The organism is Streptomyces sp. NPDC004838, assembly GCF_053600955.1.
This window is the reverse complement of sequence record NZ_JBSGAW010000012.1, coordinates 110,023-167,693: the sequence shown is the minus strand read 5'-3', so window position 1 is coordinate 167,693 and position 57,671 is coordinate 110,023. Positions and strand designations below refer to the sequence as shown.

The window sequence follows — 57,671 nt, the reverse complement described above, 5'->3', positions numbered from 1 at the left end:
GTCCGGTGAGGCGGGGTTCGCACCCCGAACGCCGCACCCGCTAGCGGCACCTCGGCGCGATCCCGCCCAGCCACACCCGCGCCTTCTCGTCCTGGATCCACTCCACCGCTGCCAGTGCCGTCTCCCGCGCGGGCCCCTTCGGGTCCTCGTCCGCCAGCATTCGCGCCAGCACCGGCACCGCACGCGGATCCCGCCGCTTCGCCAGCCCCGCCGCCGCCTCCGCGGCCGTCGCGGTGTCGGAGTCGCCGAGCCGGTCCGCCAGCGCCTCCCGGATCCGGGGCGTGTCCGCGTCGAGGCCCGCCACCGCGGCGACCGCGGGCATTCTGACCCGCGCTTCCCGGTCGCGGCTGAGCGCGATGAGCGCGCCGACCCCCTCCGGGTGATCACCCGGTACGAGCCCGGAGAGCGCCACCGCCACCCGCTCCCGCACCTCCGCCTCCGTGTGTCCGGCATGGCGCAGGACCTCCGGCAGCGCGGCCGGATCGCCATGGCGCCCGAGCGCGAGCACCGCGGCCCTGACGAGCACGGTCTCCCGAGCGTCCCGTGCCAGCTCGCGCAGCAGGGGAACCGCCCGCGCCCCGAACGGCCCCCGCCCGCCGTCCCGCCCGGACTCGGGGAGCCCCAACCGCCCCAGCACATCGGCCGCGAACGCCCGCCGCACCGGATCACCGCTCGCGCACCACGCGGCCGCCGCCTGGAAGGTCTCCTCGTCGCCGCGCCGCCACAACGCCATGACCTGCTCGGTCCAGTTGTCATGCGTGGGATCGCCGCAGCCCAGCGCCCGCCCGGCCAGCTCCGCGTACGAGGTCCGCGTCCCCAGCCCGTTCTCCAGCAGGGTCGCGATCGCGGCGTGACCCGTCTGGCGCTCATCGCCCGCGGCGGGCACGCCGTCCCGCAGCACTTCGACGACGACGGTCACCCCGCCGTCCTCCTCGATCCGCCGGGAGACGGTCTCGCGCTCCTCGCCGCGCGGATTCACGCCGTACAACTCCACCAACTCCCCGCGCAGCTCCTCCTCGACATCCAGCGCGAGCCATCTCCGGGCCTCGGCGAGCGCCGCCTCCTTCGCGCCCGCGCCGTGGTCGAGGAGCGCCCGTACGGTCCCGGGCGAGCCCCGGCGCGCGGCCGACACCAGTGGCGGTTCGCCGTGCGGTCCGGTCGCGTCGGGGTCGGCGCCGTGTTCCAGGAGAGCGCGGACCGTGGTCGCGTACCCCTGCCGCACCGCCCAGGACATCGCGGTGGAGCCCATCGACTCGGGGGTGTCCGGCCGGGCGCCCGCGGCGAGGAGCGCCCGTACCACCTGCGTGTGACCGCCGACGGCGGCCCCGCACAGCGGCAGATCACCGCCGCCGAAGCCGCTGGGACGTTCAGGCCGCGCGCCCGCCGCGAGCAGCAGCCGCACGATGCCGAGGTCGTTCTGGAGGGCCGCCAGATACAGAGGGGTCTGCCCGTCCTCGTCGGCGGAGTCGGCGGGGACCCCGTCCCTCAACAGCCTGACGACGGCGTCGTCATCGCCCTCGTGGACCGCCGTGAACAACTCGGCTACCGCCGTGGTCGGCTCTTCCGTCATGCGCCGAGGCTACGGACGTCGCTCAGGTGTCGCATTCCAGAATCGTGCGGCACAGCCCGCAGCGGGCGCGTACCCGTCCGCGTACGGGAATCCGGATGCGCTGATGGCAGGTGGGGCAGGGGAAGGAGACCCGCAGACCGTCCGGCCCGTCCTCGAAGGCGTACGCGACGGCCGGGCCGCCCTCCGGTACGGGCCCGCGCCCGTGGTCGTGCCCCCGCGCCCGCCCCTGCCCGTACCCCTGTGTCCGGCCCGCGTTCTCGAGCGCGTGACGCCGGTCCTTGGCGTAGCGGTGCCGGCCCGCCCAGCCCGCCGTGGTGAGGGGCGGCTGCCGGCAGTCGTGCAGCGCGTGGGCGCGGCCCTTGGTGTACGCGGTGTACCCCTGCGGGCTGGTGAACCAGGGCGAGGGGTCCTCGTCGAAGACGAGCGCCCTCTTGGCGAGGACGTAGCCGAACTCCTCGGGCGTGAGATAGCCCAGTCTCTGGCTGGACACCCCGTCCTCCCGGAAGGCGTCGAGCAGCAGCCAGCCCGCCCCGAGATACGTGGTCACCGTGTCGGTGAGGATCTCGTTGTCGCGGACGGTGGGGAAGGCCAGTCCGAGCCGGTGCAGCAGCACATGGGTGATCTCGTGCGCGAGAGCCGCGCCGATGTCCCTGCGATGGGTGCGGAAGCGGTCGTTCAGCTCGATGAAGTACTCCGGTCCGGCCGCCAGCTCCACGCTCGCCGCGTGCTCCATCTCGCGGAAGCTCACGATCATCCGCGCGTCCGGCAGCCGCAGATGCTGGACCAGCGCACGGGCGACCCGCTGCGCCCCGAGATGAAGGTCGTCCAGGTCGGAGAAGGCCACATCGGCCGGGAGCACGCTCGGCCCGTAGGAGAGCACGCCCTCGGGTGTCAGCCGCCGGTGCAGCGCCGTGATGGCGGCCCGGACGGTGTCAAGGTGCGGATAGCCGCGTACGGCCTCCGTGCCGCTGCCACCGCTGCCCTTCGCCACCACGTTCCGTACCCCCTGTACGACGGTCGGCCCGTACTCAACTCTACGGGGCGGGCGGGGCCGGTCCGCGCCCGTGACATGCCGTCTCGCTGGCCGAAAAGTGCTCCTTGCGGCCCCGTCGGCGCACTCTCCATAATCCCGATCACGCCTTGTCGGGCTCATGACAGATGTGTGGTGTCATGCACCGCGCGCTTCCTGGGTACGGCTCCGGCGTCAGACCGAACCCCCCACGAAAGGCAGCCCGTTGAAGATCCTCGGCATGCTCAAGAGATGCGCCGCGGCAGGCGCCGTCGTCCTCGCCGCCGTCAGCCTCCAGCCCACCTCGGCGTCGGCCGCCCCGGCCCCCGTCGTCGGCGGCACCCGCGCGGCCCAGGGCGAGTTCCCCTTCATGGTCCGGCTCTCCATGGGCTGCGGCGGCGCGCTCTACAGCCAGCAGATCGTGCTCACCGCGGCGCACTGCGTGAGCGGTTCCGGCAACAACACCTCCATCACCGCCACCGCCGGAGTCGTCGACCTCCAGAGCGGCAGCGCCGTCAAGGTCAGGTCGACCAAGGTCCTCCAGGCCCCCGGCTACAACGGCACCGGCAAGGACTGGGCGCTGATCAAGCTCGCCAGGCCGATCAACCTCCCGACCCTGAAGATCGCCGATACGAACGCGTACGACAGCGGCACCTTCACCGTCGCAGGCTGGGGCGCGGCCCGCGAGGGCGGCGCACAGCAGCGTTACCTGCTCAAGGCGCAGGTCCCCTTCGTCTCCGACGCCTCCTGCCGACAGGCGTATCCGGGCCTCGTCGCCAACGAGGAACTCTGCGCGGGCCTTCCCCGTGGCGGGGTCGACACCTGCCAGGGCGACTCCGGCGGGCCGATGTTCCGCAAGGACGACGCCAACGCGTGGGTCCAGGTCGGCATCGTGAGCTGGGGCGAGGGCTGCGCCCGGCCGAACTATCCGGGCGTCTACACCCAGGTCTCGCACTTCGCCGCGGTGATCAGGGCCGCGGCGGCGACGCTCTGACGGAGCCGGACCACGTTCGTTGAGGGGCGGGCGGCGGACGTCCGGGTCCACCGCCCCGCCCCCGCTTTCCGCCCTGCCCCCGCCCCGCCCCGCCTCGGACCAGTCCGCCCCGCCTCGGACCACTCCGGCCCGGACCACTTCGGCCCGGTCCGCGGACAGCCGACGGCCTTCGCGCGCGCCGGCCCTCACACGAAGGCCCTCGGCTTCCCGGCCCGCCGCGGGGCACGGCCCCCGTCACCCGCGACCCGCTGGCCCCCTCGTGCGCGTCCGTGGCCGAGGCGACCCGGAACCACCCGCGGCGCCCCCGGCCGGCCCGCGCACCGTAAGCTCGATCACCATGACCACCAGGGAGATCGACGACAGCGTCCGCGCGGAGCTCGACCGGCTGCGCGGGAGCATCGACAACATCGACGCGGCCGTCGTCCATATGCTCGCCGAGCGCTTCAAATGCACCCAGCAGGTCGGACACCTCAAGGCCCAGCACCAGCTGCCGCCCGCCGACCCCGCCCGCGAGGCCCGCCAGATCGAGCGGCTGCGCCAGCTCGCGGAGAGCGCCAAGCTGGATCCGGCGTTCGCGGAGAAGCTGCTGAACTTCATCATCGCCGAGGTGATCCGCCACCACGAGACGATCGCCGCCAACCCGGACGCCGCGAAGCCCGCCAAGGCCGCCGAGCCCGTGAGGGTCGCCTCGGACCACCGCGGGTAGCGCCCGCCGAGCCCGGGTCCACGGCCCCGCGCGGGCCCGGATCCGCCGGGCCCCGTGACCCGCGGCCCCCGACCCGGGCGAGCCGCCGGACGACCTGCGGGCCCACCGGATCCCGCGGGCCGGGGGAGCCGGCGGAAGGCGACCGGGACCTCTCCGGCGGATCCCGGCCACCTCGGGCACCCGTGCGCTCAGAGCGGAACCATTACCCCGTGTGCGAACCGACCCTCATCAGGCAGCATGGCCCCCATGCCCGTACTCACGCGCGACGAAGCGCAGGCCCGAGCCCGACTACTCGACGTCCACCGCTACACGATCGCCCTCGACCTGACGACCGGGGCCGAAGCCCCGGAGCGGAACGGGGAGGAGATCTTCGGCTCCCGGAGCGTCATACAGTTCACCGCGCGCGCGGACGGGGACTCCTTCGTCGAGCTGAAACCCGCTGAGCTGCGCTCCATCACCCTCGACGGCCAGGCCCTCGACCCCGAGGACCTCTCCGGCAACCGGTTCCCGCTCACCGGGCTGACCGCGGGCGAGCACGAGCTGAGCATCGAGGCGGACATGCGGTACTCCCGTACCGGCGAGGGCATGCACCGCTTCACGGACCCCACCGACGGCGAGACCTACGTCTACACCCAGCTCTTCCTCGAAGACGTCCAGCGCGTCTTCGCCGCCTTCGACCAGCCGGACCTGAAGGCCGTCTTCGAACTGTCCGTGCGCGCGCCCGAAGGCTGGACCGTCCTCGGCAACGGCGTCGCCACCCACGACGGGGACGGCGCGTGGACCTGCGCGCCCACCCCGCCGCTCTCCACCTACTTCGTCGCCGTGGCCGCGGGCCCCTGGCACTCGATCCGGACCGAGCACGCCGGACTGCCCTTCGGCCTGCACTGCCGCCGCTCGCTCGCCCCGTACCTCGACGCCGACGCCGACGAACTCGTCGAGATCACCCGCCAGTGTTTCGACCGGTACCACGAGAAGTTCGAGGAGCCGTACCCCTTCGACTCCTACGACCAGGCGTTCGTCCCGGAGTTCAACGCGGGCGCGATGGAGAACCCCGGCCTGGTGACCTTCCGCGACGAGTTCGTCTTCCGCTCCGCCGTCACCGACACCGAGCGGCAGACCCGCGCCATGGTCATCGCCCACGAGATGGCGCACATGTGGTTCGGCGACCTCGTCACGCTCACCTGGTGGGACGACATCTGGCTGAACGAGTCGTTCGCCGAGTACATGGGCTACCAGATCCTCACCGAGGCCACCCGCTTCACCGACACCTGGGTCGACTTCGCCGTCAACCGCAAGGGCTGGGGCTACGACGCCGACCAGCGCCCCACCACCCACCCCGTCGCCCCCGCCGCGGACGCCGTTCCCGACACCGAGTCCGCCATGCTCAACTTCGACGGCATCTCGTACGCCAAGGGCGCGTCCGCGCTCCGCCAACTCGTGACCTGGATGGGGGAGAAGGACTTCCTCGCCGGGATCAACATCCACTTCGCCCGGCACCGGTTCGGCAACGCGACCCTCGCCGACTTCATCGACTCGCTCGCCCGCGCCACCGACCGCGATGTGCACGCCTGGGCGGAGTCCTGGCTGCGCACCAGCGGCGTCGACACCCTGCGGCCGACCGTCACCGAAGCCAACGGCACCTGGTCGCTCACCGTCGCCCAGGACGGCGGCCGCCCGCACCGTATCGCCGTCGCCGGCTACGACACCGACCCGGTGGACCCCGAGCGGCTCGTGCCGCGCGGCCGGTTCGAACTGGACGTACCGCACGGCGAGACCCCCGCCGAGGCCCACCCCGGCCGCCGCCCTGCCCTCGTCGTCCTCAACGACAACGACGCCACCTACGCCAAGGTCCGCTTCGACGCGACCTCCTGGAACACCGTCGTGGGCTCCCTGTCCTGTCTGCCCGACCCGCTGACCCGCGCCGTCGTCTGGAACACGGCGCGCGACATGGTCCGGGACGGGGATCTCGCGCCCACGGCCTATCTGGAGGCGGCCCGCGCCCACCTGCCGCGCGAATCCGACCTCGCGATCGCGGAGGGCGTCATCGGCTTCGCGGCCACCCAGATCGCCAACCGGTATCTGCCCGAGGCCGAGCGGCCCGCCGCACTCGGCACGATCAGGAACATCTGCCGCGATCTCCTGCGCCGCACGGAGGACGGCAGCGACGCCGGCCTGCGCCTCATCGCCGTACGCCACGCCATCGACGCCGCCGCCCAGCCCGAGACCATCCAGGAGTGGCTCTCCGACGGCAGTGTCACCGGCGGCCCCGAACTCGACCCCGAACTGCGCTGGCGCATCCTCTACCGCCTCGCCGTCCTCGGCGCGCTCGACGAGCCCGCGATCGCGGCGGAACAGGAACGCGACCCCAGCGCGACGGGCCGGGAAGGCGCGGCCCGCTGCCGTGCCGCCCTCCCGACACCGGAGGCCAAGGCGGCGGCCTGGGACCTCCTCTTCACCTCCGACACCCTCTCCAACTACCTTTTCACCGCCACGGCCCAGGGCTTCTGGCAGCCCGAACAAGCCGGTCTCGTACGGGAGTACATCCCCCGCTTCTTCACCGACTCCGTCGCCCTCGCCGCACGCCGGGGTCCCGCCATCGCGGAGGCGGCCGGCCGGCACGCGTTCCCCCTCCACGCGGTGGACCCGAAGACCCTGGAACACGGGGAGCGGTGCCTCGAGGACTCGGAGATGATCCCCGCCTTGAGGAGGAAACTGGCCGACCAGATCGACGACCTGCGCCGCGCACTGTCGGTCCGCGGTTCCGGGTGACCCCGGAGCCGTAGCCCGGTCTTCGGCCCCCGCCCCCGCACCCGTGCCCGAGCGCCAGGAGCGGGGGCCGCGCGGACTCCGCCACGATCCCCGGCGCAGGCCCGGTACGAGCCCCGCGCAGGCCCCGGCACTGAATCCGCGCGGAGAGCCCCGGCACGCCCCCACGCCCTCTCGCCGCCCCGAGGCGCGCCGACGCCCGCCGACCGCGCCCGCCCCGGCACGGCCCCGTGCCAGGCGTCCCATCACCACTTCTTCTCCGGATCGTTGAGCACCACGCACCCCCACTCGGAGGGGAGCGCCAACGCCGCCCGGAGGAGCCCGCGATGACCGAGCCCCGCACACCCCCGCTCGCCGGTGGCGTCACGGGGCCCGACCACCTCCGGCCCCTGCTCGCCATCGTGCTGGACGCCCTCCGTACCGGTGCCGTCGCCCGTGGCGGCCCGTTCCCGCAGGGCGGGCCCGAAGCCGTCGCCGCCCGGCTCGCCGAAGCACTCGGCGACCCGTTCCCCGCACACGGCGTCGGCGCCGAGAACGCCCTCCACTCACTCGTCCACGCCATGGCGCAGGGCGCGGCCGACCCCGCCGACCCCCTGTGCGCCGCCCATCTCCACACCTCCCCCCTCGCGCTCGCCGTCGCCGCCGATCTCGCGGCCACCGCGCTCAATCCGTCCCTGGACTCCTGGGACCAGGCCCCGGCCGCCTCCGAGCTGGAGAGCGCCGTCACCAGGGCGCTCGCCGCCGAGGTGTACCCGGACAACGACACCGCCGACGCCCTCGTGACCACCGGCGGCACCGAGTCCAACCAGCTGGCCCTGCTCCTCGCCCGCGAACGCCACGGAGCGGTCCAAGTCATCTGCGGGGCCTCGGCCCATCACTCCGTACGACGGGCGGCCTGGCTGCTCGGACTCCCCGAGCCCCTCCCCGTCCCCACCCCCCGAGGCGTCCTCGAACCCTCCGGGCTCGACGAGGCGCTCACCGACCTCCCCGGCCCCCATCTCGTCGTCGCCACCGCAGGCACCACGGACACCGGACGGATCGACCCGCTCTCCCCGATCGCGGACCTCTGCGCACAGCACACCGCCGAACTGCACGTGGACGCCGCCTACGCGGGCGCGCTGCTCTTCAGCGCCCGGCACCGGGCCGAGCTGACCGGCATCGAGCGCGCCCACTCCGTCACCCTCGATCTGCACAAACTCGGCTGGCAGCCCGTCGCCGCGGGCCTGTTCGCGGTACGGGACCGGGCCCGCCTCGCCCCCCTCGCGATCACGGCCGAATACCTCAACCCCGACGACGACACCGAGGCCGGACTCCCCGACCTCCTCGGCCGTTCCCTGCGGACCACCCGGCGTCCCGACATCCTCAAAGTCGCCGTCACCCTCAAAGCGCTCGGCCGCGGCGGACTCGCCGAACTCGTGGACCGCACCCGCGACAGCGCCCGGCGGCTCGCCGCGCTGATCGACGAGAACCCCCGGCTGGAGCTGTGGGAACAGCCGACGCTGACCACCGTGCTGTTCCGGCCCGTCACGGCCACCGACGAAGAGACCGCCGAGATCCGCCGCTCCCTCCTCGCCGAGGGCCGCGCCGTCCTCGGCCGCGCCCGCGCCGACGGGCGGCTCTGGCTCAAAGCCACCCTGCTCAACCCGCACGCCACCCCCGGCGACCTGCGCGACCTGATCGAACTCGTGGAAGGCGGCACCCCTCGATGACCGGCACCCCCGCAACCGGACCCCTGCGCTCCGACGCCCCCGAATCCTGGGCGGACCCCCGGCCCCGAGACCTTGTGGGCATCGGCATCGGGCCGTTCAACCTCTCCCTGGCCGCACTCGCCGACGGCGTCCACGGCGGCCTGGACACCGCGTTCTACGAGCAGCGGCCCCGCTTCAGCTGGCACCCCGGCCTCCTGATCGAAGGAACGACTCTCCAAGTCCCGTTCCTCGCCGATCTGGTGACCCTCGCCGACCCCGCGAGCCCCTGGAGCTTCCTCAGCTATCTGCGCTCACGCGAACGGCTCTTCCCGTTCTACTTCGCCGAGAGATTCCACATCCACCGCGCCGAGTACGACGCCTACTGCCGCTGGGTCAGCGACCAACTCCCCGGACTGCACTTCGGCCATCAGGTCGACGCCGTCCGCTGGAACGCCGAACGCGGCCTGTTCGAGGTCGACTTCACCCGGCTCGACGGCGACGGCGGGGCGGACTCCCTCGGGCGCACCTACGCCCAGAACATCGTCCTCGGCGTCGGCACCGAACCCAGCGTCCCCGAGCCGCTCCGTCCCCTCGTCGACGCCCCCACCGTCCCGGTGATCCACTCCGCCGACTATCTCGCCCACCGGGACCGCCTGATCGCCGCGGGCCACGTCACGGTCATCGGCTCGGGCCAGTCGGGCGCGGAGGTCTTCCTCGATCTGCTGAGGGAGCGCCCCGCCGGAGCCGAACGGCTCCACTGGCTGGCCCGTACGGAGGCGTTCACGGCCGTGGAGGACTCCAAACTCGGTCTGGAGCACTTCACCCCCGACTACAGCCGTTACTTCCGCGCCCTGCCCGAGCAGACCCGCGACCGACTCGTCCCCCATCAGTGGCGGCTCCACAGAGGCATCGACGCCGGCACCGTCTCCGCGATCCACGACGAGCTGTACCGCCGCACCATGCACGGCGGCTGGCCCGACGCCGTCATCACCCCCGGCGTCACGGTCCGGACGGCGGGCCGGCTCGCCACCACCAAGGTCGAACTCCATCTGGAACACGTCCAGCAGGGCGTCCGCTCCCGCCTCACCACCGACGCGGTCGTCCTGGCCACCGGCTACCGCGAGCGTCCGGTCGATCGGATGCTCGCCGGCCTCGACCCCTATCTGCGGCAGGACTCCGCCGGACGGCCGTGCGTCGACGAGGAGTTCAGGCTCCTGCTCGACCCGGCGGTCACCGGCTCGGTCTATGTGCAGAACGCCGAGACCCACACCCACGGCGTCGGCGCACCCGACCTCGGACTCGCCGCCTGGCGGGCCGCCGGCATCCTCAACACGCTCACCGGCCGGCATCCGTACCCCATGCCGAGCCGCACCGCGTTCACCACCTTCGGCCTCGAACGGCCGGAGCCGCCCAGGATCCCCGGGCCCGGGAGGGAACTCATCCCCCTCACCCAAGGGCGCTGAGTCCCTCGCCCGCCGTCCACCGCCCCGGGCACTCCTTCCCCTTCTGCCGTCCCTCCGCCGCCCGCTGCGCGACGTCGCGGGGATTCCCGCCCCGAAAACCCCGCCCGGCGGCACCCCTCGCCCGAATCCCCGTGATGTGCGCCGGTGCCGCGAGGAGGATGCGAGAGTGTCCGTACGCTTGCGGACGCGGGGCGGTCGATGCCACGCGACGCCATGTGTACGAGGGAGCCCGCAGATGACCACCGACGCACCCAGGCCCGACACGCCGACCACCGACGCACCCCCCGCCCCCGCCCCGCCCCCTGCCGCTGCCCCCACTCACCCGGCCGGCGCGGTTCCCACGCCCCCTGCCCCGTTCGGAACCCCCGAGGCGCCACGCGTCGCGGTGCGCGGCGAGGCCCGCCTCGAATTCGACCCGGAGATCGCGCGGATCACGGTCTCGGTCAAGGCACGCGGCACCGACCGGCGCAGCGCCCTGGAGGACCTCACCCGCCGCAACTCGGCGGCCCTGGAGCTGATCAAGTCGTACGGCGACGCCGTGGAGAAACTGGAGACCGGAGCGTTCTCCATCACTCCCGAGCTGACCCGGCACGGCCGGGGCGAGCGGGTCCGCACGTACCACGGCCATGTCCAGCTGAACGCCACGCTGTCCGACTTCACCGCGCTGGGCGAGCTGACCACCCGGCTCGCCGATCTGGAGCTGACCAGCGTCGGCGGGCCCTGGTGGGCGCTGCGTCCCGACTCTCCGGCCCATGGCGAGGCCCGTCGGCAGGCGGTGCGGGAAGCCGTCAAGCGCGCACGTGAGTACGCGGGGGCCCTGGGCGCGCGGCTGTCCGCGCTGGTGGAGCTCGCCGACCTGGGCGCGGAGACGCCGGCGTACGAACGGGCCATGCCGATGACGGCTCTGCCCACCCCCGGTGCGATCGGCACCGCCGCCGGAGCGGCCCCGGTTCTCGACCTCGAACCCCGCCGCCAGACGGTCGCCGCACAGGTGAACGCCCGCTTTACGATCACTCCTCCTGAGCTGTGACGGAAATTCACCCCATGCGCCGGGCGTCCGGTGATGGGTGGCAGGTGTCACCCGTGCCCGGACGCCCCGAAAATGCTCATCGGAGCGGCCTTACGCACAATTCAACAGTTGTCAATAAGCCTTCATGCAATGGTTGTTGGGCAGTCACGTGGACCCAATTCTCTACCCATCGGTAAGCAATAGGCTCGCACCATGCGCCGAGCGAAAATCGTCTGTACTCTGGGCCCCGCCACCGACTCCTACGACCGGATCAAGGCACTGGTCGAGGCCGGGATGGACATCGCCCGCTTCAACCTCAGCCACGGCTCGTACGCCGATCACGAGGAGCGCTACCACCGGGTGCGCAAGGCGTCGGACGAGACGGGGCGCAGCGTGGGAGTCCTCGCGGACCTTCAAGGTCCGAAGATCCGACTGGGACGCTTCCGTGAAGGTCCCGTACTCCTTGAACGCGGGGACGAATTCACCATCACCGTCGAGCGGGCGGAAGGCGACCGCAATATCTGCGGAACCACCTACAGCGGTCTCGCCGCCGATGTCACCGCAGGTGAGCGCATTCTCGTCGACGACGGCAAGGTGGCGCTCGAAGTGATCGCGGTCGACGGTCCGCGGGTGCGGACCACCGTCGTCGAGGGAGGCATGGTCTCCGACAACAAGGGACTCAACCTCCCCGGTGTCGCGGTCTCCGTCCCCGCCCTGTCCGAGAAGGACGTCGAGGACCTCCGCTGGGCGCTGCGGACCGGGGCGGACATCATCGCCCTCTCCTTCGTGCGCAGCGGCCGGGACATCGACGACGTCCACCGCATCATGGACGAGGAGGGCCGCCGGCTCCCCGTGATCGCCAAGGTGGAGAAGCCGCAGGCCGTCGAGAGCATCGACGACATCGTGGCCGCCTTCGACGGCATCATGGTCGCCCGCGGCGACCTCGGCGTCGAAATGCCGCTGGAGCAGGTGCCGATCGTGCAGAAGCGTGCGATCAAGCTCGCCAAGCGCAACGCCAAGCCGGTCATCGTCGCCACCCAGATGCTGGACTCGATGATCGACAACTCCCGTCCCACGCGCGCCGAGGCGTCCGACGTGGCCAACGCGGTCATCGACGGCACGGACGCGGTGATGCTCTCCGGCGAGACGAGCGTCGGCAAGTACCCCGTCGAGACGGTGCGGACGATGAGCCGTATCGTCGAGGCGGCCGAGGAGGACGTGCTCGCCAAGGGCCTGCCGCCGCTGAACGAGCGCAACAAGCCCCGGACGCAGGGCGGGGCGGTCGCCCGTGCCGCGGCCGAGATGGGGGACTTCCTCGGCGCGAAGTTCCTGGTGGCCTTCACCCAGTCCGGCGACACGGTCAAGCGGCTGTCCCGCTACCGCTCGCCGATTCCGCTGCTCGCCTTCACCCCCGACCCCGCCACCCGCTCCCAGCTCAATCTGACCTGGGGTGTGGAGACCTTCCTCGGCCCCCACGTCGGCTCCACCGACGCGATGGTCGCCCAGGTCGACGAGGAACTGCTGAAGATCGGCCGCTGTGAGCGCGGTGACATCGTGGTGATCACGGCAGGATCCCCGCCCGGAGTGGCCGGTTCCACCAACCTGGTGCGTGTGCACCGCATCGGTGAGGGCGATACCGCCCGCTGAAGCGGGAAGGCCCCTCAATGGAGGGGCCTTTTCGGTGACCTTGGAAAAAGAGGGAAAGTACCCCGGGTGGGATTCGAACCCACGCTGGATGGTGTTTGAGACCATTGCCTCTACCGCTGGGCTACCGGGGCGCCCTTGGAAATAAAGGATGACGAAGACCCTTCGTGTCCCAACCATACAGGAGCTGGGTAGTCTCATGGGGAGCACCCTGCCTTGGAATGAGGAGTCCCGTGACCGCCCCCGACCAGCCACAGCCCGTCGCCGACGACGACAAGTCGCATGTGCCTCCGCTGACGACCCGCGTCGTGATCGCGGAGGACGAGGCCCTCATCCGGCTCGACCTCAAAGAGATGCTGGAGGAAGAGGGTTACGCGGTCGTCGGTGAGGCCGGGGACGGTCAGCGGGCCGTCGAACTGGCCCGTGAGCACCGGCCCGACCTGGTCATCCTCGATGTGAAGATGCCCGTCCTGGACGGCATCTCGGCGGCCGAGAAGATCGCCGAGGAGTCCATCGCGCCCGTCCTGATGCTCACCGCGTTCTCCCAGCGCGATCTGGTCGAACGGGCGCGGGACGCGGGGGCCATGGCGTATCTCGTCAAGCCCTTCAGCAAGAGCGATGTGGTGCCCGCGATCGAGATGGCCGTCTCCCGCTTCACCGAGCTGAGGGCGCTGGAGAAGGAGGTCGCCGACCTCTCGCAGCGGCTGGAGACCCGCAAGCTCGTCGACCGCGCCAAGAGCGTTCTCCAGACGGAGTACGGACTCACCGAGCCCGCCGCCTTCCGGTGGATCCAGAAGACGTCGATGGACCGGCGGCTGTCGATGCAGCAGGTCGCCGAAGCGGTCATCGAGGACGCCGCGGAGAAGAAGGCGGCCAAGGAAGGCCAGTAGGCGTATGCCTGCGGTCCCGTGAGCGCCGGAACGCCCCACCGGGCGTCCCACCGGGCGTTCGGGCGCGTGAGGGTCTCTGCTGTGGCGTGTGCCGGCGGCCGTACGCCGGTGTGCGGACGAACGGCCAGGGCCCGCGCCCCGATCCATCCGATCCATCCGGGGTGCGGGCCCTGACACCTCTGTCCGCGGTTCACTCCGTTCAGTCCACGCGGCTCAGTCCACGCGGCTCAGTCCTCGCCGAGGTACGCCTTGCGGACCGACTCGTCGTGCAGGAGATCCTGGCCGGTGCCGGACAGGACGACACTGCCGACCTCCATCACATGCCCCTGATCGGCGAGCGAGAGCGCCGCCTGGGCGTTCTGCTCGACGAGCAGGATCGTGGTGCCCTGGGCCTTCAGCTCGCTGATGGTCGACATGATCTTCTGCATCATGATCGGCGAGAGCCCCATGGAGGGCTCGTCGAGCATCAGCAGCTTCGGCTGGGACATCAGCGCCCGGCCCATGGCGAGCATCTGCTGCTCGCCGCCGGAGAGGGTGCCCGCGGCCTGTCTGCTGCGCTCGCCCAGGATCGGGAACAGCTCGTAGGCGCGCTGGATGTCCTTCTCGATGCCCGCTTTGTCCGTCCGCAGGAACGCGCCGAGCTTGAGGTTCTCGGCGATCGTCAGCCGGGGGAAGATATGCCGGCCTTCGGGGGAGTGGGCCAGGCCCAGCGCCACGATCTTGTGCGCGGGGACCCCGCTGAGCGGTACGCCGTTGAAGGTGATCCGCCCGCTGGCGGGCTTGAGCAGCCCGGAGAGCGTACGCAGGGTGGTGGTCTTGCCCGCGCCGTTGGTCCCGATGAGGGTGACGATCTGGCCGGCCTCGACTTGGAAGGAGATGCCCTTCACGGCTTCGATCTTGCCGTAGGCGACCCTGAGGTCCTCGACCTCCAGCAGTGCGGTCACTGGGCTTCCCCTTCCGGGCCGGTGGTGGTGCGGGCGTCGCTGTGCGCCTCTGCCTCGGCTTCGGCCGCCTCGACCTCGGCCAGCTCCTCCGCGCCCGGCGCTCCGTCGAAGGGTGTGCCCAGATAGGCGGCGATGACGCGCTCGTCGCCCTGGACGACCTCGGGCGTGCCCTCGACGAGTTTCTCCCCCTGGACGAGACAGGCGACACGGTCGCAGAGATTGAAGATGAAGCGCATGTCGTGCTCGATGACGAGCACGGCGATGCCCTGGTCCCGGATGGCGAAGATGAGTTCCTCGGCGGCCCGGGTCTCCTGTGGGTTCATACCGGCCGTCGGCTCGTCCAGGAGCAGCAGACCGGGATCGCTCGCCATCGCGCGCGCGATCTCCAGCTTGCGCTGTTCTCCGTAGGGGAGGTTGCGGGCGAGATGGTCGGCCTTGTGGTCCAGGCCGGTGAACGCCAGGAGTTCCATGGCCCGTTCGTGCGAGGCGGCTTCGGCCTTCTTGAAGCCGGGGCCGCGCAGGAGGGCCGACCACAGGCCCTCCTTGGTGCGGGTGTGCCGTCCGACGAGGACGTTCTCCAGAACCGTCATATTGGCGAAGAGCCTGATGTTCTGGAACGTCCGGGCCACGCCCGCCTTGGTGACGAGGTGCGGTTTGGACGGCAGCACGGTGCCCTTGTAGCTGACCCTGCCCTCGGTGGGGACGTACAGACCGGTCAGGCAGTTGAAGAAGGTGGTCTTGCCGGCGCCGTTGGGGCCGATGAGCCCGACGATCTCGCCGGTGCCGACCGTGAGGTCGACCGAGCGCACGGCGGTGAGGCCCCCGAAGCGCATGGTGACGCCGGTGGCCTTGAGTACCGTCTCGGTCTCGGTGGCGGTGGTCTTCGTGGTGGTGGTCATATCGTTCACGCACCCGCCTTGGCGATGCCGACGCCGGAGTCCGGAAGTTTGTCCTCCGGAACGTCGAGTTGGTCGGTCTCGTGGTACTCCAGCTGCGCGCGGCGGTTGGCGATGAGCCCCTCGGGACGGAAGCGCATCAGCAGGATCAGCGCCAGGCCGAAGCCGAGGAGCTGGTAGTCCTGCAGGAACTGGAGCTTCGCCGGGATCATGTAGAGCAGGGTGGCGCCGAGGAGCGGTCCGCTGACCGTGCCCATGCCGCCGAGGATGACGGCCGCGAGAAGGAAGGCGGAGTTGGGCGGGACGGGGCCGGCGAACTGGTACATCTCCGGGACCACGGTGTGCTGGACGTGCGCCTGTACGGTGCCGGCGAGGCCGGCGAGCGTGGCGCCGAGCGCGAAGGCGATCAGCTTGACCCGGAATCCGTTGATGCCCATGGCGGTCGCGGCGGTCTCGTCCTCCCGGATGGCGACCCAGGCACGGCCGATGCGGGAGCTGCCCGCCCTGCTGAAGACCACGACGACGAGCACCATCGCCAGCAGCATCAGCAGGTAGTAGTTGGCGTAACTGCCCAGCTCGAAACCGAGGATCGTGTGGGACTCCCCGAAGTCGTAGCCGAAGAACTTCAGGTCGGGGATGTTGGGAATGCCGTTCGGGCCGTTGGTGATCTCGGGGCCGGAGGTGCCGTCGAGGTTGCCCATGGCGATCCGGAAGATCTCGCCGAAGCCCAGGGTGACGATGGCGAGGTAGTCGCCGCGCAGCCGCAGGGTCGGGGCGCCGATGACGACGCCGAAGATCAGCGAGACGACCGCGCCGGTGAGGACGGAGGCCCAGAACGGGAACTGCACATCGAACGCGGACGCCGTCGATCCGGAGACGAGGGCGGCCGTGTAGGCGCCGACGCCGAGGAAGGCGACGTAACCGAGGTCGAGCAGTCCGGCCAGTCCGACAACGATGTTCAGGCCCAGGGCGACGGTCGCGAAGATCAGGATGTTGACCGCGATGATCGTGTAGGTGTCGGTGTTCTGGGTGAACGGGAAGGCCGCCGCGGCGACGAACGCGGCGATCACCGTCACCTGGCGGTACTTGGCGGTGAGGGCCGAAACGCGCGCGATGAGACCGGACTTGAAGAGCGCGGAGACGGCGAAGCCGACGGTGATGAGATAGCCGGTGAACAGTTCGGCGTACTCGGTGTCGATGCCGTAGGTGATCACGTACAGACCGACGCCGAAGACGGCGACGATGAGCAGGATCTCCGCCCAGGAGGGGAGTTCCTTCGGCCGCGCGGCCTTCCGGGTGTCGTCGGGGAGCTTGAACGCGGCGGCCAGGGGAATGACGGACGCCACCGCCGCGACGAAGCCGCCCGGCTCCAGATGGATCACACCGCCGAGCTGGACGGTGATGGCGACGACCGTGTACCAGGTGGTGCCGAAGGCGCCGAGGGAGAGCAGCTGCAGGGCTTTGGTCGTGCCGGTGGGCGCGAGCCAGCCGAAGCCCTTGATGCCGAGTGAGGCCAGGGCGTACAGGACGATCAGCAGTCCGGCGAGGAGAGTGAGGACCTGTAGACCGCCGGGGTAGCCGTAGACGGTCAGATCACCGGGGAACTCGTCGGTGTAGGTCCAGGACATGAAGGTGGAGGCGATGACGGCGAGGCCGCCGAGCGCCGCGAGCCGACGGAGTGCGGTGGTGCGGGACGCGCCGTCCGCCGGGGTGGTGTCTGCCGTCTTGGTGGTGTCGGTGGTCATCGCTCTCACGCCCGATCCGCGACGCGCTCGCCGAGCAGGCCCTGCGGCCTGACGAGGAGCACGACGATGAGAAGTACGAATGCCCAGACGTTGGACCAGGCGCCGCCGCCCAGCTGCTGCATTCCGGGGATTTCCTCGATGTACGCGATCGACAGCGCCTCAGCGAGCCCCAGAACGACACCGCCGACCATGGCTCCGTAGATATTGCCGATGCCGCCGAGTACCGCGGCGGTGAACGCCTTCAACCCGAGGATGAAGCCCATCTCGAACTGGATCTGGCCCTTGTCGAGTCCGTACGCCACGGCCGCGATCGCGGCGAAGCCGGCGCCGATGGCGAAGGCCATCACGATGATCCGGTCGGTGTTGATGCCCATGAGCTTGGCGGTGTCGGGGTCCTGCGCGGTGGCCTGCATGGCGCGACCGCTGCGGCTCTTGGAGACGAACAGTCCGAGGGCGAGCATGCACAGGGGGGCGAGAACGAGGACGAACGCGTCGGCGCGCTGAATGACGAGATTGTCCAGCAGCTTGAACGACTCGCCCTTGAACTCGGGGAAGCTTCTCGCCTTCTTGGCGTCGGGGTACCAGGCCCAGACGATCTGCTGGAGGGCGATGGACAGGCCGATCGCGGTGATCAGCGGGGCCAGTCTGGGGGCTCCTCGGAGCGGCCGATAGGCGAATCGTTCCGCTGCGGTCGCGACGGCGATCGACGCGATGGCTCCACCTAGGATCATCAGCGGGATCGCCACGTACAGCGCCGTCCCACTGGGGAGAATCAGATAGGCGGTGAGGGCGCCGAAGCCCCCGATCATGAAGATCTCGCCGTGGGCGAAGTTGATGAGCTGGACAATGCCGTAGACCATGGTGTACCCGATGGCGATGAGGCCGTAAAGGGCACCGAGGGCAAGGCCGTTGGCCAGCTGTTGCGGCAGTTCGTTCACCGCAGGGCCTCCGATGAGCGTGTCGGATATGACTCCGCGCGAGGGCGCTGTTTGCGCCCTCGCGCGGCTGGTTCATGTGCGGCGGGCTTGAGACGCCAGGAGATCAGTCCGTGACCGTGGCGCTCTTGAGCGAGGTCCACTCGCCGTTCTTGACGGTGTAGACGGTGAGCTGCTTGTTCGTGGTGTCGCCGAACTCGTCGAAGGCGACCTTGCCGGTCACACCGTCGAAGGAGACCTTGCCCATCGCCTCGGTGACCTTGGCGCGGGCGTCGTCCGGCACCTTGCCGTCGTTGGCCGCGACGACCGTCTTGATGGCCTGGATGATGGCCCAGGCGGCGTCGTAGGAGTAACCGCCGTACGCCGCGTACGGGTCCTTGAACCCGGCGGCCTTGTAGTCGGCGATGAACTTCTTGGCCGTCGGCAGTTCCTCGATCGGGTAGCCGACGGAGGTGGCGAGGTCGCCGTCGTTCGACTGGCCGGAAGCCTTGATGAACGCCGGGTCGTAGAGCGCGTCACCGCCCATGGTGGGAATGTTCGCCCCGGCCTTCTTGACCTGGTCGGAGATCAGGCCGCCCTCGGGGTACTGGCCGCCGAAGAAGACCGAGTCCGCGCCGGACGCCTTGACCTTGTCGGCGGTGCTGGAGAAGTCCGTCTCCTTCACCGTGACGTTGTCGGTTCCGGCGACGGTGCCGCCGAGGCGCTTGAACTCCTCCGCGAAGATCGCCGCGAGACCCGCGCCGTAGGTCTGCTTGTCGTCGACGACGAAGACCTTCTTCTTCTTGGCCTCGTTGTACAGGTACTGGGCCGCGAACTTGCCCTGGTTGACGTCCGTGGTGGCGGTGCGGAAGTACGTCTCGAACGGACGCTTCTTGTCGCCCGAAGCCCACTTGTCACCCTGGGACAGCGAGGGGTTGGTGTTGGCGGGCGAGACCTGGGTCAGGTTGGCCTTGGCGAAGTCACGCTGCATCGACTGCGCGACACCGGAGTTCAGCGGGCCCACCACGCCCAGAACGTCCTTCATGCCCACGAGTTTGACGGCGTTGGCCTGCCCGGAGGCGGGAACGGCCTGGTCGTCGAAGGACTCGACCTTGAATTCGACTCCCGGGACCTCGTTGGCCGCGTTCGCGTTCTTGATCGCGAGCTCGACCGAGTTCTTGATGCCCTGGCCCAGCGCGGACAGGGATCCCGTCAGCGGGGCGTCGATCCCGATGACGACGGTGGTCTTGTCGCCGCTGCCGCCGTCGCCCTTCTTGTCGTCGTCGCGCGATCCGCAGGCGGTGAGGGTGAGTGCTCCCGTGGTGACCACGGCGGTGAGTATGAGCAAGGAACGGTTTCGCACGATAAGTCCTTTCCCTGGCGCGGCCCCTCCCCTGAGGTGCCGTTTGGTCGCCGGGCCGTACGGGAATGCGCCGTGCTGTTGATGCGCCCGGCGGCGCGGTGACTGGCGGTGACTCTAAGCGCAGGTCGATGGGTGGGGCAGTCTCGGGATCAGGATGTGACTCTCTTGTTATGCCGAGGTCAAATATCGGTGAGGCGGAGTGTGGGCAGATCGGGCATTCCCATGCCGATGTGTGCGCTCACATCGTGAGAACGCCCAGTTCCACTAAGGCGCTTGGGGTGATCTTGCTGCTTACTGCACTCATGTGTTCCCGGCCGTGCGGGCGTGATCGTCCGCACGGGCGTGATGGGGTGTTACGTCTGAATGTCGATCTGTCCGTTATTACGGAGCGTAGTAGTGGAGCGCTTGATTCCGGATGCGTGGTATAGCCACGCGATTCTGCTCCGTGATCTCGGGAGTGATCGTCCGGGTGTGCCCGGGTGATCGCGGCGGACGGGGGCCGGGCGGGCGCTCACCCGGGTCGCCGGGTGTCACCCCCGAACGGTCCGGACGAGCGCCGACGGCCGTGGGCGGCGACGGCGGCGGGGAGAACGGTGAACACCCTTACGTAGAAGCCGTGTTGCCCGATCCGTCCCCTTGGGCGCGCTATGGGTGACGGGTCATGGTGCGGTCGTCGCGGTGGAGCGCGCGGGCTCGAAGCCCGGCCGGCCGCGAGGTGTGCCGGAGGCGGCGGCCGAGGCGGCTGGAGCGCGGTGCGCGCGGCGGAACAAGGTCAACATCGCGGCGGATGGGTGCAGTTGGGATCACCCGCGACCCCGGAGGTCCCGGTGTGCCGACCATGGACGACCGGCTATGTGGACGCGCGGGTCCCGGCGGCCGGATCCGCTGCTCGGCTCGGCGGACGCCAGTTCTCGGAGCTGCCGGTCGCGCCACCGCGCACGGCGCACTCCTGCCTGGTCCGGGCGTCGACCAGGGCGAGGGCGGCGTCACGGCCTCGGCGCTTCTCCTCGGCGCGGGCCGCCGCGACGACCTCCTCATGGATGTCGTACTGCTCATTGGAGAGGCCCTTCTGTTCCCAGTCGAGGCCCGACCAGGTGCCGCCCTTCAGTGTCTCTTTCGCCCAGTAGGAAATGAGATGTACGCAGATATCGGTAAGTGAGGTCGTCTGCGGGGTGGGGGCCGGAGTGGCGGGCTGCCCCGAATTCCCAGGTGGAGGGCGTGTCGTGCAGCCCGCGACGGCCAGCGCGATGAAGAGCGCGCACAGGGTGTGCCGGATCGTGGTAAACCGCGAAATGCCCATAGAGGCAAGCTAAACCGTCACGATCGGTGACACCACGAGTCCATGGGCCGGCGGATCGGTGAGTGATCGACTCCGCCGCGTGAGAAGCCATAGCGGGACTCGCACGATATCACCGGACAAAGCACTACTCAGCGATATCGGGGCCGGCCGGGCCGGCGATCCCGTCCGCCGCGTCGGAGCCGCCGGGGCTGATCTCCCGCAGCATGCAGGTGAGCCGCGCGGTGCAGACCCTTCTGTCCTGCTCGTCGGTGATCACGATCTCGTAGGTGGCCGTCGACCGGCCGCGGTGCAGCGGAGTGGCGACCCCGGTGACCAGGCCGGAACGAGCGCTCCGGTGATGGGTGCAGTTGAGGTCGACGCCCACCGCCATCCTGGTGCTGCGTCCGTGCAGCATCGATCCGATCGAGCCCAGTGTCTCCGCCAGCACGGCGGAGGCCCCGCCGTGGAGCAGTCCGTACGGCTGGGTGTTGCCCTCGACCGGCATGGTGCCGACCACGCGGTCCGCCGCGGCCTCGGTGATCCGGATGCCCATCCGGATGCCCAGATGCCCGGCGGAGAAGAGCGCGGACAGATCCACCCCGAGGGCGGCGTACTCGTCGACGACGTCCTGCGGGAACTTCACGGTGTACTGCTCGCCCATGGGCTCGGCTCCGATCTCGGTGCTTCTCTGTGTTGTACGCACCGTCCTATCAGATGGCTGAGCGAACGCTTAGCCGGGGTGGCCGCTCTCCCCGGCGGGGGTCGCCCGCCGCCCTGTGGGAGCCGGCCCGGCCCCGGCCCGGCTACCCGTGCTCGAACCGCACCACCACCGACTTGCTCGCCGGTGTGTTGCTGATGTCCGCCGTGGAGTCCAGCGGTACCAGCACATTGGTCTCCGGGTAGTACGCCGCCGCGCAGCCCCGCGCGGTCGGGTAGTGCACCACCCGGAAACCGGGAGCCCGGCGCTCCACACCGTCCTTCCACTCACTCACCAGATCGGTGTACGAGCCGTCGGCCAGCCCCAGTTCACGAGCGTCGTCCGGATTCACCAGGACGACCCGACGCCCGCCCTTGATCCCCCGATAGCGGTCGTCCAGCCCGTAGACCGTGGTGTTGTACTGGTCGTGCGAGCGCAGGGTCTGGAGCAGCAGCCTGCCCTCGGGCACCTCCGGGAACTCGACCGGCGCGGCGGTGAAGTTGGCCCGGCCCGTCGTGGTGGGAAAGCGGCGCTCGTCGCGGGGCGCGTGCGGAAGGGCGAAACCGCCCGGACGCGCGATCTTCGCGTTGAAGTCCTCGAAACCCGGTACCACCCGCGCGATACGGTCCCGGATCGTCCCGTAGTCCCTCTCGAACTCCTCCCAGGGCGTCGCCGACGCGGGGCCGAGCACCGCCCTCGCCAGCCGCGCCACGATCGCGGGCTCGGAGAGCAGATGCGGGCTCGCGGGCGGAAGGTTGCCGCGCGAGGCGTGCACCATGCCCATGGAGTCCTCGACGGTCACCACCTGTCTGCCACCCGCCTGCACGTCCCTGTCCGTGCGCCCCAGCGTGGGCAGGATCAGCGCGCGCGTGCCGGTCACGGCATGGGATCGGTTCAGCTTGGTCGACACCTGGACGGTCAGACGGGCCGAGCGCATCGCCGCCTCGGTGACCTCCGTGTCGGGCGTCGCCGCCACGAAGTTGCCGCCCATCGCGAAGAAGACCTTCGCCTCGCCGTCGCGCAGCGCCCTGATGGACCGTACGACGTCGAAGCCGTGGTGGCGGGGCGGCGCGAAACCGAACTCCTTCTCCAGGGCGTCCAGAAACGCGGGAGCGGGCCGCTCGAAGATGCCCATCGTCCGGTCGCCCTGGACGTTCGAGTGGCCGCGCACCGGGCAGACCCCCGCGCCGGGACGGCCGATGCTGCCCCGCAGCAGGAGGAAGTTGACCACTTCGCGGATGGTGGCGACCGAGTGCTTGTGCTGGGTCAGGCCCATCGCCCAGCAGACGATCGTCCGCTTCGACTCCAGGATCATCGCCAGCGCCCGCTCGATCCCGGTGCGGTCCAGTCCCGTCGCGGCGAGCGTCGTGTCCCAGTCGGCGTCTCGGGCGGCTGCCGCGAACTCCTCGTAGCCGTGGGTGTGTTCGCGGACGAACTCGTCGTCGACGGCGCCTTCGGTCTGCAGGATCAGCTTGTTCAACAGCCGGAAGAGCGCCTGATCGCCCCCGATGCGGATCTGGAGGAAGAGGTCGGTCAGTGCCACGCCCTTGAGCATCCCGCGCGGCGACTGCGGGTTCTTGAACCGTTCGAGACCGGCCTCGGGCAGTGGATTGACCGAGATGATCTTCGCGCCCGCAGCCTTGGCCTTCTCCAGGGCCGAGAGCATCCGGGGGTGGTTGGTGCCGGGGTTCTGCCCCGCCACGATGATCAGATCGGCTTGGTGTATGTCCTCCAGCGAGACACTGCCCTTGCCGACGCCGATTGTCTCGGTGAGCGCCGAACCGGACGACTCATGGCACATGTTCGAACAGTCGGGGAGGTTGTTCGTGCCGAACTCGCGGGCGAAGAGCTGGAGCAGGAACGCCGCCTCGTTGCTGGTCCGGCCCGAGGTGTAGAAGAGCGCCTCGTCGGGGGAGGAGAGCGCGGAGAGTTCCTCGGCGATGATCGCGAAGGCCCGCTCCCAGGTCACCGGCTCGTACCGGTCGGCGCCTTCCGGCAGATACATGGGCTCGGTGATCCGGCCCTGCTGGCCCAGCCAGTACCCGCTGCGCGAGGCGAGGTCCGAGAGCGGATGGGCGGCGAAGAAGTCGGGGGTGACCCGGCGCAGCGTCGCCTCCTCGGCGACCGCCTTCGCGCCGTTCTCGCAGAACTCCGCCGTGTGGCGTTTGTCGCCCTCGGGCCAGGCGCAGCCCGGACAGTCGAAGCCGTCCTTCTGATTGACCTTGAGCAGCGTGCGCGCGGTGCGCCGCACCCCCATCTGCCGCTGGGCGATCTTCAGCGTGTGGCCGATGGCGGAGAGGCCGGCCGCCGCGTGCGGCGGGGCGGCGACGTCGGGCGCGTCCTGGACCGGGTCGTCCGCGGGCGGCTGTCTGACCATGGTGCTCCCCCTGAGAGAGGTTCCGCTGCCGAGTGGGGTTCCACTGTCCCGACACCACCGGATCATGGGAACCGCGGCCGGTCACCCGATGCGCCGATCGTCCCGCATTCACCGATGTCGTCATGAACAATCCTGTCATGCGCCACTGACAGCGCTGCCGTGACCCGTGCCCGGACCTGTTCCGGTACAGCCGTCCTGGCCCTGTCGGCCTCGCCCTGGCGCCCGCACCGACGCCGGTGCCGACGCCGAGAACGGGGCCGAGGACGGGCCGAGGACGGGGCCGGGGAGGAGCCGCGGCCCGCGTCCCGATGAGCGGCGCCCGGCCGGTGAGCGCGCCCGTGGCGACGGAGCCCGGCCGGTGCGGGCGGCCGGTGTGGACGGCATTGTCGGTGCGGCGTGGCAGGATCGACCCCGTGGTTGAGACAGCATCGAAGAAGACCTCAGACGACAACCGTCCGCGCCTGCTCCTCATGGACGGGCACTCCCTGGCGTACCGGGCGTTCTTCGCGCTGCCCGCGGAGAACTTCACCACCGCGAGCGGCCAGACGACCAACGCCGTCTACGGCTTCGCGTCGATGCTGGCGAACACGCTGCGCGACGAGGCCCCCACGCATTTCGCGGTGGCCTTCGACGTGTCCCGCAAGACCTGGCGCTCCCAGGACTTCCCGGAGTACAAGGCGAACCGTTCGTCGACCCCGGACGAGTTCAAGGGCCAGGTCGAGCTGATCGGCGAACTCCTCGACACCATGAACGCGGTGCGGTTCGCCGTGGACGGCTTCGAGGCGGACGACATCATCGCCACCCTCGCCACCCGGGCCGAGGCCGAGGGCTTCGACGTGCTGATCGTCACCGGCGACCGGGACTCCTTCCAGCTGGTCAGCGAGCGCACCACCGTGCTGTACCCGACCAAGGGCGTCTCCGAGCTGACCCGCTTCACCCCGGAGAAGGTCCACGAGAAGTACGGGCTGACACCGCGGCAGTACCCCGACTTCGCCGCCCTGCGCGGGGACCCCTCCGACAACCTCCCCGGCATCCCCGGCGTCGGCGAGAAGACGGCCGCCAAGTGGATCAACCAGTTCGGGTCGTTCGCCGAGCTGGTCGAGCGCGCCGACGAGGTCAAGGGCAAGGTCGGACAGTCGCTGCGAGACCATCTGGACGCCGTCAAGCTGAACCGCCATCTCACCGAGCTGGTGCGCGACGTCGAGCTGCCCAGGGCCGTCGCGGAGCTTCAGCGCGCCCCGTACGACCGGACGGCGCTCCAGGGGTTCCTGGAGATCCTGGAGATCCGCAACCCCAGCCTGCGGGAGCGGCTGCTCGCCGTCGACCCCGGTGCCGAGGCCGACGAGGCGCCGGCCCCGGCGGCCGGCGTCGAACTGGACGGCTCCGTCCTCTCCGCCGGAGAGCTGGGGCCCTGGCTGGAGGAGCACGGCGCCCAGCCGCTCGGTGTGGCCACGGTCGCGAGCTGGGCCCTGGGCGTCGGCAATGTCAGCGAGATCGCGCTGGCCGCGGCGGACGGGAAGGCCGCCTGGTTCGACACGACCCAGCTGGACGAGGCCGACGAGCGCGCCTTCGCCGCCTGGATCGCCGACCCGGACCGCCCGAAGGTCATGCACAGCGCCAGGGAGTCCCTGCGGGTCTTCCCCGAGCACGGCTGGCACATCGCGGGCATCGCGATGGACACCGCGCTCGCCGCCTACCTCGTCAAGCCGGGCCGTCGCTCCTTCGCCCTCGACGCCCTGTCGATCGAGTACCTCGGCCGGGAGCTGGCCTCGGCCGCCGCGGACGGACAGCTGGCGTTCGGCGCCGACGACCAGGCCGAGGCCGACGCCCTGATGGCCCAGGCCCGAGCCGTCCTCGATCTGGGTGAAGCCTTCGGCGAGCGGCTGACAGAGGTCGGCGCGGCCGAGCTGCTGCACGATGTGGAGCTGCCCACCTCGCTGCTGCTGGCCAGGATGGAGCGGTACGGCATCGCCGCCGACCGCGCCCACCTGGAGGCGATGGAGCGGCTGTTCGCCGGCGCGGTGCAGCAGGCGGTGCAGGAGGCGCACGCCGCGGTGGGCCATGAGTTCAACCTCGGCTCGCCCAAGCAGCTCCAGGAGGTCTTCTTCGGCGAGCTGAACCTGCCCAAGACCAAGAAGACCAAGACCGGTTACACCACGGACGCCGACGCGCTGGCCTGGCTCGCCGGCCAGACCGAGCACGAGCTGCCGGTCATCATGCTCCGCCACCGTGAGCAGGCCCGGCTGCGCTCCACCGTCGAGGGACTGATCAAGACGATCGCCGCCGACGGCCGGATCCACACCACCTTCAGCCAGATCGTCGCGGCCACCGGACGGCTCTCCTCCACCGACCCGAACCTGCAGAACGTGCCGGTCCGCACCGACGAGGGCCGAGCCATCCGCCGGGGCTTCGTCGTCGGCGAGGGCTTCGAGTCGCTGATGACCGCCGACTACAGCCAGATCGAGCTGCGCGTCATGGCGCACCTCTCCCAGGACGAGGGCCTGATCCAGGCGTTCACCTCGGGTGAGGACCTCCACAACACGGTGGCCTCCCAGGTCTTCGGAGTGGAGACCTCCGCCGTCGACGCCGAGATGCGCCGCAAGATCAAGGCCATGTCGTACGGACTGGCGTACGGGCTCTCGGCGTTCGGCCTCTCCCAGCAGCTGAACATCGAGGCCGGCGAGGCCCGCGCCCTGATGGACACCTACTTCGAGCGGTTCGGCGGCGTCCGCGACTACCTCCACCATGTGGTGGAGGAGGCACGGGCCACGGGCTACACGGCGACGATGCTCGGCCGTCGCCGTTACCTCCCCGACCTCAACAGTGACAACCGCCAGCGCCGGGAGGCCGCCGAGCGCATGGCGCTGAATGCGCCGATCCAGGGAACCGCCGCCGATATCGTCAAGATCGCCATGCTCAAGGTGGACCAGGCGCTGCGCGAGGCGAAACTCTCCTCACGGCTGCTGCTCCAGGTGCACGACGAAATCGTGCTGGAGATCTCGCCGGGCGAGCGGGACGACGTCGAGACGATCGTGCGACGCGAGATGTCGTCCGCCGCGTCCTTGGACGCACCGCTGGACGTCTCGGTGGGCGTGGGGCCGGACTGGGAGTCGGCGGCGCACTGAGCGCCGCCGGATCCCGGCCGCTTGCGGTGGCCGTTCACCGGGCGCGGAGCGGGGCGGGATCCGGTCCGCGCCCGGCTCCTCCCTCGCGCGGGGCCCTCACGCAGGGGTCCTCGTGCGGGGAAGGAGCCGGGCTCAGACGCGTTCCGGGACCCGCTCGCGCAGCCGCATCCCCGCGCCGTACAGCACCAGCCCGAGCGCCAGGCCGGCCCCGGCCCCGAAGCAGGCGGTCGGGACCAGGTCGAGCGGCGAACTCACCTGCCCGTGGTACGCGTACCACCGCACACACCTCTGTACGGCCCCGGCCAGGACGCATCCGGCCAGGAGCACCCCCGCGAGACGCCGCCCCCGCCGTCCCAGCACCGGTACGGACGCCGGTGCGGGGACCGGGCGCCGACGCCGGAGCGCGGACGCCGCGAACCAGACGACCACCGCCGCCGCGAGCGCCGACGAACCGTACTGGGCGAACTGGAAGCCGTGGAACCCGCCCACCGACTCATTGAGCACGGGCAGCACTTCCGTGCCCCACCTGCTGTGATGGGTGAAGGCGTCCCACACGACATGGGTGGTCGCGCCGAGCACCGCCGAGACGTAGAACCACACCGCCCAATTCATGCCGATCTCCCTGCGCCGGCCGAGGACCACGGCATGGACACGGCCCTGCCGGTCTTCGGGCAGCAGAGCCACCAGCGGCTCGCGCATCATCGACCAGAGCGCCACCAGCGCCGCCGTGACCGCCGCGTCGACGGTGAGCACCCCGAGCGGCGAGTGCGTGAACTCCCCGAATCCCATCGCTCCGGGAACGGCTGTGGCGGCGAAGTACGTCATATCCGGCGAGAGCGAGCCCATCACCAGCGCCGAGGCGACCAGCGGCCCGCGCGCGGCGCCGTTCCTCCGGATACCTGGCAGCACCGCGGCGACATGGCTCAGCGTGAACGGCATCCGAGACAAACCCCCTCCGGCCACGACCGCCGGCCGACCGAGGCCGATCAAGAGTACGGATCGCCGGTCATCCGTATGTGCGATTCCCGGTTTTGGGCTCCGGGCGACCAGGAGATGTCGAATCGGTGAAAAACGGTCAAGACACGGTGTCCCAGAGCCGATAGTTGTCGTAGGGTCGCCTGAGTCGACGCATGGGGAGTGCGGACAGTCGCTCTGGGGAGGAACAGACGTATGGCAGCGCAATTCCGTCGCCGGCTGCGCAGGGGAGCGACCACCACTGCGGTGGCCGCCGCCGCTGTCGCCGCGCTCTCCGCCTCGCAGGCGCCCGGTGTCACCCACGCCGTCACCGGTGACACCCAGGGCGCGCAGGAGGCATCCGACGCGTTGCCGTCGCCGTCCGACACTCCCGTCACCGGCGACTCCCCTTACTACACGGACCTTCCGCCGCTGACGACCCCCGGCAAGCCCGGCACGTCCACGGACTTGCCGGCGATCGGACCGTCGGAAGCGGGGATCCCGGCCACCGTCCTCGCCGCCTACAAGCGGGCCGAACAGACCATCGCGGCCACGGACCCCGGCTGCAAGGTGCCCTGGCAACTGCTCGCCGCGATCGGCAAGGTGGAGTCGGGACAGGCGCGCGGCGGCAAGGTCGACGCCGCGGGCACCACGTTCTCCCCGATCCTCGGCCCGGTTCTCAACGGTGTGGGCTTCGCCGACATCAGGGACACCGACGACGGCGCGTACGACGGCGACACCGCTTACGACCGCGCGGTCGGCCCGATGCAGTTCATCCCCTCGACATGGGCGACATGGGGCCAGGACGCCAACGGTGACGGGCGCAAGGACCCCAACAACATCTACGACGCGGCCCTCGCCGCAGGGCGCTACCTCTGCGCGGGGAACCGGGACCTGACGGTCAAGAAGGACCTCGACCAGGCGATCCTCGGCTACAACCGCTCGCGGGAGTACCTTCGGACCGTTCTGTCCTGGTACGAGTTCTACCGGAACGGCACCCATGAGGTCCCGGACGGCACCGGAGTGGTGCCCGACTCCGACGTCCCCGACAGCTCGGGCATCCCGCCCAGGACTCCGGCGCTCACACCGCCCGCCCCGGCCCCCAAGCCGAAGCCCGAACCGCCGCGTAAGCCCGAACCACCGCGCAAGCCCGGCCTGCCACCGAAGACCGGCAACGGCACGATCAAGCCGAAGCCCACCCCGCCGCCCGCACCCTCGCCCGTCTCGGCCGTGGAGAAGGTCACCGTCGGCGAACTGACCGGCATGGCCGGGCGCGACCTCACCCAGGGGATCACCGTGCGGGTGAAGAACGCCGCGGGCAAACCCGTCGCGAAGCAGATGGTCCGCTTCGAGATCGCCGGCGACACCGACGCCGCCTTCATCGGGGGCAAGAAGACCGTCATCCTCGTCACGGGCCCCGACGGAACGGTCACCTCGCCGGTCCTGAAGTCCGGTGAGAAGACCGGAGGGTTCACCGTCAGGGCCGCAGCCGTGGGCCGCGACGTACCCGCCGCCGTCTACACCGCCAACGTCACGGCCCGTGCGGCCGACACCGTCGTCCAGCTCGACGCCAAGAACATGACCGCCGTCTCCGGGCAGGCGTTCGCGGACACCGTCGCGATCAAGGCCACCTACGGGGGCGAGGCCGCCTCGGGCGTCGCGGTCACCGCGGCCCTCATCGACCCCGGAACCGGCGCGCCGATCGAGAAGGGCCCCTCCTTCCAGAGGGACGGAGAACCGGCGGTCCGTACGCTCACGGACCTCAAGACCGACGCCGACGGCGTGCTGACGCTCCCGAAGCTCGTCGCGGACGACCTGACGGGCGTCTTCCACCTGCGCCTCACCGTCGCCGGTGGCCAGACGCTGACCGTTGAACTCACGGTCGTCGAGCCCACCACTCCGCCCCCGGCCACTCAGGCCCCCTGACCTCACCCACAGCACTCCCAGCGCACCGCCCCTCCACTCCAACCGGTCGAGGGGCGGTGTCACGTGTTCGCCTCTCGCGGCTCGATTGCCACGGCACGAACTGACCTGATGCTGTATCAGATTCACCAGGAGCCAAGCCCTGAGAGACCGAACCCGCCCGCCCTCGCCGCTGCGGCCATAGGGCTGGCCGCCACTCTCACCCTTGTCCTGACCGCGACCGGTATCGGCGCAGCCCGACGGCGGGGCCAGACCCGGCCGGGATCGAGTGCTCGGTCCCACAGCCCCACAGCCCCACAGCCCCACAGCCCCACAGCCCCACGGCCCCACGCCGACGCTGGAGGAGCCGACGCCGCCCGCCTTCCCTTTCCCCGCGCGAACTCCCGCGAGCCTTCTGCCAGGCCCCGCTTCAGCGGCGTTCCGCCGCAGTCCCGCGCCGAGGCATCCGGTACCCGGTTCCCGTTCCCGACGGAACGCACCCGACTCCTCGCCCGACCCTGCCCGCCCTCACGCCCCCCGCTGAGACTTCCTGTCGAGCCGGGCCTTGGTGTGACGGGTCGGTTCCGCGGTCGAAGGGTCCTCGGGCCAGGGGTGTTTGGGGTACCGTCCGCGCAGCTCGGCCCGTACGGATCGATAGCCGTCCCTCCAGAACGAACTCAGATCGGCGGTCACGGCTGCCGGTCTGCCCGCTGGGGACAGCAGATGTACCAGTACCGGCACCCCCGCGACCGTGGGTGTGTCCCGCAGCCCGAACAGTTCCTGGAGTTTCACCGCCAGCACGGGCCGGTCCCCGCCGTACTCGACCCGTATGCGTGAGCCGCTCGGTACTTCGATGCGCTCCGGCGCCAGTTCGTCCAGCCGGGCACCCTCCCCGCTCGCCCATGGCAGCAGCCGCTGCAGAGCCCGGCCCGCCTCGATCCGGCCGAGATCGGCCCTGCGCCGGGCCAGCGACAGCTCAGGCTCCAGCCATCCGCCGGCATGGTCGAGCAGCCCCGCGTCCGACACATCGGGCCATGGCTCGCCCACCTCCCGGTGGAGAAAGGCCAGCCGCTGCCGCAACGCCTCGGCGTCGCGTGTCCAGCGCAGCAGACCCAGCCCCTCGCGCCGCAGCCCGTCGAGGAGGGCCTGGCGCACCAGGGCGGGATCAGGATTCAGGAGGCGCCGTGCGGCCAGCTCGACGGCCCCCAGACGCCGCACATCCCGTGCCACGACGTCGCCGTCCTCCCAGTGGACCTCCTCACCCGAGCCGAGGAGATGCGCGGCGGCCGTGCACGCGATGCCCTCGTCGACGACGGCGGCCAGCCGCACCCGTGCGGACGCCGCCGACAGGGGCCGGTCCGCGACGGCGACGGCCAACCACGCGGCGCCGCGGAGCCCGGATCCGGCCGCTGCCTCGGCCCTGGTCCCGGAGGCCATCAGGAACGAGCCCTCCCCGCGCGCTCCGGCCACTCTCTCGGGAAACGCGAGCGCGGTGATCAGACCGGCGGCGTCGTCGTCGCCGAGCCCGCCGGGAGCGGGTGAGCCTCCCGTGCCGCCCTTCCCGACGACGGGAGCCTTATCCGCACCGGAACCGAGGCCGGCACCCCGCGCCGAACCGGATGCGGTGCCCGCACCGCCGCCACCGGCGCCGACATCCGTGGGGCGGGAGCCGGGACGGGCGTCACCGCTCCCGTGCGCCGCCGAGGCGGGCGGTGCGGAAGGCAGCGACGAGGCCAGCCGGCGTGCCTCCGCACGCCATCGCGCCGCGTATCCGTCCCCACCGCGGCGGGCCGTCCGCCAGGCCGCGGCCAGATCGTCGCCGTACTCGCGCGGGGGCTCCTCGCTCAGCAGGGCGACCACCTCGGCAGCCCGGCGTGCGCCGACCTCGGCGGCACCGTCGACGAGGGCGCGGGCGAGACGGGGATGTACGCCGAGACGGGACAGGCGGACGCCCCGGTCCGTGGCCCGGCCGTCCGCGTGCACCGCGCCGATGGCGGTCAGCACCGACCGGGCCGCGGCCATGGCTCCGGTGGGCGGTGCGTCCAGCAGAGCCAGGCTCGCCGCTGACGGGTCTCCCCAGCACGACACCCGCAGGGCGAACGACGCCAGGTCCGCGGTCTTGATCTCGGGTGACGGGAAGCCCGGCCGCCGCCGGTCGTCGGCCTCCGCCCAGCAGCGGTACACCGTGCCCCGCGCCTCTCGCCCCGCCCGCCCCGCGCGCTGGGTCGCCCCCGCGGAGGACACCGGAACGGTCGCGAGCGATCCGAGTCCGCGAGCGTGGTCCATGCGAGGCTCGCGCGCCAGCCCCGAATCGACCACGATCCGAACTCCGGGCACGGTCAGACTGGACTCCGCGACCGAGGTGGACAGCACCACCCGCCGCCGGCCGCCGCCACCCCGGAGCACCGCGTCCTGCACCGCCGCGGACGCGCGTCCGTGCAGCTGGAGGACCTCGGCGTCCACTCCTTCCTGTCCTTCCAGCATTTTCGCCGTCCGCGCGATCTCGCCCGTGCCCGGCAGGAAGCAGAGGACGTCGCCCTCGTGCCGCGCGAGCGCGAGGCGCACGGTCGCGGCCACATGCCGCAGCAGAGCCGGATCCACCCATGTCCCATGTGCCGGGCGGATCCCGGCGGGCGGCGGCGCGAAATGGATGCGACAGCCGTGTCCCTCGCCCTGGCTCCGGACCACCGGCGCGGGCCCTGTGCCGTCCAGCGCCGTCAGCAGTCGGGCCCATGCCTCCGCTTCGCCCGTCGCCGAGGCGGCGATCAGCTTCAGCTCCGGCCGCAGGGTCGCCCTTACGTCCACGAGGAACGCCATCGCGGTGTCCGCGTCGAGATGGCGCTCATGACACTCGTCGAGCAGCACCGCATCCACGCCCCCGAGTTCCGGGTCCCGCTGGAGGCGCTGCAGCAGCACCCCGGTCGTGACCACCTCCACCACGGTGGCCGGTCCGGTCCGTCTCTCGCCCCGGACCGTGTACCCGATGGTGCTCCCGACCTCCTGGCCGAGAAGCCACGCCATCCGGCGCGCGGCGGCCCGCACCGCCATCCTGCGCGGCTCCGCGACCAGGATCCGCCGAGGCGGGCCCGCACCGGTCAAGCCGGCCAGCGCCAGGGGCACGGACGTCGTCTTGCCCGTGCCCGGCGGGGCGTACAACACCGCGGCGCCGCGCTCATCGAGCGCGGCCAGCAGCTCGGGCACGGCGTGGCGTACGGGAAGACGGTCGAGTGCGTCGGTTCGGATCATGCGTTTAGTCTCGTCCGTCTCCGCGAGCCGTGAACCGGGTTGTCCACAGCGCCGATGAGGTCAGCGGTTCATATGACAATCGAGGTCACAGGGCCGGGCGGGACCCCTCGCGCGAGACACGAACGCCCCCGCACAGGACCGCAGGGGACAACGGATCAGCGCGGGGCCACGAGGTCCGCACCCGTCGCCCGGACGGCGCGCACCCCACGACCGCGGGACACGCGGCCCCTCACCGCCCCGTACCGCCGTCGCCCCCGCATGTACACGATCAATCCCGTACGCATACGAAGATCGCCGTTCCCGGAATCAGGTTCCCCCGCAGCGGAGACCAGCCGCCCCACTCCTGGCTGTTCCACGCGGGCCACTCGGGCTCGACGAGATCCACCAGCCGGAAGCCGCCCGCCACCACGTCCCGTACCCGGTCGCCGATCGTCCGGTGGTGTTCCACGTACACCGCGCGTCCGGTCTCGTCCTGCTCGACATACGGCGTGCGGTCGAAGTAGGAGCCGGACACGCTCAGGCCCTCGGGCCCCGGCTCGTCCGGGAAGGCCCAGCGGATGGGATGCGTGACGGAGAAGACCCACCGCCCGCCCGGCCGCAGCACCCGGCGCACCTCGGAGAACACCTTGACCGGGTCCGCGACGAAGGGGACTGCCCCGTACGCGGAACAGGCGAGGTCGAAGGACTCGTCCCTGAACGGCAGGGCCGTCGCGTCCGCCTCCACCAGCGGGAGGCCGTCGCCGATCCGCAGGGAGTGCTGGAGCTGCCTGTGGGAGAGGTCGAGCGCCACCGCGTGCGCTCCCTGCGCGGCCAGCCAGCGGGAGCACTGGGCGGCGCCCGCGCCGATCTCCAGGACGTGCAGCCCCTTCAGGGACCCGGCGGGGCCGAGCAACTCCGCGTCGGCCTCGTCGAGCCCTTCCGGTCCCCAGACGAAGCGGTCGTCGCCGAGGAACGCGCCGTGTTCCCTCTGGTATTCGTCGGCGTTCCGGTCCCACCATCCGCGACTCGCCCGGCTGCTCTCCGCGTCGTCCGCGTCACGGCGGGTGGCTTCCGGTTCGGGCTGCGGGTCTGCGTCCGCGCTCGTGCCCTCGAAGTGTTGGCTCATCTCCACCGTCGTTGTAGTTTGCGTTCAGGGCGGCCACCGGCGGCCATGGTGGCCTCCGCAAACCTTAAGTGTGCCGGGATTGGGGCGATCCGCCCCTGGGTGTGCGCCTTCGCGCATTGACCGTCTCGGGCTGCCCCCGTATGCTACAAGTTGCGCTGCGGGCCTGCGCGCCTCAGACAGAGCAGGTCGCGCTCGCATCTGTATGTATGTCCCCTCGGTTCACGAGGCGCCTCCAGGCGCAGTCGGTTCCGGAAGCTCCACGCTCCGGAAGCGTCGTCTGGAATGGCGCTTCCTAGGCTGTCCGGCTTCTTGCAGCTGCGATACGGGTTCACGGCGTAGCAGTACCTACGACTTCAATGTCCGCACCGGAGCCCTTTCCCACATGACGAGCAGCACCGAGACCACCGCCACTCCGCAGGTAGCGGTCAACGACATCGGTAACGAGGAAGCCTTCCTCGCCGCGATCGACGAGACGATCAAGTACTTCAACGACGGCGACATCGTCGACGGCGTCATCGTGAAGGTCGACCGGGACGAGGTCCTGCTCGACATCGGTTACAAGACCGAAGGTGTCATCCCGAGCCGTGAGCTCTCGATCAAGCACGACGTCGACCCGAACGAGGTCGTCAAGGTCGGCGACGAGATCGAAGCCCTTGTTCTCCAGAAGGAGGACAAGGAAGGCCGCCTGATCCTCTCGAAGAAGCGCGCCCAGTACGAGCGCGCCTGGGGCACCATCGAGAAGATCAAGGAAGAAGACGGGATCGTCACCGGTACCGTCATCGAGGTCGTCAAGGGCGGCCTCATCCTCGACATCGGTCTTCGTGGCTTCCTCCCGGCCTCTCTCGTCGAGATGCGCCGTGTCCGCGACCTCCAGCCCTATGTGGGCAAGGAGCTCGAGGCGAAGATCATCGAGCTGGACAAGAACCGCAACAACGTGGTTCTGTCCCGCCGTGCCTGGCTGGAGCAGACCCAGTCCGAGGTCCGCCAGACCTTCCTCACCACCCTCCAGAAGGGCCAGGTGCGGTCCGGTGTGGTGTCCTCGATCGTCAACTTCGGTGCCTTCGTGGACCTGGGCGGCGTCGACGGTCTGGTCCACGTCTCGGAGCTGTCCTGGAAGCACATCGACCACCCGTCCGAGGTGGTCGAGGTCGGCCAGGAGGTCACCGTCGAGGTTCTCGACGTCGACATGGACCGCGAGCGCGTCTCCCTGTCGCTGAAGGCGACCCAGGAAGACCCGTGGCAGCAGTTCGCCCGTACGCACCAGATCGGCCAGGTCGTTCCCGGCAAGGTCACCAAGCTGGTGCCGTTCGGTGCGTTCGTCCGCGTCGACGAGGGCATCGAGGGCCTGGTCCACATCTCCGAGCTGGCCGAGCGCCACGTGGAGATCCCGGAGCAGGTCGTCCAGGTCAACGACGAGATCTTCGTCAAGGTCATCGACATCGACCTGGAGCGCCGTCGCATCAGCCTCTCGCTGAAGCAGGCGAACGAGTCCTTCGGCGCCGACCCGGCCTCGGTGGAGTTCGACCCGACGCTGTACGGCATGGCCGCGTCCTACGACGACCAGGGGAACTACATCTACCCCGAGGGCTTCGACCCGGAGACCAACGACTGGCTGCCGGGCTTCGAGACCCAGCGCGAGGCGTGGGAGACCCAGTACGCCGAGGCGCAGCAGCGCTTCGAGCAGCACCAGGCTCAGGTCATCAAGTCCCGCGAGGCCGACGAGGCCGCCGCTGCCGAGGGTGGCGCCGCCGCTCCGGCCGCCGCGCCGACCGGCGGTTCGTACTCCTCGGAGTCGGACGACAACTCCGGCGCCCTGGCTTCGGACGAGGCGCTGGCCGCCCTCCGCGAGAAGCTGGCCGGCGGCCAGAGCTGACGCTCTGACCGGCTGACCACAGCTGAAGCAAGGCCCGCCTCCCCTTGGGAGGCGGGCCTTGCCGCGTGCCCCGGTCCCCTGCCGCATACCTCGGGTCCGGGGAAGCGCCAGCAGACGTGCAGACCTCGGCCGTGTTCGTTCCGTGTGAGGGGAATGCCCCTGCGTGACCTCGTGTTGTCTCCTGAAGACACGAGGAGGAACGGTAATCGTGCTTGATCCACAGGGTTTGTACGAATGGGAGCCGAAGGGCCTCGCCGTAGTGGATGTGGCGCTCGCGCAGGAGTCGGCGGGACTCGTCATGCTGTACCACTTCGACGGATACATCGACGCCGGTGAGACCGGCGAACAACTCGTCGACAACCTGCTCTCCACGCTGCCGCACCAGGTGGTGGCCCGCTTCGACCACGACCGGCTGGTGGACTACCGGGCCCGTCGCCCGCTTCTCACTTTCAAGCGCGACCGCTGGTCGGCATACGACACCCCGGTCATCGAGGTCCGTTTCGTCCAGGACGCCACCGGCGCGCCGTTCCTCCTGCTGTCGGGCCCCGAGCCGGACGTGGAGTGGGAGCGCTTCTCCGCGGCGGTACGACAGATCGTCGAGCGCCTCGGAGTGCGTCTCTCGGTCAACTTCCACGGCATCCCCATGGGCGTCCCGCACACCCGCCCGGTCGGTCTCACCCCGCACGGCAACCGCACGGACCTCATGCCGGGCCACCGCAGCCCCTTCGATGAGGCTCAGGTGCCGGGGAGCGCGGAATCACTGGTCGAGTACCGCCTCATGGAGGCGGGCCACGACGTCCTGGGCGTCGCCGCGCACGTACCGCACTACGTCGCCCGCTCCTCCTACCCGGACGCCGCGCTGACCGCCCTGGAGGCGATCACCGCCGCGACCGGACTGGTGCTGCCCGCCGTGGCACACGCGCTGCGCACGGAGGCGCACCGCACACAGAACGAGATCGAACGACAGATCGGCGAAGGCGACGAGGAACTGGTCGCGCTGGTGCAGGGACTTGAGCACCAGTACGACGCCGTGGCGGGTGTCGAGACCCGGGGCAGTCTCGTCGCGGAACCCGTGGACCTGCCCTCGGCCGACGAGATCGGCCGGGAATTCGAGCGCTTCCTCGCCGAGCGGGAAGGCGACAACTGAGGTCGCGGGCCCTGCGGCCGGTGTCACAAAAGCCGGGAGCTAAGCTGCCGCTCATGCTGTCTGTAGGTCTGACCGGCGGGATCGGCGCCGGCAAGAGCGAAGTCTCCCGGCTGCTGGAGTCGTACGGGGCGGTGCTCGTCGACGCCGACAAGATCGCCCGCGAGGTCGTCGAGCCCGGTACACCGGGGCTCGCGGCCGTCGTGGAGGCGTTCGGCCCCGGGATCCTCGCCGAGGACGGAACGCTGGACCGGCCGAGACTCGGCTCGATCGTCTTCGCCGCCCCGGACCGGCTGGCGGTCCTCAACGCGATCGTGCATCCACTGGTCAGGGCGCGCTCGCGTGAACTGGCGGACTCGGCCGGAGCGGACTCGGTCGTGGTCCACGATGTGCCGCTGCTGACCGAGAACAACCTCGCCGGGCTGTACGACCTCGTCGTCGTCGTGGACGCGACACCCGAGACCCAGCTCGACCGGCTGGTCCGGCTGCGCAACATGTCCGAGTCCGAGGCCCGAGCCCGGATGGCGGCCCAGGCCACGCGCGAACAGCGGCGCGCGATCGCCGATCTGATCATCGACAACGACGGACCGCTGGACGAACTGGAACCCCAGGTCCGCGCGGTGTGGGCAGAGCTGACACGGCGCGTGGCCGCAGCCTGAGGGCTCGCGTCGGACACCCTGGGGCCACCGTGAGGGCTACGCCGTCAGGCATCCGTCAAGCGACGGTTTCGCGGGCCGGAGCGGCACTAACATCGGCGTGATGCAGACCGTCTTCGCCGCCTTCACCGTCCTGGGCGGGCTGGTCGCGGTGCTCGCCGGCGTCCACGGCCTGCGGCAGACCAGCCGCATCAAGGACGCGGGCCACCTGGCCGTCGCCCTGGTGAAACCTCCGCCGCCCGGCGCGGACCGAGTTCTGCTGGAGTACGAGACGCGGGACGGCCGCGTCATGGAGATCGTGTCCCCGGCGCCGCGACTGGCCGTGGGCAGCAGTGTTCGGGTCTCGTACGATCCGGGGGATCCGCGTGACGTGGTGGTCGACGGCCATGAGCGGACCGGTGTGGACAAGGCATTCGTGACGGTGGGCCTGCTGCTGACGGCCGTCGGGCTGGGCCTTGTGGTCTGGGGCGTGGCTCCGGGATCCTGAACCCCGGTTCTCCTGGATTCCGGACTTCCGGTTCCGTGACCCGCCCGGAATACCGCTGCCGGGACCCGTGTTGGAATCGTGGGTGATGGGAAGGATGCGACTGTGCCCCCAAGCGACCCTCAGACGCACGTGATCGACTACCGTGCCGCCGAGCGACTGCTCGCCGCACGGGATCCCCGTGGCGCCGTCAAGCTGCTGGACTCGGTCATAGCCGCCCATCCGGAGAACACGGCGGCCCGCCTGCTGCGTGCGCGGGCCTTCTTCGCGGCGGCCCAATTGCGCCCGGCCGAACTCGAATTCGAACTGGTTCTTGAGCGCGAACCGGACAACGCGTTCGCGCACTTCGCCCTGGCCCGTACGTACGAGCGCGCGGGCCGTCCCGAGCAGGCCAAGCGCCACTTCAGGCTGGCCGCCGCTCTCGACCCCAACCCGGAGTATCTGAAGGCGGCCCGCTTCGACACGGAGGCATGACGGCCCGACACGGGCGCGCCATCCACGGCGCACGAAGCGCCACCCCACGGCGCACCCCGGCCTTCGGTTCGCCGCCCGCCGAGCACTACTCGTCCTGATGCGGTGTTCCAGGGGACCGGGACCGGTCGCGTGGACCGGGCGGCGGAGTCCGCTCGTCGTGGACGGGTTCGTACGGGGGGATGTCACGGCCTGGCTGGTAGTGCGGCCCCTGGCGCATATGACGGACGACGAAGGCCATGTCCGTCAGGACGATCAGCAGCAGCACCCCGCAGAGCGCCGCCCAGCCGGGATGAGACGCGAGAGCGAAGATCGCCGTGCCTCCCGCGGTCCAGATCAGCCCCCAGACACTCAGCCAGAACCGCATCCGCAGCGGACTGCGTGCGGTTATCGGCTCACTCCCGGTGCGCATGAGCATCACATCTCCAACTCCAGGATGCACCTGTGTCCGTACTCTGGAGGACTGGTGCCCTCCGCGGGAGCTGTGCGCGTCCGTCGTGGGCACAGAGCGCCGATCCGCGACGCGGTGTCCGGGCGACCGGCCTTGAGACGCGACCGGCCTTGAGATGTGAATCCGAGGGGGAGCCCTGGTGACTGGCACGCTGGTGGAATTGCCCGAAAGCGATGTGCTGGCGGAAGCACTGCTGGATCTCGCGGTACCGCACGAGGACATCAGGGAGTTACTCACCCTGCGCGGCCGGATGACCACGGATCCGGGACTGCGCCGACTCCTGGAGACGGGCGTCCGGAACCTGACCGAGGACATGGGCCGCATCGGCGGCGGGGGCGGGCCGCCGTCCCTCTCGGACGACGACGTGGGTTCACAGGGGCCCCGGCGCTCACCGGACCGGAGCGCGGTCGCCCGCTACTTCCCGGTGTACGTGTTCGTCGCCGTCCTTCCGTACATCCGGGCCCACCACCGCGAGCGTTCCGTACCGGATGCCGTCTCCCGCCGGACGCTCGCCGACCTCGGCAGGCAGATCGCTGTTCACCGTCGGAGGCACGGAAACGGCGGGTTGCTGATTCCGGGCTGGCTCGGACTGCACTTCCGCGGTGAGCTGTACCAGCTGGGACGGCTGCAGTTCGCGCGTGACCGGCTCGGCGCTCGCACGGGAGCCGCCGTACGGGAGGCGGGGCTGCCGCTGGGTCCCGGAGACCCGGTGCTGGGGCTGCACATCCCCGACTTCCTGGGTTCGCTCACTCCAGCCGCCTGCGACCGCTCCCTTGGCCTGGCCGGGGAGTTCTTCGCCCGCTGCTACCCCGAGGAGACCTATCGGGTCGCCTCCTGCCATTCCTGGCTGCTCGATCCGCAGCTCGCCGAGTATCTGCCGGAGGACTCCAACATCCGCCGCTTCCAGGACCGTTTCCGGCTCTCCCACGAGCGGAAAGACGCCGAGGACGGCGATCCCGTCGGCTTCGTGTTCGGCGATCCGCGGCTGCCTCCGCAGGGGTTGCCCCGGCGCACCGCGCTGGAGCGCGCGATCGGCGACCATCTGCGGGCGGGCCGTCACTGGTACTGCGGACACGGCTGGTTCGCACTCTGACCGCCTCCCAAGGCGCATACGGCAAGGCGGCTGACCCTGTACGGGGGCTCGCCCCCCGGGGCACCGCGGGCATACCGTGGTATAGGGCGTTCAGCTCGTCAGAAGGGGGTGCCCCGATGGTCGAGGAGCTGGTGGTCGCGGGTATCGCGGCCGCGTCAGGTATCGCGGTGTACTCGATGGCTGCGGCCAAGGTGGTCAAGCAGTACGAGCGGGGTGTGGTGCTTCGGCTCGGCCGGCTGCGGGGAGGTATCCGCGGTCCGGGATTCACCATGATCGTCCCGATGGTGGACCGGCTCCACAAGGTCAATATGCAGATCGTGACGATGCCGGTCCCCGCCCAGGAGGGCATCACCAGGGACAATGTGACCGTCCGCGTCGACGCGGTCGTCTACTTCCGGGTGATCGAGGCGGCCAACGCGATCATCGAGGTCGAGGACTACCGTTTCGCGGTCTCACAGATGGCACAGACGTCGCTGCGATCGATCATCGGAAAGAGCGACCTCGACGATCTGCTCTCCAACCGCGAGAAACTCAACCAGGGCCTGGAACTGATGATCGACAGCCCGGCGATCGGATGGGGTGTGCAGATCGACCGGGTGGAGATCAAGGATGTGTCGCTGCCCGAGGCCATGAAGCGCTCGATGGCGCGGCAGGCCGAGGCGGACCGGGAACGGCGGGCCCGTGTGATCAACGCCGACGCGGAGCTCCAGGCGTCCAAGAAGCTGGCCCAGGCCGCCGGTGAGATGTCGAAGGAACCGGCGGCGCTGCAGCTGAGGCTCTTGCAGACCGTGGTCGCCGTGGCGGCGGAGAAGAACTCCACGCTCGTGCTCCCCTTCCCGGTGGAACTGCTCCGCTTCCTGGAGCGTGCTCAGCAGGGGCCGCCACACCCCCCGCCCCCGCCGCACAAGGTCGCCGATCCGGTACAGGCGACGGCCACGCTCACTCCGGGTTCGCAAGCGCGACCGGAGGAGGAGCCGGCGCTGCCACCGGACGCCTCTGCCGAGACCGGACCCCATGGCGAACCCGGTCCACGGACGGAAGCCGCGGCCGAGCCCGCGCCGGGACCCGAACCGGAACCGGCCCTGGAACTGGCACCTGAACCCGCACCTGCATCAGCACCGGAAGCGGCGGCCGAGCCGATCATGGAGCCGATAGCGAACCCCGACCGGACTCTGTAGGCACCATCGCTGCCCGCGGCGGTCCGCACAGCGGCGGATCCGGGACAGCCCGGTTCCGGAACGCCCTGATCACACCCGTTCCGACTGTCGGCGGACGTCACTGTCAGACCCCACCCGTAAGGTCGTAGATCCCAGCACTTCGGTGCATGACACACGACCGACGACGGCGGGAGGTGACCCATGACGTCCGGCACGACACGCCCACTGCACTCCTTCGCCGCCGTCTTCCTTCCCGCGCCGCTGCCTCGGGAGGGAAGGGTCGCCTTCTGGGCCCCGGAAGGCGACCCGCCGTACGAAGCGGGCGCGACCGGCGAGATTACCGTCGTTCGCCGGACCGTCCAGGAGCCCGCGCCGGACGCGGGCCGGCCCGAAGCGCCGGCGCTCCACAGCCGTACCGTCCGCGCCGTGCTGCTGTCCGTCACCGACGCCGTGCCACTGCTGGCCCGTGCCCGTAGCCATCCGGCCGCGCACCCCGCCGCGGCCTGCTGGGGCGCCGCCGCGCTGCACGCGCTGCATCTGGTGGCGCGCGGCAGACTGCTGCCGGGGCTGACCACGGCAGATCACGACGCCTGGCGCGCGGGCCCGCTGGACGCCGCCGACATCGCCCAGCTCAGGACCATCGCCGCAGCCATGCCGTACGAGGCGTACGCCACGCCCGTACCCGGTCCGCGCCCACTCCGGCTGCCCGATCCGGAGTTCCTGGTGCGGGCCTTCTTCGACGCGGTCGCCGACACCCTGCCCCGTACGCCCGCCGCGGCCTTCGCCGTGGGTGCGCCGTTCGCGGCGGCCACGGCCCAGCACCTGCCCGGCGCGCGCGAGTGGGCGGCGGAGGCGGCGGCGGGCATGGACGCGGGGGTCCGGATCTCCCTCCGGCTCGACCTGTCCGCTTCCCGGCTCTTCGACACCGCCGACATCGGGGACATCGACGACGGGCATGGCGACGACGACCGGCACGGCCGCACGGCGGGCGCCGCCCTCGTCCAGGTGCACAGCCTCGCCGATCCGACACTCGTCGTCGACGCCGCCCGGCTGTGGGCCGACGACGGCGGCGAGCACTTCGGACCGCGGGCCAAGATCGACGCGGTGCTCGCCCTGCGCCGGGCCGCGCGGGTCTGGCCGCCGCTCGCCGGACTGCTGGAACGGGACGTCCCCGATGTGCTGCCGCTCACCGAGGGCGAGTTGTACGAGCTGCTGGGGCCGGGAGCGGCACGGCTGGCCGCCGCCGGAGTCGCCGTGCACTGGCCGAAGGAGCTCGCGCGTACGCTCTCGGCCACCGCTGTCGTACGGCCGGCTCCCGGTTCGGCGACGGACGGCACCCCGTTCTTCGACAGCGAGGCCCTGCTGAAGTTCAACTGGCAACTGGCGCTCGACGGCGATCCGCTCACCGAGACGGAGATGGACGCGCTGGCCGAGTCGCACCGCCCGATCGTGCGGCTGCGGGACCGGTGGGTGGTCCTCGACCCCGATGTCGTACGCAAGGCCCGCAAGCGGGAGTTGGGTCTGCTCCAGCCGGTCGACGCCCTGGCGGTGGCGCTGACGGGCACCGCCGAGGTCGACGGCGAGACGGTGGAGGCCGTGCCGACGGGCGCGCTCGCGGCGCTGCGCGACCGGCTCACCGCGGGGGCCGCCGCCATCGCACCGCCGCAGGGTCTCACCGCAACGCTGCGGGAGTACCAACTGCGCGGTCTGGCCTGGCTGGACCTGATGACCTCGCTCGGACTCGGCGGCTGTCTCGCCGACGACATGGGCCTCGGGAAGACGGTCACGGTGATCGCGCTCCATCTGCACCGCGACCGCCCCGCCCCGACCCTGGTGGTCTGCCCGGCCTCGCTCCTCGGCAACTGGCAGCGGGAGATCACCCGCTTCGCCCCCGGAGTGCCGGTCCGCCGCTTCCACGGCGCCGACCGGACCCTGCCCACGGCCGAGGGCGGCTTCGTGCTCACCACGTACGGCACCATGCGCACCAGCGCGGAGCGCCTGGCAGGGCACACCTGGGGCATGGTCGTCGCCGATGAGGCACAGCACGTGAAGAACCCGTTCTCCGCGACCGCCAAGGCCCTGCGTACCATCCCGGCCCCCGCCCGCGTCGCGCTGACCGGCACCCCCGTAGAGAACAACCTCTCCGAACTGTGGGCCCTGCTGGACTGGACGACCCCCGGACTCCTCGGACCGCTGAAGGCGTTCCGCTCCCGCCACGCCCGGCTCGTGGAACTGGGAGAGGACGACGGCGCGGTGGAGCGGCTGTCCCGCCTCGTCCGGCCCTTCCTGCTGCGTCGCAAGAAGTCCGATCCGGGCATCGCTCCCGAACTGCCGCCCAAGACGGAATCCGACCATCCCGTCGCGCTCACCCGCGAGCAGGCGTCGCTGTACGAGGCCGTCGTACGGGAGACGATGGCGGCCATCGAAGGCGCCGAGGGCATCGCCCGCCGGGGCCTGGTGATGAAGCTCCTCACGGACCTCAAGCAGATCTGCAACCACCCTGCCCAGTTCCTTAAGGAGCACGGCGGCCGGAGCGGCGGCGCGTCCTCCCGTACCGCGAGGGCCGGAGCGGGATCCGCGACCGCGGCTGCCACGGGAGGAGCGGTCCGGCTGGCCGGGCGTTCCGGGAAGCTCGCCCTCCTCGACGAACTGCTGGAGACGATCCTCGCCGAGGACGGATCGGTCCTGATCTTCACCCAGTACGTCTCCATGGCGAGGCTCCTGACGGATCACCTCGGCTCACGGGGGATCCCGTCCCAACTGCTCCACGGGGGAACGGCCGTGGCGGAACGGGAGCGCATGGTCGACCGCTTCCAGTCCGGCGAGACACCCGTGTTCATCCTGTCCCTCAAAGCCGCCGGCACCGGGCTCAACCTCACCCGCGCGGGCCATGTCATCCACTTCGACCGCTGGTGGAACCCCGCGGTCGAGGAACAGGCGACGGACCGGGCGTACCGCATCGGACAGACCCGGCACGTACAGGTCCACCGGCTGATCACGGAGGGCACGGTCGAGGACCGCATCTCCGAGATGCTCGCGGCCAAGAAGGCGCTGGCGGACGCGGTCCTCGGATCCGGGGAGACCGCGCTGACCGAACTGACCGACCGTGAGCTGGCCGATCTCGTCTCCCTGCGGAGGTCCGAATGACCGTGCCCCCCGGCCGCCGCACCGGTTCCGGTTCCCGTGGCCGTCGTGCCGGGCCGCTGTCCGCGCGGCACGGCCACGGGGACCTCCGCAGGACCTTCCCCGCGCTGGAGCCCCGGACGGGCGAGGCGTTCGCCTCCAGCTGGTGGGGGAACGCCTGGGTGGAGGCCCTGGAGGACGTGGCCCTCGACCCCGCCAGACTGGGCCGCGGCCGGGCGTACGCGAGCCGTGGCCACGTCGACGCGATCACGGTCACGCCCGGCCGGGTCATGGCGTACGTCCACGGCGGCAGACCGCGCCCGTACCGCACGGAGATCCGGCTCCGGACACTGACCGACGAGGACTGGGACGACTTTCTGGCCGCCGCGGCCTCCCGCCCCGACCACATCGCGGCCCTGCTCGACAAGGACGTGCCCGAGGCGCTCGCGACCGCGGCCGATCTGCTGCCGACACCCGGCGATCTGATCCCCGACTGCTCTTGCCCGGACGACGGCTTCCCTTGCAAGCACGCCGCCGCGCTCTGCTACCAGACCGCGCGCCTGCTGGACGAGGACCCGTTCGTTCTGTTCCTCATGCGCGGCATGGGGGAGCGGGACATCCTGGCCGCACTCTCGCACCGCAACGCCACCCGGTCGGCGGCCGAGCGCAGTGCCGCCGGCACCGCCGCGGAGCCGCCGACCGTCCCGGCGCACATCGCCCTGATCCCCCGTGGACTGCCCGTTCTCCCACCGCCGTTCCCCACACCTGCGCATCCCGGCCGACCGCCGGCCTATCCGCAGGCAGCGGGCGCGCCCGACCCGATAGCCCTGGACCTGCTCGCCTCCGAGGCGGCCGCCCGCGCACACGCTCTGCTCACCACCGGCGCCGATCCCACCGCGCAACTCACCACCTGGCAGGACGCGGTCCGCCTGGCCGCCGCCCACCCCGGCTCCGGGCTCACCGCCTCCACCCGCGCCCTGTACCGCGATCTGGCCGCCGCCACCGATCGCACCACCACCGATCTCGCCCGAGCGGTGGCCGCCTGGCGCCAGGGAGGCCGGCCGGCCCTCGACGTACTGGAGGAGCCCTGGGACCCGCCCGCCGGTCCCTTCGACCGGGCCGGGCCCAGCCTGGCGGCAGCCGATTTCCCGCACTTCCGCCCCTGGCGCAATCGGCTGTCCACCGACTCGCTCCAGCTCCGGCTCGGCCGCGACGGCCTCTGGTACGGATACGAGTCGGAGACGGCCCGTGAGGACTGGTGGCCCAGAGGCACCCCGGACACGGACCCCGTCGGAGCGCTCACGACCCTGCTGGGCAGGTAGCGGCAGTACTCAGAGAGTGTCGGCCCACTGCCGAAGCCGCGCGAAGTCCGCGTCCCGCAGGCCCCGCTTCGGATGTATCGGCAGCAACAGCGCCGGAGCGTCATGGTGTTCCGCCACATGCGCCATATCGCGTGGGCTCAGCATGTCGTCCACCCAGGCGAACGGGCGGCCCGCCGCCCACTCCAGTATCGGACGGGTCTTCCAGCAGAGACCGTCGGGATCGGCGGTGAACACTTCCGGCCATTCGACAACCGGGAGATCGGCGGGCAGACCCACACCGGGAGCGATCATCGTGTTCGCCTCATGCATCCACGCACTCGCCCAGGCCAGCTCGAAGGGCAGTCCGGTGAGCCGTTTCCCGTGCGACGAGTTGAGCCGGACCCGCAGCCCGCGGCGGTGCCGCCGCGAGCCGGGCACCTGTCGGGACAGCCAGACCGAAGGACGCAGCCGGTGGGTCGTATAGCCGCGAAGACGGGGCAGACGCGCGGCGAACGGGTTGAGCGGTCCGTCGACGTCGAGCAGGAGCAGTGGGCGGTCGGTCATAGGAGAGAACTTTTCCACCGTTCGGCCCGATCGCGGCGTAAAATAACCGCTTGACTTTTCTCATTGAACGGCTGGACCGGCTGGCTCTCTAGGGTGAGCCCATGACCACCGAAGATCCGACGAGCGAACTGCTGGCCGATCCGTACGCCGTGTACGAGCGGCTCCGGGAGACCGCTCCCGTGCACCGGATCGCCGGACCGGACGGTCTGCCGGTCTGGCTCGTCACCCGGTACGAGGACGTACGGCAGGGTCTCGCCGATCCACGGCTCGCACTCGACAAGCGGCACGCCACGCCCGGCGGATACCGGGGACTGGGCCTGCCGCCCGCCCTGGACGCCAATCTGCTGAACATGGATCCGCCCGATCACACCCGTATCCGACGACTGGTGTCCCGCGCCTTCACCGCGCGGCGCATCGAGGAACTGCGGGAGCCGATCCGCCGGATCGCCGACGAACTGCTGGACGCCATGGCGCCGAAGGGCCGGGCGGATCTGGTCGCCGCGTACGCCGTCCCGCTGCCCATCACCGTGATCTGCGAACTGCTCGGAGTGCCTCCGCACTCCCGCCGTGACTTCCGAGAGTGGACGGACGTGCTGCTGACGCCGGACCCCGCACGGCCGGGCCGGACGAAGGAAGCCATGGCGGCCGTGGTCGGCTTCTTCTCCGGGCTGCTCGCGCACAAACGGGCCGAGCCCGGCGACGATCTGCTGTCCGCGCTGATCGCCGTCCGGGAGGAGCCGGGGCCGGAAGGGGCCGGCCGGCTCAGCGAGGACGAACTGATGTCCCTGGCCTTTCTGATCCTGTTCGCCGGATACGAGAACGCCGTCCAGCTCATCGGCAACGCGACCCTCGCCCTGCTCCGCCACCCCGGCCAACTGGCCGCCCTGCGGAACGATCTCGGCCGTATCGGGGCGGCGGTGGAGGAGTTCTTCCGGTACGACGGTCCGGCGCTGCTGGCCATCCGCCGGTTTCCCGTCGAGGATCTGACGATCGGTGGGGTGACCGTCCCCAAGGGGGAGACCGTGCTGCTCTCCCTGGCGTCGGCCAACCGCGACCCCCGCCGTTTCCCCGACCCCGGCCTCCTTGATCTGGACCGTGACACCGCGGGCCATGTCGCGCTCGGACACGGCATCCACTACTGCGTCGGGGCGCCCCTGGCGCGCCTGGAGACCGAGGTCGCGCTGACGGCGCTGCTCGAACGGTTTCCGCGCCTGGAACTCGACGCGGAGGACGGTGAACTCCGCCGGCGTCCGTCGATGCGCGCGAGAGGGCTCGTCTCCCTGCCGGTGCGCTACTGAAATCGGCGGCCCCGGCAGCCCGCCGACCGGCGGCCGGCCGAGGCTCAGTGAACGCCGGGAGCCGCCGCCCCGATGAACTCCGACAGCGTCTCGCGCGCCTGCTCCGAACGCCGTGAACGATCGTCCTCGTCCGCTGCCTCGTGCATACAGTTCGTCACTTCGAAAGCGGAGGCGGCGAGTTCAAGGGTCTTGGGGTCTTCGCACACCAACTGGACCCGGATCAGCGCCTGATGGGCGCTGGACCGCAGTCGGTAGGAATCGATACGGGCCTCTTCGGCCGCCGCGCCGCCCGGGGCCTCCCGCGCGCGGTACCAGCGGTCGTTCTGGCCGCGCCGGTAGTCCACGAGCGCTCCGGCGAAGGCGCTGTACGCGGCGATCCGTTCCTGGCGGAGTCGTTCGGCACGGCTGAACGCGGCGGCACGGTCGCTCGTCCGGCTCTGGAGGACATGAGTGACCACCGAACCGAGCAACGTGCCGATGACGGCGATGACGGCTGTCTCCATCGTGCGTACTCCCCAAGGGACTTGTCGAGATGTCGGGACTCCGGCGCACTGCCGCGAGGGCGCCGGATATTGGTTCGAGGGGTTGCGGTGACGTTGATAGTTTGAGCACGTGGCGAAGCTGAATCAGATCATCGCAGTGGAGAAGGGCGTCAAGTCCAAGGCGCATCAGGACCTGACCGCGGCCCATCACGGCCTCCAGAAGCCGGCGTTGCTCGCCGGGATCTCCCGCACCTACCAGCCCAAGGACGAGGAGGGCGAGCAGTTGCCGCCCGAGTCCACCCGGGTTCAGGTCAAGGCCGAGGACGTCCTGCGGGAGACGGCGAAGACGCTGACCAGGCTCTTCGATGTGACCGCCACCAAGGACTGGGCCAACTGCACCGCCCGAGCGGATGTCTCCGTGGACGGAAGGGTCCTGGTCGGCGATGTGCCGGTGTCCTATCTCCTCTTCCTCGAGAAGCAGTTGACGGACATCAACACGTTCGTCCGCAGACTTCCGGTACTGGACGCCTCGGAGTCATGGACGCAGGACCCGTCGACCGACGCCTGGAAGACGGACTCCGTCCGCACGCTGCGTACGAAGAAGGTCCCCCGCAACCATGTGAAGGCGGAGGCGACCGAGAAGCACCCGGCGCAGGTCGAGGTCTACTACGAGGACATCCCGGTCGGTTACTGGACGACGGTGAAGTTCTCCGGCGCGCTGCCGGCCCGGCGGGTCAACGAACTGCTGGAGCGGGTCGAGAAGCTGCAGCAGGCGGTGAAGTTCGCGCGTGAGGAGGCCAATAGCGCCGAGGTCACCGACCAGAGGGTGGGCGACGCGGTGTTCGGCTATCTGTTCGGCTAGCGGGTAGTCTCAAAGACTCCCCGGCCGCGGGAACGCGGTCGGGGTGCGCGAGGAGCGCAAGCTGAAACTGAGGCTTGTCGTGATCAGGTGGTTCCAGTGGAGGTTCGAATCCTCCCCGCGGCGTTACGAGTACGGGCCGCGGTAGCCCAATTCGGCAGAGGCAGACCGCCTTCAGACTCAGACTATTGCTCCAGATTCAGCATTCGCCGCCGATCGCCGGATCGACCGGGCCCGAGCCCCCGGACGTCGAAATGCCGGTTCAAGTCCGGCCCGCACAGCTCGATGTGCGGTGGTCCAAAGGCAGGACGCGACGACATGACGACTGACTCGGGTCCTCAAGCGTGCCGGCGTGCCGAATGGGCGGCACCTCAGGGCTCGGGGGCCGGCTACGCCCCCGGGCCCGCTCCGTTTCCACCGGCGTCGTGCGCCTTTCACCGATGCCGCGCCGGTGCCCGCCGGCTCCGTACCCGGGAATCCGCAGTTCGGTGATTGGCGACTGGTCGCCAAAGGCTCGACGATCCCGCCCGCAGGATGATGGACTGGTGAGACTCGAAGCGATCACCTGGGAGCGGCTGACCGAAGCCATCGCCGACAAGGTCATGGAGACCGAGGCCGAAGACGGCAGCCCCTGGCTGCGCATCGGGGTGGACGGGGCCCCTGCCGCTCGCGGCGGGGAGTTCGCCGGGCGGGTCGAGGAAGCGCTGCGGCTGCGCGGGCGCGGCGCACTGACCGTCGGCACCGGCGGATTCCTCCGCCCCGCGTCGCTGCGGTACGAGTACGGGCGAGAGGACCCCGACACCTACTACAGCGGCTGGTTCGACACGGGCGCCCTGTGGCGTGAGGTCTTCCGGCCCCTGGAGGCGGGAGGCAGCGGGCAGGTGCTGCCCGACCTCTGGGATCCCGTGACCGACCGGGCGACCCGTAGCCGGAGGACGGGGCTGCCTCCCGGAGGCGTGCTGTTGCTGCACGGCCCGTTCCTCCTAGGGCACTGGTTCCCGTTCGACCTGACCGTGCATCTGCGGCTGTCGCCCGCGGCGCTGCGGCGGCGTACAGAGCCAGGCGCGCACTGGACGCTGCCCGCGTTCCAGCGGTACGAGGAGGAGGTGAGGCCCGGTGAGGCCGCCGATGTGGTGGTACGAGCCGACGATCCGCGTCATCCGGCGTGGGGCGGGCTGGGCTGAGCGTGCCCTTCCCCGCGGTGAGCGGAAGGAGACGTGGGCCGGGGGCCTGCCGGGCGCGCGGGCCGGCCGCCGATGAGAGTCACCGCCTCCGCTCCCGCCCGGCACCCCTCGGCCGCCGCTGTCACGGCGTCCGCGCCCGCCAGCCGGGCGGCGAGGAAGGCTCCGGCGAAAGCGTCGCCCGCACCCGTGGAGTCCACGGCCCGGACGGCGGGCGCCCGGACACGGGCCGTGATCGTGCCCGACCGAGCCACCAGCGCGCCTTCGGCGCCCAGGGTGACCACGGTCAGCGGAACCCGGCGGCTCAGCGACACGGCGGCGTCCGCCGGATCGGACAGACCGGTGAGAAGACTGGCTTCGTCCGCGTTCGGGACGAGGACGTCCACACCGTCGAGGGCGGCCAGCATCCGGTCGGCACCCCACCGGGCGATGAAACCCGCGGAGGCCGGGTCCACGCTCACCGGCACCCCGCGTGCCCGCGCCGATTTCCGGGCCATCCAGGCCAGTTGCCTGCTGGTCTCGGAGAAGAGGAGATAGCCGGAGAGATGGAGATGTCCCACGCCGTCGAGCAGCGTCGGCGACCAGTCGGCGGGGGAGATGCGCAGCACCGCGCCGCTGTCGGTGAGAAACGTCCGTTCGGCGGTCGCGTCGACGAGCGCGATGACCGTCGCGGTCGGGGCGGTGTCGTCCGGTACGAGCAGCGGACGCACCCCGGCGGCCCGCAGCCGGTCCGCGTGCCACTCCGCCTCCTCCCGGCCGACCCGGCCGAGGAGCCGTACGTCCCGCTGTCCCCGGTGGGCGGCCCAGCAGGCCACATTGGCGCCGGCGCCGCCGGGGAGGACATGGATCCGGGCCGTGGTGTCCGTGCCATGGACGAGTGGCGTGGAGTGACGGGCCACGATGTCGGTCACGACGTCGCCCACGACCAGAAGGGCGGGGACGGGGGACGGGGGAGTGCTCTCCGGCCGGCCGCCGTGCCGCGGACCGTGCGCCTCGTCCGTCTCGTCCGTCACATCCGCCCGGTCAGCGCTCAAGGAGCCGCGCCCCACGCTCAGAGCGCCGCCGCGATCAGGGCGGCCAGCCGCACATTCCCCCGGACGGCCGCCACATTGGCCTCCAGTGACGCGCCCTCGGTCCGCCGCGTCAGGAAGTCCAGCAGAAACGGCGTCACGGCCTGCCCCACGATGCCCCGTTCAGCGCACTCGTCCAGCGCTTCGGCGAGGACGCGGTCGTGCAGGGCCGGATCGAGCTGATCCGACTCGGCGACCGGGTTGGCGACGATGAGCGCGGACTCCGGCCGCCCGAGAGCCTCCCGTACCCGGATCACCTCGGCCACCTGCTCGGGGGAGTCGACCGTCCAGTCGACCGGCTCTCCCGAGGACGTGAGATAGAAGCCGGGGAACCGGTCCGTCCTGAATCCGAGGATCCCCACGCCCAGCGTCTCCAGCCGCTGAAGAGTCGCCGGAACGTCCAGCACCGACTTCACTCCCGCGCACACCACGGCGATCCCGGTCTGCGCCAGCACCCGCAGATCCGCCGACTCGTCCTGCGACCGGGTCCACTCGCGATGCACCCCGCCGAGGCCGCCGGTCGCGAAGACCCGGATTCCGGACCGTGCGGCCAGAAAGGCCGTCGCCGACACGGTCGTCGCTCCGCTGGCACCCGTGGCCAGGGCCGGGGCGAGATCGCGGTGACCGAGTTTCCGTACATCGTCGTCATGGGCGACGCGTTCCAACTGTCTTTTGTCCAGGCCGATATGGACGAGACCGTCCAGTACGGCGATGGTGGCGGGGACCGCGCCCGCCGACCGTACGAGCCCTTCCAGCTCCGCCGCGACGGCGAGATTGCGGGGACGCGGCAGGCCGTGGGCGATGATCGTCGATTCCAGGGCGACGACGGGGCGGTGCGCGGCGAGCGCTTCCCGTACTTCCTCGGATACCTCGGTGAGTGACATGTCCCATCCCCTTGCACGGGGAACGGCCGCCCAAACCCTTCAGCCGATCGCCCTGCGCACCGTGAGAGCGGCCAGGGGAAGCAGCAGAGCCGCGGCGATGACGTTCAGCCAGCCGTAGCCGGCCTGCGCGACGACGAGTCCGGCGAGCGCCCCGCCGACGCCCGCGGCGGCGTTCATGACCAGGTCGGACAGGCCCTGCGCGGGCGCCTGGGAGGGCAGGGGCACGGAGTCGGTCAGCAGGGCGGAGCCCGCGACGACACCGGCCGACCAGCCGAGCCCGAGGAGGAACAGTCCGGCGGACGTCCGCGCATGGCTCGCCCCGGCCGTGCCCGCGAGCAGGGTGGCGGTGGCGAGCAGTGCGATGGCGAGCCCGATGACCGCGAGCCTGCCGTAGCGGTCCGCCAGTCGGCCCATCACCGGGGAGAAGGCGTACATGCCCGCGATATGACCGCTGATGACCAGGCCGATCAACTGGATTCCGGCACCGTGATGGCTCAGTGCGACCGGTGTCATCGACATGACGGACACCATCACGGTGTGCGAGACGGCGAGGGTGACCAGCGCGAGTACGGCCATCGGCGACTCGCGAACGGCCCGTACGCCGGCGCCCAGTGAGCGTCCCTCGCGGGAGCGGCCTGCGGGGGAGAGGGCGCGGGCCGTGAGCAGTGGGTCGGGGCGCAGCAGCACCTGGAGCAGCGCCGCCGCGAGGAGGAAGATCCCGGCCGCCCAGACGAAGGCCCCGGCCGCGGCCGGGATACCGAGCCCGGAGACGGTGCGGCCCGCGGGCGCGGCGATGTTGGGCCCGAGGACCGCGCCGATCGTCGTCGCCCAGACGACCAGGGAGATCGCCTGCCCACGGCGCTCGGGCAGGGCGAGATCGGCGGCGGCGAACCGCGCCTGCAGATTCGCCGAGTTCGCCGCGCCGAACGCGGCCAGCCCCAGGAGCAGCAGCGGGAAGTTCCCCACGACGGCCGCCAGTACGACGATGCCCGAGCCCACCGCCCCGATCGTGTAGGCCAGCACGAGTCCTGGCCGGCGCCCGCGAGCCGTCATCAGCGCCGCCAGCGGTACGGACAACAGAGCCGTACCGACCACGGACGCGGTGGAGGCCAGTCCTGACAACGCGTCGGTTCCGGTGACCTGCTGGGCCAGCATGGCCGCCAGCGCGACGCCGGTCGCTATGCCGAGCCCGCCGAGGATCTGACTCGCCACGAGGGCGACGGTGACACGGCGACGGAGGGCGGGCAGCTCGTCCTCGGACACCGGTCGAAGGTCCGGGGCCCCGGCGAACCGTCGGTCGGCCGGGGACCTCCCGGCCGCCGCGGAGCCGCCGGAGGCACTCGTAGGCTCCGCCACCGCTGGGTCCGGAGGAGAGACCGCCCCCTTGGGCCGGGGGCTGTCGGTGCCGGATATATCAGGTACGTCGGGGCTCGGGCTCACTTGCGCAGTGTGCCACTGGGCCCGAGGCCGTACGCAACCGCTTCCGGACGCGACCGCTTCCGGGCTCCTTCCCACGCGCGGACCGGCTCCGGTCTCCGGGCCCGCGCGTCGGCGACGGGCGTCCCCCTCGGAGCCGTACGGACCGCGGCACCGTATCGACGCTCCGCCGCCGGTGCCAGAGCGCGTCCTACGACATCAGAACAGCGGTTCCGGAAGGACGCCCTCCAGCGCGAGCAGCTTCCGTTTCGTCGCCAGCCCACCGCCGAAACCGCCCAGCTTGCCGCCCGACTCCACCACCCGATGGCACGGCACCACCACCGGCAGCGGATTGGAACCCATCGCCGCTCCCACAGCCTGTGCCGCGCCCGGCTGACCGACGCGCGCCGCCAGATCGCCGTATCCGACGACCGCGCCGAAGGGGACGCCGGCCGCCAGTTCCCGCAGCACCTGGCGGTTGAAGCCGCTCGACAGCGACCAGTCAAGCGGGAGCGTGAACTCCCGCAGGTCGCCGGTGAAGTACGCCTCCAGTTGGCGTATCGGCTCGGCGAGCCGACCGGCCGACGACTCCACGGGGTCCGCGCCGAGGCGGTCGGCCAACTGCCGCAGCGCCTTCTCCCGTATCCCCTCGTCCGCGTGGAAGACCACGCAGACCAGGCCGCGGTCGGTCGCGGCGAGAAGCAGTGGCCCGATGGCGGTCCGCACGACGGCCCACTCGAAACTGTTCATGCGAACCACGGTACGACCACCCACTGACAGCGCTGGACGCCGTTCCCGACCCGGACGACGCCCGTCCGGTCGGCCGGATCGACGGCGGTCGCCCCGAGGGGCGTGGGTACACCTTGCCTTCTCCTGTCACCGGGTCCCGGATGTGACGGGAGTGGCCTTCAGAGCTCAACGAGAAGCAGGCGAAGTGCGGGGAAAAAGTGAATAAATCCACCCAGAACGCGTCACGTGACGGTTTCTGCGGAGATAAATCTCTGCCCGAATATTTGCCAAACGGCCTCGGGGCCATACTCTCCCCCCAGAACGGATGTTCCACCGGGGGATCGCGCGAGCACCACGAGGGAACCGCGGGATTTTACGAAACAAGGACACATTCATGCACGGAACTCTGGACGGCTTCTCCTATGGGTTGATCACCCCTGTAGCCGCCTTTGTGATGGCCTGTCTCGGTGCCGCGCTCGGGCTTCGCTGCACCACGAGATCGGTGCGCAATACAGAGACATTCAAAGCCGGATGGCTGGTCCTCGGCGCGACCTCGATCGGCTCCGGCATCTGGACCATGCACTTCATCGGCATGATGGGCTTCACGGTCGAAGAGGCACCGATCACCTACGACCGTCCGATCACGTTCGCGAGCCTCGCGGTCGCGATCCTCATGGTCGGCATCGGCCTCTTCATCGTCGGATACCGCGGCGCGACGACCATGACGCTCGTCACCGCCGGAACGATCACCGGCCTCGGAGTCGCCTCGATGCACTACCTCGGCATGGAGGGAATGCGGCTCCAGGGAAGCATCCAGTACGACACCTTCACGGTCATCCTCTCCGTCGTGATCGCCGTCGTCGCGGCCACCGCCGCTCTCTGGGCGGCCGTGTCCGTGCACGGCTTCCTGGCGAGTCTCGGCGCCAGCCTGGTGATGGGCGTCGCGGTGACCGGTATGCACTACACCGGCATGGCCGCGATCAGCGTCCATCTGCACGGTGCGCGGGGCTCGTCGGGCGTGGGGGAGTCGGCGACCACCCTGCTCCTTCCCATGCTGCTCGGCCCCGCGATCTTCCTGCTGCTCGCCGGAGTCGTCGTCATGTTCGATCCTCTGCTGGTCATGGGGGAGCCCGAGTGGGAGAAGAAGAAGACCGGCAAGAAGCAGGCCGTCACACTCGGAGTGCCCCCGCAGAGCCCCGAATCGCTCTTCGAACGGCAGTCCGCCGGCTGGGTCGCCGACCCCGTCCCGCCCCGTGAGGCCCCGCGAGTCGAGGGCTGGTAGCCACCGCCGAGCCGGCCGAGCCGGGGCCGGGGTCCCGCCCGAACCGGCCGGACCCCGTGAACCCAGCCGCCCGGCCGGGTCGGGGAAGGCCCCGGGACGGCGTCGGCCCCCGGTTGTCAGTGGGGAGTCGTACGGTTGACCCCATGCGGCCCGTTTCCGAGATCGAACGTACGGTGGCGCCTTTCGAGGTCGTCAGTCCCTTCCAGCCCAGCGGCGACCAGCCCACGGCCATCGCCGACCTGGAGCGCAGAATCCGCGCAGGTGAGAAGGATGTCGTCCTGCTCGGCGCCACCGGCACGGGAAAGTCGGCGACCACCGCCTGGATGATCGAGAAGCTCCAGCGCCCGACCCTGGTGATGGCGCCGAACAAGACCCTCGCCGCCCAGTTGGCGAACGAGTTCCGCGAACTCCTGCCGAACAACGCGGTGGAGTACTTCGTCTCGTACTACGACTACTACCAGCCCGAGGCGTACGTTCCGCAGTCGGACACCTACATCGAGAAGGACTCCTCGATCAACGAGGAGGTCGAGCGGCTGCGCCACTCCGCGACGAACTCCCTGCTCACCCGGCGCGATGTGGTCGTGGTCGCCTCCGTCTCGTGCATCTACGGCCTCGGTACCCCGCAGGAGTACGTCGACCGGATGGTGCAGCTCAAGGTCGGCGAGGAGATCGACCGCGACCAGCTGCTGCGCCGCTTCGTCGACATCCAGTACACGCGCAATGACACGGCGTTCACGCGGGGCACGTTCCGGGTCCGCGGCGACACCATCGAGATCTTCCCGGTCTACGAGGAGCTGGCCGTCCGCATCGAGATGTTCGGCGACGAGATCGAGGCCCTCTCCACCCTCCATCCGCTCACCGGGGAGATCCTCAGCGAGGACCGGTCGCTCCACGTCTTCCCGGCCACCCACTACGTCGCGGGCCCCGAGCGGCTCGAACGGGCGGTCAGCGGCATCGAGGCGGAGCTGGAGGCGCGCCTCGCCGACCTGGACAAGCAGGGCAAGATGCTGGAGTCCCAGAGGCTGCGCATGCGCACCTCGTACGACATCGAGATGATGCGCCAGATCGGCTCCTGCTCCGGCATCGAGAACTACTCGATGCACTTCGACGGCCGTGACCCCGGCTCTCCGCCCAACACCCTCCTCGACTACTTCCCCGAGGACTTCCTGCTGGTCATCGACGAGTCGCATGTCACCGTCCCGCAGATCGGCGCGATGTACGAGGGCGACGCGTCCCGCAAGCGGACCCTCGTCGAGCACGGCTTCCGGCTGCCGTCCGCGCTCGACAACAGGCCCCTGAAGTGGGAGGAGTTCACGGAACGGATCGGACAGACGGTCTATCTGTCGGCCACCCCGGGGACATACGAACTCTCCCGCGGCGACGGCTTCGTCGAGCAGATCATCCGCCCCACCGGCCTCGTCGACCCCGAGGTCGTCGTCAAGCCCACCGAGGGCCAGATCGACGACCTGGTCCACGAGATCAGGCTGCGCACCGAGAAGGACGAGCGCGTCCTGGTCACCACCCTCACCAAGAAGATGGCCGAGGACCTCACCGACTACTTCCTCGAACTGGGCATCCAGGTCCGCTATCTGCACAGCGACGTCGACACCCTCCGCCGGGTCGAGCTGCTGCGCGAGCTGCGCTCCGGAGAGTTCGACGTCCTGGTCGGCATCAACCTCCTGCGGGAGGGCCTCGACCTGCCCGAGGTCTCCCTGGTGGCGATCCTCGACGCCGACAAGGAGGGTTTCCTGCGCTCCGGCACCTCCCTGATCCAGACGATCGGCCGCGCGGCGCGCAATGTCTCCGGCCAGGTCCATATGTACGCGGACAAGATCACCCGCGCCATGGAGAAGGCCATCGACGAGAC

At 70.6% G+C, this 57,671-nt stretch carries 44 protein-coding genes and 2 tRNA genes (1 of these 46 running past the window's edge); 25 read left to right on the top strand and 21 right to left on the bottom strand.

Annotated features, from left to right (window positions below; translation table 11 throughout):
• Window positions 1–40: 40 nt before the first annotated feature.
• Together ACWEFL_RS16455 and ACWEFL_RS16450 are read right to left on the bottom strand one after the other, a co-directional pair.
• Window positions 41–1,570: an ankyrin repeat domain-containing protein gene (locus ACWEFL_RS16455; protein WP_451712513.1), complete on the bottom strand. Its 1,530-nt coding sequence runs from the start codon at window positions 1,568–1,570 to the stop codon at window positions 41–43.
• A 22-nt stretch (window positions 1,571–1,592) separates the two neighbouring features.
• Window positions 1,593–2,561, bottom strand: a complete 969-nt coding sequence (locus ACWEFL_RS16450; RefSeq protein WP_451712511.1) for a hypothetical protein — start codon at window positions 2,559–2,561, stop codon at window positions 1,593–1,595.
• A gap of 259 nt (window positions 2,562–2,820) precedes the next feature.
• Between ACWEFL_RS16450 and ACWEFL_RS16445 the strand changes: the two genes are divergently transcribed.
• The 7 genes from ACWEFL_RS16445 to pyk all read left to right on the top strand — a co-directional run bounded on the left by ACWEFL_RS16445 (window position 2,821) and on the right by pyk (window position 12,852).
• Entirely contained in the window at window positions 2,821–3,573 is a 753-nt protein-coding gene (locus ACWEFL_RS16445; protein ID WP_451712508.1) for a serine protease, read from the top strand.
• Window positions 3,574–3,910: 337 nt separating this feature from the next.
• Window positions 3,911–4,279 carry a chorismate mutase gene (locus ACWEFL_RS16440; RefSeq protein ID WP_451712505.1) on the top strand — a complete coding sequence of 123 codons (369 nt, stop codon included), beginning with the start codon at window positions 3,911–3,913 and terminating at the stop codon, window positions 4,277–4,279.
• 246 nt (window positions 4,280–4,525) lie between these two features.
• Window positions 4,526–7,048, top strand: a complete 2,523-nt coding sequence (gene pepN, locus ACWEFL_RS16435; protein ID WP_451712502.1) for an aminopeptidase N — start codon at window positions 4,526–4,528, stop codon at window positions 7,046–7,048.
• 323 nt (window positions 7,049–7,371) lie between these two features.
• Window positions 7,372–8,754 (top strand): pyridoxal phosphate-dependent decarboxylase family protein, encoded by a 1,383-nt coding sequence (locus ACWEFL_RS16430; protein WP_451712500.1) that lies wholly within the window; start codon window positions 7,372–7,374, stop codon window positions 8,752–8,754.
• Window positions 8,751–10,196 carry a lysine N(6)-hydroxylase/L-ornithine N(5)-oxygenase family protein gene (locus ACWEFL_RS16425; RefSeq protein ID WP_451712497.1) on the top strand — a complete coding sequence of 482 codons (1,446 nt, stop codon included), beginning with the start codon at window positions 8,751–8,753 and terminating at the stop codon, window positions 10,194–10,196. Before ACWEFL_RS16430 ends, ACWEFL_RS16425 begins: the two co-directional genes overlap by 4 nt.
• Before the next feature lie 235 nt (window positions 10,197–10,431).
• Window positions 10,432–11,226, top strand: a complete 795-nt coding sequence (locus ACWEFL_RS16420) for an SIMPL domain-containing protein (RefSeq protein ID WP_451712495.1) — start codon at window positions 10,432–10,434, stop codon at window positions 11,224–11,226.
• A gap of 192 nt (window positions 11,227–11,418) precedes the next feature.
• Window positions 11,419–12,852, top strand: coding sequence for a pyruvate kinase (pyk, locus tag ACWEFL_RS16415; protein ID WP_451712492.1), 1,434 nt, complete (start codon window positions 11,419–11,421; stop codon window positions 12,850–12,852).
• 58 nt (window positions 12,853–12,910) lie between these two features.
• Here the strand turns inward: pyk and ACWEFL_RS16410 are convergent.
• Window positions 12,911–12,983: transfer RNA gene (locus ACWEFL_RS16410), tRNA-Leu, on the bottom strand.
• A 99-nt stretch (window positions 12,984–13,082) separates the two neighbouring features.
• Here ACWEFL_RS16410 and ACWEFL_RS16405 point away from each other — a divergent pair.
• On the top strand, window positions 13,083–13,739 hold the full coding sequence (locus ACWEFL_RS16405; RefSeq protein ID WP_451712490.1) for an ANTAR domain-containing response regulator: 657 nt from the start codon (window positions 13,083–13,085) through the stop codon (window positions 13,737–13,739).
• A gap of 227 nt (window positions 13,740–13,966) precedes the next feature.
• On the opposite strand, the gene ACWEFL_RS16400 is transcribed toward ACWEFL_RS16405, so the two are convergent.
• From ACWEFL_RS16400 to ACWEFL_RS16365, 8 genes are all read right to left on the bottom strand, one after another.
• Entirely contained in the window at window positions 13,967–14,683 is a 717-nt protein-coding gene (locus ACWEFL_RS16400; protein WP_451712488.1) for an ABC transporter ATP-binding protein, read from the bottom strand.
• A complete protein-coding gene (locus tag ACWEFL_RS16395; RefSeq protein ID WP_451712627.1) occupies window positions 14,680–15,582 on the bottom strand; it encodes an ABC transporter ATP-binding protein in 903 nt (300 codons plus the stop codon). Before ACWEFL_RS16395 ends, ACWEFL_RS16400 begins: the two co-directional genes overlap by 4 nt.
• 5 nt (window positions 15,583–15,587) lie before the next feature.
• The gene (locus tag ACWEFL_RS16390; protein ID WP_451712624.1) at window positions 15,588–17,324 is read right to left on the bottom strand and encodes a branched-chain amino acid ABC transporter permease; all 1,737 of its coding nucleotides are present in this window, start codon (window positions 17,322–17,324) and stop codon (window positions 15,588–15,590) included.
• Window positions 17,325–17,329: 5 nt separating this feature from the next.
• Window positions 17,330–18,262, bottom strand: coding sequence for a branched-chain amino acid ABC transporter permease (locus tag ACWEFL_RS16385; protein ID WP_451712487.1), 933 nt, complete (start codon window positions 18,260–18,262; stop codon window positions 17,330–17,332).
• A 103-nt stretch (window positions 18,263–18,365) separates the two neighbouring features.
• Window positions 18,366–19,586, bottom strand: a complete 1,221-nt coding sequence (locus ACWEFL_RS16380) for a branched-chain amino acid ABC transporter substrate-binding protein (RefSeq protein ID WP_451712484.1) — start codon at window positions 19,584–19,586, stop codon at window positions 18,366–18,368.
• A gap of 865 nt (window positions 19,587–20,451) precedes the next feature.
• Entirely contained in the window at window positions 20,452–20,901 is a 450-nt protein-coding gene (locus tag ACWEFL_RS16375) for a hypothetical protein (protein WP_451712481.1), read from the bottom strand.
• A 124-nt stretch (window positions 20,902–21,025) separates the two neighbouring features.
• Window positions 21,026–21,541 (bottom strand): hotdog fold thioesterase, encoded by a 516-nt coding sequence (locus ACWEFL_RS16370; protein ID WP_451712621.1) that lies wholly within the window; start codon window positions 21,539–21,541, stop codon window positions 21,026–21,028.
• Window positions 21,542–21,683: 142 nt separating this feature from the next.
• Window positions 21,684–23,954, bottom strand: a complete 2,271-nt coding sequence (locus ACWEFL_RS16365) for an FdhF/YdeP family oxidoreductase (protein WP_451712478.1) — start codon at window positions 23,952–23,954, stop codon at window positions 21,684–21,686.
• A gap of 413 nt (window positions 23,955–24,367) precedes the next feature.
• Here ACWEFL_RS16365 and polA point away from each other — a divergent pair, with 413 nt between their 5' ends.
• Window positions 24,368–27,079 (top strand): DNA polymerase I, encoded by a 2,712-nt coding sequence (polA, locus tag ACWEFL_RS16360; RefSeq protein WP_451712476.1) that lies wholly within the window; start codon window positions 24,368–24,370, stop codon window positions 27,077–27,079.
• A 132-nt stretch (window positions 27,080–27,211) separates the two neighbouring features.
• Here polA and ACWEFL_RS16355 read toward each other — a convergent pair whose 3' ends face one another.
• Window positions 27,212–28,018 (bottom strand): DUF4184 family protein, encoded by an 807-nt coding sequence (locus ACWEFL_RS16355; protein WP_451712473.1) that lies wholly within the window; start codon window positions 28,016–28,018, stop codon window positions 27,212–27,214.
• A 231-nt stretch (window positions 28,019–28,249) separates the two neighbouring features.
• Here ACWEFL_RS16355 and ACWEFL_RS16350 point away from each other — a divergent pair, with 231 nt between their 5' ends.
• Window positions 28,250–29,959, top strand: coding sequence for a lytic transglycosylase domain-containing protein (locus ACWEFL_RS16350; protein ID WP_451712470.1), 1,710 nt, complete (start codon window positions 28,250–28,252; stop codon window positions 29,957–29,959).
• Window positions 29,960–30,463: 504 nt separating this feature from the next.
• Here ACWEFL_RS16350 and ACWEFL_RS16345 read toward each other — a convergent pair.
• Window positions 30,464–33,181, bottom strand: coding sequence for an ATP-dependent RNA helicase (locus ACWEFL_RS16345; protein WP_451712467.1), 2,718 nt, complete (start codon window positions 33,179–33,181; stop codon window positions 30,464–30,466).
• 268 nt (window positions 33,182–33,449) lie between these two features.
• Entirely contained in the window at window positions 33,450–34,286 is an 837-nt protein-coding gene (locus ACWEFL_RS16340) for a class I SAM-dependent methyltransferase (protein WP_451712465.1), read from the bottom strand.
• Window positions 34,287–34,668: 382 nt separating this feature from the next.
• Between ACWEFL_RS16340 and rpsA the strand changes: the two genes are divergently transcribed.
• The 5 genes from rpsA (at window position 34,669) to ACWEFL_RS16315 (ending at window position 38,917) form a co-directional block, all read left to right on the top strand.
• Window positions 34,669–36,159, top strand: coding sequence for a 30S ribosomal protein S1 (rpsA, locus tag ACWEFL_RS16335; protein ID WP_451712462.1), 1,491 nt, complete (start codon window positions 34,669–34,671; stop codon window positions 36,157–36,159).
• Between the two features lie 208 nt (window positions 36,160–36,367).
• Window positions 36,368–37,306: a PAC2 family protein gene (locus ACWEFL_RS16330; RefSeq protein ID WP_451712459.1), complete on the top strand. Its 939-nt coding sequence runs from the start codon at window positions 36,368–36,370 to the stop codon at window positions 37,304–37,306.
• Window positions 37,307–37,359: 53 nt separating this feature from the next.
• Window positions 37,360–37,962: a dephospho-CoA kinase gene (gene coaE / locus ACWEFL_RS16325; RefSeq protein ID WP_451712456.1), complete on the top strand. Its 603-nt coding sequence runs from the start codon at window positions 37,360–37,362 to the stop codon at window positions 37,960–37,962.
• A 100-nt stretch (window positions 37,963–38,062) separates the two neighbouring features.
• Window positions 38,063–38,446 carry a hypothetical protein gene (locus tag ACWEFL_RS16320; protein ID WP_451712453.1) on the top strand — a complete coding sequence of 128 codons (384 nt, stop codon included), beginning with the start codon at window positions 38,063–38,065 and terminating at the stop codon, window positions 38,444–38,446.
• Between the two features lie 102 nt (window positions 38,447–38,548).
• Entirely contained in the window at window positions 38,549–38,917 is a 369-nt protein-coding gene (locus ACWEFL_RS16315; RefSeq protein WP_451712450.1) for a tetratricopeptide repeat protein, read from the top strand.
• An 85-nt stretch (window positions 38,918–39,002) separates the two neighbouring features.
• Here ACWEFL_RS16315 and ACWEFL_RS16310 read toward each other — a convergent pair whose 3' ends face one another.
• Complete coding sequence (locus tag ACWEFL_RS16310; protein ID WP_451712619.1) at window positions 39,003–39,326, bottom strand: DUF6343 family protein; 324 nt, start codon at window positions 39,324–39,326, stop codon at window positions 39,003–39,005.
• A 178-nt stretch (window positions 39,327–39,504) separates the two neighbouring features.
• Here ACWEFL_RS16310 and ACWEFL_RS16305 point away from each other — a divergent pair, with 178 nt between their 5' ends.
• From ACWEFL_RS16305 to ACWEFL_RS16290, 4 genes are all read left to right on the top strand, one after another.
• Window positions 39,505–40,458 (top strand): acyltransferase domain-containing protein, encoded by a 954-nt coding sequence (locus ACWEFL_RS16305; protein ID WP_451712448.1) that lies wholly within the window; start codon window positions 39,505–39,507, stop codon window positions 40,456–40,458.
• A gap of 116 nt (window positions 40,459–40,574) precedes the next feature.
• Complete coding sequence (locus tag ACWEFL_RS16300; protein WP_451712445.1) at window positions 40,575–41,636, top strand: slipin family protein; 1,062 nt, start codon at window positions 40,575–40,577, stop codon at window positions 41,634–41,636.
• 180 nt (window positions 41,637–41,816) lie between these two features.
• Window positions 41,817–44,762: a DEAD/DEAH box helicase gene (locus ACWEFL_RS16295; RefSeq protein ID WP_451712442.1), complete on the top strand. Its 2,946-nt coding sequence runs from the start codon at window positions 41,817–41,819 to the stop codon at window positions 44,760–44,762.
• Window positions 44,759–46,060, top strand: a complete 1,302-nt coding sequence (locus ACWEFL_RS16290) for an SWIM zinc finger family protein (protein ID WP_451712440.1) — start codon at window positions 44,759–44,761, stop codon at window positions 46,058–46,060. Before ACWEFL_RS16295 ends, ACWEFL_RS16290 begins: the two co-directional genes overlap by 4 nt.
• Window positions 46,061–46,069: 9 nt before the next feature.
• Here the strand turns inward: ACWEFL_RS16290 and ACWEFL_RS16285 are convergent, their stop codons facing one another.
• Window positions 46,070–46,603, bottom strand: a complete 534-nt coding sequence (locus ACWEFL_RS16285) for a hypothetical protein (protein WP_451712437.1) — start codon at window positions 46,601–46,603, stop codon at window positions 46,070–46,072.
• 101 nt (window positions 46,604–46,704) lie between these two features.
• On the opposite strand from ACWEFL_RS16285, the gene ACWEFL_RS16280 reads away from it, so the two are divergent.
• Window positions 46,705–47,901 carry a cytochrome P450 family protein gene (locus ACWEFL_RS16280; protein ID WP_451712434.1) on the top strand — a complete coding sequence of 399 codons (1,197 nt, stop codon included), beginning with the start codon at window positions 46,705–46,707 and terminating at the stop codon, window positions 47,899–47,901.
• A 44-nt stretch (window positions 47,902–47,945) separates the two neighbouring features.
• Here ACWEFL_RS16280 and ACWEFL_RS16275 read toward each other — a convergent pair whose 3' ends face one another.
• The gene (locus ACWEFL_RS16275) at window positions 47,946–48,404 is read right to left on the bottom strand and encodes a hypothetical protein (RefSeq protein WP_451712431.1); all 459 of its coding nucleotides are present in this window, start codon (window positions 48,402–48,404) and stop codon (window positions 47,946–47,948) included.
• A 109-nt stretch (window positions 48,405–48,513) separates the two neighbouring features.
• On the opposite strand from ACWEFL_RS16275, the gene ACWEFL_RS16270 reads away from it, so the two are divergent.
• The 3 genes from ACWEFL_RS16270 to ACWEFL_RS16260 all read left to right on the top strand — a co-directional run bounded on the left by ACWEFL_RS16270 (window position 48,514) and on the right by ACWEFL_RS16260 (window position 50,426).
• Window positions 48,514–49,245 (top strand): DUF7873 family protein, encoded by a 732-nt coding sequence (locus ACWEFL_RS16270; RefSeq protein WP_451712428.1) that lies wholly within the window; start codon window positions 48,514–48,516, stop codon window positions 49,243–49,245.
• 23 nt (window positions 49,246–49,268) lie between these two features.
• Window positions 49,269–49,368, top strand: a tRNA-OTHER gene (locus tag ACWEFL_RS16265).
• A gap of 419 nt (window positions 49,369–49,787) precedes the next feature.
• Window positions 49,788–50,426, top strand: coding sequence for a uridine kinase (locus ACWEFL_RS16260; protein ID WP_451712426.1), 639 nt, complete (start codon window positions 49,788–49,790; stop codon window positions 50,424–50,426).
• Here the strand turns inward: ACWEFL_RS16260 and ACWEFL_RS16255 are convergent.
• The 4 genes from ACWEFL_RS16255 to ACWEFL_RS16240 form a co-directional block, all read right to left on the bottom strand.
• A complete protein-coding gene (locus ACWEFL_RS16255) occupies window positions 50,399–51,352 on the bottom strand; it encodes a carbohydrate kinase family protein (protein ID WP_451712616.1) in 954 nt (317 codons plus the stop codon). The two genes, ACWEFL_RS16260 and ACWEFL_RS16255, sit on opposite strands and share 28 nt — an antisense overlap.
• 122 nt (window positions 51,353–51,474) lie before the next feature.
• Window positions 51,475–52,377, bottom strand: coding sequence for a pseudouridine-5'-phosphate glycosidase (locus ACWEFL_RS16250; RefSeq protein WP_451712423.1), 903 nt, complete (start codon window positions 52,375–52,377; stop codon window positions 51,475–51,477).
• 39 nt (window positions 52,378–52,416) lie between these two features.
• Window positions 52,417–53,640, bottom strand: coding sequence for an MFS transporter (locus ACWEFL_RS16245; protein WP_451712420.1), 1,224 nt, complete (start codon window positions 53,638–53,640; stop codon window positions 52,417–52,419).
• A gap of 372 nt (window positions 53,641–54,012) precedes the next feature.
• Window positions 54,013–54,543, bottom strand: coding sequence for a methylated-DNA--[protein]-cysteine S-methyltransferase (locus ACWEFL_RS16240; protein ID WP_451712418.1), 531 nt, complete (start codon window positions 54,541–54,543; stop codon window positions 54,013–54,015).
• Between the two features lie 373 nt (window positions 54,544–54,916).
• Between ACWEFL_RS16240 and ACWEFL_RS16235 the strand changes: the two genes are divergently transcribed.
• Together ACWEFL_RS16235 and uvrB are read left to right on the top strand one after the other, a co-directional pair.
• On the top strand, window positions 54,917–55,804 hold the full coding sequence (locus ACWEFL_RS16235; RefSeq protein ID WP_451712415.1) for an MHYT domain-containing protein: 888 nt from the start codon (window positions 54,917–54,919) through the stop codon (window positions 55,802–55,804).
• Window positions 55,805–55,947: 143 nt separating this feature from the next.
• On the top strand, window positions 55,948–57,671 hold the 5' portion of the coding sequence (gene uvrB / locus ACWEFL_RS16230; protein WP_451712412.1) for an excinuclease ABC subunit UvrB. 394 nt of this gene lie beyond the right edge of the window; the window shows 1,724 of its 2,118 coding nt (coding positions 1–1,724); the start codon lies at window positions 55,948–55,950; the stop codon falls past the right edge of the window.

What these genes read in the sequence shown, in the direction of transcription:
- ACWEFL_RS16350 (WP_451712470.1), top strand. Translation starts at nt 28,250, where the DNA reads ATGGCAGCGCAATTCCGTCGCCGGCTGCGCAGGGGAGCGACCACCACT.
- ACWEFL_RS16390 (WP_451712624.1), bottom strand. Translation starts at nt 17,324, where the DNA reads ATGACCACCGACACCACCAAGACGGCAGACACCACCCCGGCGGACGGC.
- ACWEFL_RS16280 (WP_451712434.1), top strand. Translation starts at nt 46,705, where the DNA reads ATGACCACCGAAGATCCGACGAGCGAACTGCTGGCCGATCCGTACGCC.
- ACWEFL_RS16395 (WP_451712627.1), bottom strand. Translation starts at nt 15,582, where the DNA reads ATGACCACCACCACGAAGACCACCGCCACCGAGACCGAGACGGTACTC.
- ACWEFL_RS16240 (WP_451712418.1), bottom strand. Translation starts at nt 54,543, where the DNA reads ATGAACAGTTTCGAGTGGGCCGTCGTGCGGACCGCCATCGGGCCACTG.
- ACWEFL_RS16320 (WP_451712453.1), top strand. Translation starts at nt 38,063, where the DNA reads ATGCAGACCGTCTTCGCCGCCTTCACCGTCCTGGGCGGGCTGGTCGCG.
- rpsA (WP_451712462.1), top strand. Translation starts at nt 34,669, where the DNA reads ATGACGAGCAGCACCGAGACCACCGCCACTCCGCAGGTAGCGGTCAAC.
- coaE (WP_451712456.1), top strand. Translation starts at nt 37,360, where the DNA reads ATGCTGTCTGTAGGTCTGACCGGCGGGATCGGCGCCGGCAAGAGCGAA.
- ACWEFL_RS16285 (WP_451712437.1), bottom strand. Translation starts at nt 46,603, where the DNA reads ATGACCGACCGCCCACTGCTCCTGCTCGACGTCGACGGACCGCTCAAC.
- ACWEFL_RS16310 (WP_451712619.1), bottom strand. Translation starts at nt 39,326, where the DNA reads ATGCGCACCGGGAGTGAGCCGATAACCGCACGCAGTCCGCTGCGGATG.
- pepN (WP_451712502.1), top strand. Translation starts at nt 4,526, where the DNA reads ATGCCCGTACTCACGCGCGACGAAGCGCAGGCCCGAGCCCGACTACTC.
- ACWEFL_RS16340 (WP_451712465.1), bottom strand. Translation starts at nt 34,286, where the DNA reads ATGAGCCAACACTTCGAGGGCACGAGCGCGGACGCAGACCCGCAGCCC.
- ACWEFL_RS16275 (WP_451712431.1), bottom strand. Translation starts at nt 48,404, where the DNA reads ATGGAGACAGCCGTCATCGCCGTCATCGGCACGTTGCTCGGTTCGGTG.
- ACWEFL_RS16365 (WP_451712478.1), bottom strand. Translation starts at nt 23,954, where the DNA reads ATGGTCAGACAGCCGCCCGCGGACGACCCGGTCCAGGACGCGCCCGAC.
- ACWEFL_RS16375 (WP_451712481.1), bottom strand. Translation starts at nt 20,901, where the DNA reads ATGGGCATTTCGCGGTTTACCACGATCCGGCACACCCTGTGCGCGCTC.
- ACWEFL_RS16300 (WP_451712445.1), top strand. Translation starts at nt 40,575, where the DNA reads ATGGTCGAGGAGCTGGTGGTCGCGGGTATCGCGGCCGCGTCAGGTATC.
- ACWEFL_RS16345 (WP_451712467.1), bottom strand. Translation starts at nt 33,181, where the DNA reads ATGATCCGAACCGACGCACTCGACCGTCTTCCCGTACGCCACGCCGTG.
- ACWEFL_RS16290 (WP_451712440.1), top strand. Translation starts at nt 44,759, where the DNA reads ATGACCGTGCCCCCCGGCCGCCGCACCGGTTCCGGTTCCCGTGGCCGT.
- ACWEFL_RS16445 (WP_451712508.1), top strand. Translation starts at nt 2,821, where the DNA reads ATGCTCAAGAGATGCGCCGCGGCAGGCGCCGTCGTCCTCGCCGCCGTC.
- ACWEFL_RS16455 (WP_451712513.1), bottom strand. Translation starts at nt 1,570, where the DNA reads ATGACGGAAGAGCCGACCACGGCGGTAGCCGAGTTGTTCACGGCGGTC.
- ACWEFL_RS16430 (WP_451712500.1), top strand. Translation starts at nt 7,372, where the DNA reads ATGACCGAGCCCCGCACACCCCCGCTCGCCGGTGGCGTCACGGGGCCC.
- pyk (WP_451712492.1), top strand. Translation starts at nt 11,419, where the DNA reads ATGCGCCGAGCGAAAATCGTCTGTACTCTGGGCCCCGCCACCGACTCC.
- ACWEFL_RS16420 (WP_451712495.1), top strand. Translation starts at nt 10,432, where the DNA reads ATGACCACCGACGCACCCAGGCCCGACACGCCGACCACCGACGCACCC.
- ACWEFL_RS16355 (WP_451712473.1), bottom strand. Translation starts at nt 28,018, where the DNA reads ATGCCGTTCACGCTGAGCCATGTCGCCGCGGTGCTGCCAGGTATCCGG.
- ACWEFL_RS16250 (WP_451712423.1), bottom strand. Translation starts at nt 52,377, where the DNA reads ATGTCACTCACCGAGGTATCCGAGGAAGTACGGGAAGCGCTCGCCGCG.
- ACWEFL_RS16440 (WP_451712505.1), top strand. Translation starts at nt 3,911, where the DNA reads ATGACCACCAGGGAGATCGACGACAGCGTCCGCGCGGAGCTCGACCGG.
- ACWEFL_RS16370 (WP_451712621.1), bottom strand. Translation starts at nt 21,541, where the DNA reads ATGGGCGAGCAGTACACCGTGAAGTTCCCGCAGGACGTCGTCGACGAG.
- ACWEFL_RS16295 (WP_451712442.1), top strand. Translation starts at nt 41,817, where the DNA reads ATGACGTCCGGCACGACACGCCCACTGCACTCCTTCGCCGCCGTCTTC.
- ACWEFL_RS16235 (WP_451712415.1), top strand. Translation starts at nt 54,917, where the DNA reads ATGCACGGAACTCTGGACGGCTTCTCCTATGGGTTGATCACCCCTGTA.
- ACWEFL_RS16425 (WP_451712497.1), top strand. Translation starts at nt 8,751, where the DNA reads ATGACCGGCACCCCCGCAACCGGACCCCTGCGCTCCGACGCCCCCGAA.